33 protein-coding genes and 1 pseudogene (1 of these 34 only partly in view) are annotated in these 41,313 nt (G+C 71.0%); 17 read left to right on the forward strand and 17 right to left on the reverse strand.

Translation table 11 applies throughout. The annotated features are described in order from the left end of the window. Nucleotides 1-375 carry the 3' portion of a hypothetical protein gene (locus VG296_RS05180; protein ID WP_325563608.1) on the forward strand. Its footprint begins 612 nt before the window's first position, so the window shows 375 of its 987 coding nt (coding positions 613-987); its start codon lies beyond the left edge, outside the window; the stop codon is at nt 373-375. 51 nt (nt 376-426) lie between these two features. Here VG296_RS05180 and VG296_RS05185 read toward each other — a convergent pair whose 3' ends face one another. The 7 genes from VG296_RS05185 to VG296_RS05215 all read right to left on the reverse strand — a co-directional run bounded on the left by VG296_RS05185 (nt 427) and on the right by VG296_RS05215 (nt 7,132). Next, complete coding sequence (locus tag VG296_RS05185) at nt 427-990, reverse strand: MerR family transcriptional regulator (RefSeq protein WP_414641052.1); 564 nt, start codon at nt 988-990, stop codon at nt 427-429. A gap of 303 nt (nt 991-1,293) precedes the next feature. Further along, on the reverse strand, nt 1,294-1,758 hold the full coding sequence (locus tag VG296_RS05190; RefSeq protein ID WP_325563612.1) for a bifunctional nuclease family protein: 465 nt from the start codon (nt 1,756-1,758) through the stop codon (nt 1,294-1,296). Between the two features lie 10 nt (nt 1,759-1,768). Then, nucleotides 1,769-2,569: a MerR family DNA-binding transcriptional regulator gene (locus tag VG296_RS05195; protein ID WP_325563614.1), complete on the reverse strand. Its 801-nt coding sequence runs from the start codon at nt 2,567-2,569 to the stop codon at nt 1,769-1,771. Between the two features lie 2 nt (nt 2,570-2,571). Beyond that, nucleotides 2,572-3,081 carry an FHA domain-containing protein gene (locus VG296_RS05200; protein WP_325563615.1) on the reverse strand — a complete coding sequence of 170 codons (510 nt, stop codon included), beginning with the start codon at nt 3,079-3,081 and terminating at the stop codon, nt 2,572-2,574. 265 nt (nt 3,082-3,346) lie between these two features. Then, nucleotides 3,347-3,730 (reverse strand): glycine cleavage system protein GcvH, encoded by a 384-nt coding sequence (gcvH, locus tag VG296_RS05205; protein ID WP_325563617.1) that lies wholly within the window; start codon nt 3,728-3,730, stop codon nt 3,347-3,349. 155 nt (nt 3,731-3,885) lie between these two features. Continuing rightward, nucleotides 3,886-6,381 (reverse strand): mannose-1-phosphate guanyltransferase, encoded by a 2,496-nt coding sequence (locus tag VG296_RS05210; protein WP_349259462.1) that lies wholly within the window; start codon nt 6,379-6,381, stop codon nt 3,886-3,888. A gap of 148 nt (nt 6,382-6,529) precedes the next feature. Next, nucleotides 6,530-7,132, reverse strand: coding sequence for a CDP-alcohol phosphatidyltransferase family protein (locus VG296_RS05215; RefSeq protein WP_325563621.1), 603 nt, complete (start codon nt 7,130-7,132; stop codon nt 6,530-6,532). Between the two features lie 232 nt (nt 7,133-7,364). On the opposite strand from VG296_RS05215, the gene VG296_RS05220 reads away from it, so the two are divergent. Both VG296_RS05220 and VG296_RS05225 read left to right on the forward strand, forming a co-directional pair. Beyond that, nucleotides 7,365-8,321, forward strand: a complete 957-nt coding sequence (locus tag VG296_RS05220) for an aldose 1-epimerase family protein (protein WP_325563623.1) — start codon at nt 7,365-7,367, stop codon at nt 8,319-8,321. A gap of 264 nt (nt 8,322-8,585) precedes the next feature. Beyond that, nucleotides 8,586-9,122 (forward strand): MarR family winged helix-turn-helix transcriptional regulator, encoded by a 537-nt coding sequence (locus VG296_RS05225; RefSeq protein WP_325563625.1) that lies wholly within the window; start codon nt 8,586-8,588, stop codon nt 9,120-9,122. A gap of 266 nt (nt 9,123-9,388) precedes the next feature. Here the strand turns inward: VG296_RS05225 and VG296_RS05230 are convergent, their stop codons facing one another. Then, nucleotides 9,389-10,957 carry a hypothetical protein gene (locus tag VG296_RS05230; protein WP_325563627.1) on the reverse strand — a complete coding sequence of 523 codons (1,569 nt, stop codon included), beginning with the start codon at nt 10,955-10,957 and terminating at the stop codon, nt 9,389-9,391. A 360-nt stretch (nt 10,958-11,317) separates the two neighbouring features. Here VG296_RS05230 and VG296_RS05235 point away from each other — a divergent pair. Further along, nucleotides 11,318-11,650 (forward strand): annotated as a pseudogene (locus tag VG296_RS05235) (RNA polymerase-binding protein RbpA); the annotation flags it as partial. Nucleotides 11,651-12,559: 909 nt separating this feature from the next. Here VG296_RS05235 and VG296_RS05240 read toward each other — a convergent pair. The 4 genes from VG296_RS05240 to VG296_RS05255 form a co-directional block, all read right to left on the reverse strand. Further along, nucleotides 12,560-13,360, reverse strand: a complete 801-nt coding sequence (locus VG296_RS05240; protein WP_325563629.1) for a polyprenol monophosphomannose synthase — start codon at nt 13,358-13,360, stop codon at nt 12,560-12,562. Beyond that, complete coding sequence (lnt, locus tag VG296_RS05245) at nt 13,357-15,165, reverse strand: apolipoprotein N-acyltransferase (protein WP_325563631.1); 1,809 nt, start codon at nt 15,163-15,165, stop codon at nt 13,357-13,359. Before lnt ends, VG296_RS05240 begins: the two co-directional genes overlap by 4 nt. Before the next feature lie 153 nt (nt 15,166-15,318). Beyond that, complete coding sequence (locus tag VG296_RS05250; protein ID WP_325563633.1) at nt 15,319-16,998, reverse strand: amidohydrolase; 1,680 nt, start codon at nt 16,996-16,998, stop codon at nt 15,319-15,321. A gap of 20 nt (nt 16,999-17,018) precedes the next feature. Further along, the gene (locus tag VG296_RS05255; protein ID WP_325563635.1) at nt 17,019-17,468 is read right to left on the reverse strand and encodes an Lrp/AsnC family transcriptional regulator; all 450 of its coding nucleotides are present in this window, start codon (nt 17,466-17,468) and stop codon (nt 17,019-17,021) included. A 117-nt stretch (nt 17,469-17,585) separates the two neighbouring features. Here VG296_RS05255 and VG296_RS05260 point away from each other — a divergent pair, with 117 nt between their 5' ends. Continuing rightward, complete coding sequence (locus VG296_RS05260) at nt 17,586-18,557, forward strand: tyrosine-type recombinase/integrase (RefSeq protein WP_325563637.1); 972 nt, start codon at nt 17,586-17,588, stop codon at nt 18,555-18,557. Between the two features lie 30 nt (nt 18,558-18,587). Here VG296_RS05260 and VG296_RS05265 read toward each other — a convergent pair whose 3' ends face one another. The 3 genes from VG296_RS05265 to VG296_RS05275 all read right to left on the reverse strand — a co-directional run bounded on the left by VG296_RS05265 (nt 18,588) and on the right by VG296_RS05275 (nt 22,368). Next, on the reverse strand, nt 18,588-19,790 hold the full coding sequence (locus tag VG296_RS05265) for a DUF475 domain-containing protein (protein WP_325563639.1): 1,203 nt from the start codon (nt 19,788-19,790) through the stop codon (nt 18,588-18,590). Nucleotides 19,791-19,918: 128 nt separating this feature from the next. After that, the gene (locus VG296_RS05270) at nt 19,919-21,082 is read right to left on the reverse strand and encodes an acyl-CoA dehydrogenase family protein (protein ID WP_325563641.1); all 1,164 of its coding nucleotides are present in this window, start codon (nt 21,080-21,082) and stop codon (nt 19,919-19,921) included. Nucleotides 21,083-21,210: 128 nt separating this feature from the next. Next, nucleotides 21,211-22,368: a S1C family serine protease gene (locus VG296_RS05275; RefSeq protein ID WP_325563643.1), complete on the reverse strand. Its 1,158-nt coding sequence runs from the start codon at nt 22,366-22,368 to the stop codon at nt 21,211-21,213. Nucleotides 22,369-22,759: 391 nt separating this feature from the next. On the opposite strand from VG296_RS05275, the gene VG296_RS05280 reads away from it, so the two are divergent. From VG296_RS05280 to VG296_RS05330, 11 genes are all read left to right on the forward strand, one after another. Next, nucleotides 22,760-24,142, forward strand: coding sequence for an aspartate aminotransferase family protein (locus VG296_RS05280; protein WP_325563645.1), 1,383 nt, complete (start codon nt 22,760-22,762; stop codon nt 24,140-24,142). Between the two features lie 57 nt (nt 24,143-24,199). Then, the gene (gene hpnC, locus VG296_RS05285) at nt 24,200-25,081 is read left to right on the forward strand and encodes a squalene synthase HpnC (protein ID WP_325563647.1); all 882 of its coding nucleotides are present in this window, start codon (nt 24,200-24,202) and stop codon (nt 25,079-25,081) included. A gap of 145 nt (nt 25,082-25,226) precedes the next feature. Beyond that, a complete protein-coding gene (locus VG296_RS05290; RefSeq protein WP_325563649.1) occupies nt 25,227-26,126 on the forward strand; it encodes a phytoene/squalene synthase family protein in 900 nt (299 codons plus the stop codon). Beyond that, the gene (hpnE, locus tag VG296_RS05295) at nt 26,123-27,568 is read left to right on the forward strand and encodes a hydroxysqualene dehydroxylase HpnE (RefSeq protein ID WP_325563651.1); all 1,446 of its coding nucleotides are present in this window, start codon (nt 26,123-26,125) and stop codon (nt 27,566-27,568) included. The genes VG296_RS05290 and hpnE overlap by 4 nt, the downstream gene beginning before the upstream one ends. Next, the gene (locus VG296_RS05300) at nt 27,565-28,605 is read left to right on the forward strand and encodes a polyprenyl synthetase family protein (protein WP_325563653.1); all 1,041 of its coding nucleotides are present in this window, start codon (nt 27,565-27,567) and stop codon (nt 28,603-28,605) included. The genes hpnE and VG296_RS05300 overlap by 4 nt, the downstream gene beginning before the upstream one ends. 26 nt (nt 28,606-28,631) lie before the next feature. Beyond that, entirely contained in the window at nt 28,632-30,629 is a 1,998-nt protein-coding gene (gene shc, locus VG296_RS05305) for a squalene--hopene cyclase (RefSeq protein WP_325563655.1), read from the forward strand. Beyond that, entirely contained in the window at nt 30,626-32,221 is a 1,596-nt protein-coding gene (ispH, locus tag VG296_RS05310) for a 4-hydroxy-3-methylbut-2-enyl diphosphate reductase (protein WP_325563657.1), read from the forward strand. Before shc ends, ispH begins: the two co-directional genes overlap by 4 nt. Nucleotides 32,222-32,231: 10 nt before the next feature. After that, on the forward strand, nt 32,232-33,236 hold the full coding sequence (gene hpnH, locus VG296_RS05315; RefSeq protein ID WP_325563658.1) for an adenosyl-hopene transferase HpnH: 1,005 nt from the start codon (nt 32,232-32,234) through the stop codon (nt 33,234-33,236). Between the two features lie 75 nt (nt 33,237-33,311). Then, the gene (locus VG296_RS05320; RefSeq protein WP_325563659.1) at nt 33,312-34,436 is read left to right on the forward strand and encodes a trypsin-like serine peptidase; all 1,125 of its coding nucleotides are present in this window, start codon (nt 33,312-33,314) and stop codon (nt 34,434-34,436) included. Nucleotides 34,437-34,638: 202 nt separating this feature from the next. Next, the gene (locus VG296_RS05325) at nt 34,639-36,093 is read left to right on the forward strand and encodes an ammonium transporter (RefSeq protein ID WP_325563661.1); all 1,455 of its coding nucleotides are present in this window, start codon (nt 34,639-34,641) and stop codon (nt 36,091-36,093) included. 287 nt (nt 36,094-36,380) lie between these two features. Further along, nucleotides 36,381-38,510, forward strand: a complete 2,130-nt coding sequence (locus tag VG296_RS05330) for an ATP-binding SpoIIE family protein phosphatase (protein WP_325563663.1) — start codon at nt 36,381-36,383, stop codon at nt 38,508-38,510. A 108-nt stretch (nt 38,511-38,618) separates the two neighbouring features. Here the strand turns inward: VG296_RS05330 and VG296_RS05335 are convergent, their stop codons facing one another. Together VG296_RS05335 and VG296_RS05340 are read right to left on the reverse strand one after the other, a co-directional pair. Continuing rightward, entirely contained in the window at nt 38,619-38,819 is a 201-nt protein-coding gene (locus VG296_RS05335; protein ID WP_325563665.1) for a hypothetical protein, read from the reverse strand. 645 nt (nt 38,820-39,464) lie between these two features. Then, nucleotides 39,465-40,310 carry a MerR family transcriptional regulator gene (locus tag VG296_RS05340; RefSeq protein ID WP_325563667.1) on the reverse strand — a complete coding sequence of 282 codons (846 nt, stop codon included), beginning with the start codon at nt 40,308-40,310 and terminating at the stop codon, nt 39,465-39,467. 169 nt (nt 40,311-40,479) lie between these two features. Between VG296_RS05340 and VG296_RS05345 the strand changes: the two genes are divergently transcribed. Next, nucleotides 40,480-41,313: carbohydrate binding domain-containing protein (locus VG296_RS05345; RefSeq protein ID WP_325563669.1), on the forward strand; the 834-nt coding region annotated here is incomplete at its 3' end.

Below are 41,313 nucleotides of genomic sequence, written 5' to 3' on the forward strand. Positions count from 1 at the left end.
GGCACCTGGGGCGTCAAGCACTACCGCACCGCCGACGGCCTCCCGGTCCGCGTCGTCGCCGCCCCCTCCGCGGAACCGGCGACCAGAAGGGCGAATACGGCGGATTCGTACAAATTCTTCGCCGAACACGTCGCCAACCTCAAGCCCGGCGAGCGCCTCCTGCTGATCAGCACCGCGATCTACGTGCTCCCCCAGCACGTGGCCGCACTTCGAATCCTCGCACTTCCGTACGGCGTAGAGGTCGACACCGTCGGCGGCAAGCCCACCAACCGCCCCAGGCTCCCGCTGTCCCACTACTCCGCGACCAAGTACCTGCTCGAGGTCCGCAGCACCGTCCGCGCCCTGGCCCACCTCGTCTCCGCACTGGAGCGGTAGGCACCGCTTCAGCTTTCTGACACGCACCCTCAGCGGCGCTCGCGGTCCCGCTCAGCCCGCGCGAAATCGGCGGCGCTCGGCGAGTTCGTCGACCACGCCGGGGGGAAGGACGGCGCGCGGGACCTCGACCTCGTCGGAGGTCGGCTCCTCGCCGGGGAGTTGGCGGAGCACTTCCTCGATCTCGGTGCAGACGGCGCCGACGGAGATGCCGAAGACGCCCTGGCCGCCCTCGAGCAGCTCCATGACCTCGTTGGGGGATGAGCATTCGAAGATGGCGGCGCCGTCGCTCATCAGGGTGATGCCCGACAGTTCGGCGGCGGCGCGGGTTCCCAGGTGGCCCGCGGCGGCACGGATGTTGTGCAGGGAGACGCCCGCGTCGAGCAGCCGCTTGACGATCTTCAGGATGACGACGTCGCGGAAGCTGTAGAGGCCGGGTCCGCTGCCCGCCCGCAGCGTGGGGCCGGCGAGGCCGGTGCGCGCCCAGTAGTCCAGCTGACGGTACGTGATACCGGCCGCCGCGCAGGCCACCGTGCCGCGGTAGCCGAACGGCGCGCGCGCCGCGGGGGCAGGCTCGCGCCCGGCGGTCTCGTCGCTCCGCGTGCCCACACCCACCACCTCTCCACCGGCTTCAGCGGCCGCGCGCCCGGGAACCCCGGGCCGCGTGACGTCCGCCGATCCCACCCGTCGGGCCGTCGAGGGCCCGCTCACGATGCACGTGCCGAACCCACCTCAGCTTGATCCTGTCCCGTCGACGGCGTGTCCAATCCCCACCGGCGCGGCCGACCGGCCGAACCGGTGACGGGACCACGCGAATGCAACGACGCTACGCATGCGGCGTACGCCCCGTCAACGACCGCCGCGCGCGGAAATCCGCCAAGCCCGCACCGCCCGGCGAACGCGTCCCGCGCACGTGCCGCCTCAGGACTCGAAGTCCTCCGGCGAGACCTGGTCCAAGAACTCGCGGAACCGCTCGACCTCGTCCTCCTGGTCGTCCGGCAGCAGGATCCCCGCCTCGGCGAGCACCGGCTCGGCCGCGAAGATCTTCGCTCCGCAGCGCAGCGCCAGCGCGATGCCGTCCGAGGACCGCGAGGAGACCGTCACCCCGCCGTCGAACAGCAGCTCCGCGAAGAAGGTGCCGCCGCGCAGCGAGGTGATGTGCACCGCGGTCAGCCGGCGGCCCAGCGCCTTGAGCGTGTCCCGGAACAGGTCGTGGGTGAGCGGACGCGGTGGCTGCGCCCCTTCCAGGGCGGCGGCGATCGCCTGCGCCTCCGACTGCCCCACCCAGATCGGCAGGTACCGCTCCCCGGAACTCTCCCGCAACAACACGATCGGGAGATTCGAGGGCAGTTCGACGCGCACTCCAACGACATCGAGCTCGTTCACGGTCACTAGCCTAGTCGTCCAGCAGCGCGGCGCGAAGCAGGGCTGCCTCCAGGCGGACGATCGCGGCCGCGGTCTGAGCGGTCACCGAGCGGGAGGAGCCGGCCTTCGCGGCCTTGACCAGCGCGGCCGTTCGGTCGGCGGCCACCGCCACCGGACGCAGGTGCCGCGGCTCGATTCCGTAGCCGAGCAGCTCGGCCGCGGCCCGGGCGACGAGCAGGTCGGCGCCGGAGGCCGGATCGCGGCCGCTGATCAGGCCGTGCGCGGCGAGCTCGTCCAGCCACTCCTCGGCGAGCCCGGCCGCGCGCGCCAGGCCCTCGCGGCCGAGCGCGACCTCGCCGAGCTCGGGGGTGAAGTACTCGGGTTCGGGCCAGCGGGCGGCCCGGCGCCGTGCGGGGTTCGGCAGGCCTACGGACGCGGGCTCCTCGTCGAGCGGCTGTGCCACCGGTGACGCGGCCGACGCGGCGGGAGCGGGAACCGCCGCGGGCGCGGATGTGCGCGCCGGGGCCTCGGCGCGGGCGCTCGCCGCGGCGGGCAGCCGCGTATCAGGATTCCTCGTATCAGGATTCGTCGTCCGCGGCGGTTCGGGGGCGCGCTGCGGCGGCGGCCCGGCCAGCGCGTTGCGCACCGCGTCCAGGTCCCGCTCGGTGTACCGGCGGAAGCCCGACTCCGTGCGCTCGGGAACGACCAGGCCGTGCTGCTCCAGCGCCCGCAGGGTCTCCGGGCGGATCCCGGGGAACTCGGCGGACAGCCTGGCCACCGCCTCCCCGATGGTCATCGAGGTGCGGCCGCGCGTGCCGCCCGCCGGGGCCACGGCTAGCCGCGACCGGCGTGGAAGACGAGCCGGTACTTTCCGACCTGCACCTCGTCGCCGTCCGCGAGCAGCACTTCCTCGATCCGCTCGCGGTTGACGTAGGTGCCGTTGAGCGAGCCGACGTCGCGCACCAGGAAGCCCTGCGCCGTCCGGGTCACCTCGGCGTGCCGCCGGGACACCGTGACGTCGTCCAGGAAGATCTCGCTGTCCGGCGAGCGGCCCGCCGTGGTGACCTCCTGGTCCAGCGGGAAGCGGCTGCCGGCGTTGGGGCCGCGGCGCACCACCAGCGCGGCGACCCCGGGCTCCTCCTGGTACGCGGGCACCTCGCCGGTCTCGTCGGTCGGCTCGGTCAGGCCCAGCGCGCCGAAGGCCATCGTCGAGGTGACCTCGGTCGCCGGCAGACCGCCGAGCAGCGGGTTGCCGCAGTTCGAGCAGAACCGGCTGCCCGGCAGGTTGGAGTGCCCGCAGCGCGTGCACAGCGAGGCGTCAGCCGCGCCTTCCGACGGTGGCATCGAATCGACCTCCTGTCGCGATCGGGACGCTTCCCGGCCCGCACGGCCCGGATCCGCCTTGGACTGTTGATGTCTTGCGTCTGAATACTCGGTTCTCTGCTGACAACGCATCGAAACCTAGAGGCACGCGCCGGGCCCGGTCAACCGACACGACGATGCCGGGCCGGGCACGCACGGGCCGGTGCGGCGCGGGTGCGCCGGAAGGTTCCCGGCACCCGCGTGACGAACGCCTCACCGCGCCGACCGCCGACCGCCGCGTCCCCGGTCAGCCCGCGGTGCTCGCCGTGTACGCCGCGGCGTCGAGCAGGCCGGCCACCGACTCCCCCTCGGCCAGCTCGACCTCGAAGATCCAGCCCTCGCCGTACGGGTCCGAGTTCACCAGCTCGGGGTTGGCGTCGAGCGCGCCGTTGACCTCGGTGACCGTGCCGCTGATCGGCGCGTAGAGGTCGCTGACCGACTTGGTGGACTCGAGTTCGCCGCACGGGCTGCCCGACTCGATCTTCGCGCCCACCTCCGGCAGCGTGACGAAGACGATGTCGCCGAGCGAATCCTGCGCGAAGTCGGTGATGCCGACGCGCACGACCGGCCCGGTGCCGCGCACCCACTCGTGCTCGGCCGTGTACTTGAGGTCCTCAGGAGTCGTAGTCACGGCTCTTCCATCGCTCTCTTCGTCGATAACCGCTGCGGAACGCACCAGCCGTGCCGCGAATGCTTGTGGCGTGTGGAACGGTGGGCTACGGGGACCCTATCGGACCCCCGCCGCACCGCTCCACACGCCACTCGCCGTACGCCGCCGCCGCGCGCTCAGCCCGCCGGGCGTTCGACCACTTCGGCCCACTTGCCGAGCAGTTGGTCGGCCTGCTCCGGCTCCGGCGCCTCGGCCCACAGATGGGTGACGGCCTCGGCCGGGTCTGGCAGCACGAGGGTCCAGCGGCCGTCCGGCTCGACGATCCGCACCCCGTCCGTCGTGTCGACCTCGCGGCCCTCCGCGGCCTCGACGACCGTGCGCATCACCATGCCCTTGGCGGCCCACGGCGTGGGCACGTCCATCCGGCGCACGTGCGCGTGCGGTATGCGCGCGTCGATCTGGGAGAGCGTCATATGGGTGCGGGAGACCAGGCCGAGCAGCCGGGTGAAGGTGGCGATGCCGTCCAGCGCGCTGTGGAACTCGGGCACCACGAAGCCGCCGCGGCCGTCCCCGCCGAAGATCGTCTCGCGCGCCGAGCAGGCCAGGGTGAGCTGGTCGGGGGCGGTGGAGACCCAGCTGATGGCGACGCCGTGGAAGCCGGCGACGCGCTCGGCCACCCGCGTGGTGGTCACCGGCAGCGCGATCTTCCCGCCGCGCCGTTCCGCGGCGACCAGGTCGAGGAGCATCAGCAGCGCGCGGTCCTCGTCGACCCGGGCGCCGGTGTCGTCCACCAGCCAGATCCGCTCGCCGACCGGGTCGAAGCGCACGCCGAAGGCCGCCTCGGAGGAGGCCACCAGCGCGCCGAGCCGGCGCAGCGCCGTGTGCCGTTCGCCGGGCGACTCGGTCGGGTGCGCCTCGTCGATGCCGAGGTTGACGGTGTACGCCTCGACGCCGATCCGGCCGAGCAGCGAGGGCAGCACCAGGCCGGCCGCGCCGCCGCCGACGTCCACCACGATCTTGAGGTCGGCCTCCGGCACTCCCGAGATGTCGACCCGGGACAGCAGTTCCTGCGTGTAGCTCTCGAAGATGCGCGAGGGCGTGTTCAGGTCGCCGATCTCGCCGGGGAAGGCGCGCCGGTACTCGCCGCGCGAATAGACCCGGTCCAGCTTGCGCTGCGCGCCCGGCGAGAGGTCGGCTCCGGTCGAGTCGAGGAACGCGATGTCCACCGAGTCGGGCACGCCGGGAGTCGTGCGGATCACGACGCCCCCGGCCGCGCCGTGCGCCGTCTGCAGCCGCGCGACCGGCGTCGGCACGCTTTCCAGGTCGCGTACGTTGAGCGCGCTTGAGCTGAGCGCCGCGATGATCGCGCGTTTCAGCGCACGCGCCGCGCGGGAGCCGTCACGGGCGCAGATGACGGTGTCGCCCTTCTTCAGAGTCGTCGCATAAGCCCCCGCGAGCCGGACCGCGAGCTCGGGAGTGATCTCGACGTTCATCACGCCGCTGATGCCGCGCGGGCCGAACAGCGACCGGGAGCTGCGCTGCTCCCAGATCACGTCGCTGTGCACCACCGCGCCGGCTTCGACGGTCTTGAAGGGGTAGACGCGCACACCGCCGGTGAGGACGGACTCCTCCTCGATCAGGCACTCGTCGCCGACCACGACGCCGTCCTCGATCCGGACGGCCCGCATCACGTCGGTGTTCTTGCCGATCACGCAGCCGCGCAGGTTCGCCTGCGGGCCGATATAGACGTTGCCGTGGATGACCGCGCGGTGCAGGAAGGCGCCGGACTTGACGACCGCGTTGGAGCCGATGACGGTGTGCTCGCGCAGTTCGACGCCCGCCTCGATCTTCGAGTACGGGCCGATGTAGCACGGGCCCTTGAGAATGGCCGCCGGGTCGATCTCGGCGCCCTCGGCCACGAACACGCCGGGCGCGGTCTCGAAGCCGTCGATCTCGGTGTCCACCCTGCCGGTGAGCACGTCCGCCTGGGCCTTCACATAGGACTCGTGCGTACCGACGTCCTCCCAGTAGCCCTCCGCCACGTAGCCGTACACCGGCTTGCCCTCGGCGAGCAGCCGCGGGAAGACCTCGCTGGACCAGTCCACCGACGTGTTGGACGGGACGTAGTCGAAGACCTCCGGCTCCATCACGTAGATGCCGGTGTTGACGGTGTCCGAGAAGACCTGGCCCCAGGTCGGCTTCTCCAGGAAGCGCTCGACGTGGCCCTCGTCGTCGATGATGGTGATTCCAAACTCGACGGGGTCGGGAACCCGGGTCAGGCACACCGTGACGAGCGCGCCCTTCTCCTTGTGGAACGCGATCAGGGCGCCGAGGTCGAAGTCGGTCAGCGCGTCGCCGGAGATCACCAGGAAGCTGTCGTCGGCCAGCCGGTCCTCGGCGTTCTTCACCGAGCCCGCGGTGCCCAGGGGCACCTCCTCGTTGGCGTAGTACAGCTCCATGCCCAGTTCCTCGCCGTCGCCGAAGTAGTTGCGCACCAGCGAGGCGAGGAACTGGACGGTGACCACGACCTCCGTCAGGCCGTGTTTTCGGAGCAACCGCAGCACGTGCTCCATGATCGGGCGGTTGGCAACCGGCAGCAGCGGTTTGGGCATCGACGAGGTCATCGGACGCAGGCGAGTGCCTTCGCCTCCGGCCATCACGACGGCTTTCACGGGTATCGCTCCCAGGGTCAGGCGGGGACTCGGGACATCCATGGACTCGGGGCGCGGCCGCCCCCGCCTCGGGTAGACGCCGCGCGCCTTACCCCGTGCCCGCTGAGCCCGAACCTAACCGAAACGCCGCGATGAACTCACGTGGAACTCAGCCGTTCGCGGGGGCCCGCAGCACCTGCCTGACCTGGAGCACGTACAGTCCGGCGGCCAGCCAGTAGAGCGCCGTGCCCCAGATGGCGAAGGCCCAGCCGATCGCGCCTGCGAGGTCGTTGAGCGGGTCGTGGCCGTCGCCGAGCAGCAGCAGCGGGAAGGCGTAGAGCAGGTTGAAGGTGGCGGCCTTGCCCATGAAGTGGACCGGCGGCGGGCCGTAGCCGTGCCGCCTGAGGACGGTGAGCGGGATGCCCATCAGAAGGTCGCGGCCGACCAGGATGACCACCAGCCAGATCGGGATGATGTCCCGCCAGGCCAGGCCGACGAGCGTGGCCAGGATGTAGAGGCGGTCGGCCGCCGGGTCGAGCAGCGTGCCGATCCGGCTCGTCTGGTTGTAGGCGCGGGCGATCTTGCCGTCGAGGTAGTCGGTCAGCCCGGCCAGGATCAGCACCAGGATCGCCCAGCCGTCCAGCCGCGGACCGTGGAAGGCCGGGCGCAGGATGAGCCAGAGGAAGAGCGGCACGCCGAGCAGTCGCAGCACGCTGAGGGCGTTCGGGATGGTCCACACCCGATCGCGCGGGGCGGACGGCGGAGCGCTCATGGCAGCACAGCTTAGCCGAGGGGGAAGTCGCGGCCGTCGGCCGCCGTGCCCGCCGCGGCGCTACCGTCTTTCCCCGCAATTCGGCAAAGAATTGCCCAAATCGTGCGGAACGCGCCTTCCGGGCCGGCGCACCCGGCCCTAGCGTGAGAAGCAGCAGCCGTCCGACCGTGTGGTGCTTATCCCCCTTGACGCCACACGGCTAGGGCGGCTGTCGCGATTAAAGTGTCCACTTGTGAACGACGTGAACATGCAGCAGGCTCCGGCCCCGACGGGCCGTCAGTTCGAGATCCGGGGCGGCGGCTACCGCGCGGTGGCCACCGAGGTGGGCGCGGGCCTGCGGGTGCTCGAATATCAGGCGGAAGGCGACGTCAGGCCGCTGATCGCGGGCTATCAGGAGCGCGAGCCGGCCGCGCACGGCGCGGGTCAGCTCCTGCTGCCGTGGGCGAACCGGGTCGCCGGGGGCAGGTACACCTTCGACGGGCAGCCGCGGCAGCTCGACATCACGGAACCGGCCACCGGCAACGCGATCCACGGACTGACCCGGTGGGTGCCGTGGCGGTGCGCCGGGCACACCGCGGACAGCGTGCGCCTCGAGCTGTCGCTATTCCCCCATCCGGGTTACCCGCATACCCTCGAACTGAGCGTCGAGTACCGCGTAGGAACCGATGGACTCGCTGTAGACATCTGTGCGAGAAACACTGGCGTACATCCTGCTCCGTACGGCTTCGGGGCGCACCCCTATATCACGCCGGGAGTGCAACCCGCGGAAGGACGCGCCGATGAATGGACACTGCATCTGCCCGCCGAGCGCTATCTCGCGGTCGACGAGCGGATGATTCCGCGCGGCGGTTTCGATGTGGATTCGAGCCCTTACGATTTCCGCAAGCCGCGCGCCCTCGGGGGAACCGCTCTCGACACCGCGTTCGGCGGTCTGCAACGGGAATTGGACGGTATCGGTCGCATTAGACTGAGCGCTCCGGGTGGGAACGCCGTCACTCTGTGGTTGGGACGCGGCCTGGAGTGGGTCCAGGTGTTCACAGGCGACGCGCTGGCCGGAGGCGCACGGCGCGCGGCCGTGGCGATCGAGCCGATGAGCGCGCCCCCGGACGCGTTCAACTCCGGCACAGATCTGAAGCGTCTGGAACGGGGTGACACGGTGACTCACCGTTGGGGGATCCAAGTCAGCTGACGACCCGTCAGTTATAATGCGCCGCCGCCTATCTTGCCGCCTGACGTGATCTCACGACGACTGATGTACAGGCCTGCAGAAAAGTCCATCAGCGTTTTTTCTGACAGTGGTTCCGGGTTGCTCCATTCGGGTTTATCATGGCCTGGAGAGGCCCGCCGACGGCGCGGACGCGCCCTCCCCGCGCGCTGCGCCTCAGCGCCCTGCGACCCTCGGCGGCCGCCGGGCGGGGCCGCGAAACAGGATGCGAAGGGGTCACACGCAACAATGAGCACAGCTACGAAGAACCAGGCCTTGCTGCCCACGGGTGGGCGCTCGGCCCGCCGGGCCCGCCAGGTGGCAGAGGCCGAGGCGGTGCGCGCCCAGGAGGCCGCGTACCGCCCGAAGGACGGCTACACCTCCTGGCTGCTCACCCGGTGCAACCGGGAGCTCGGCCGGCACGTGGACCGGGTGCTGGACGAGGTCGACCTGACGGAGGCGCAGTACGGCGTCCTGCAGGCGCTGGTGCACCTCAAGAGCGCCTCGTCCGCCACGCTGGCCCGGTCGGTCGCGGTCACGCCGCAGGCGATGGTCGGACTGGTCGCGGCGCTCGAGCGCAAGGGTTACATCACCCGCACCTCGCACCCCGGCGGCGGCCGGGTGATCACCACCACGGTCACCCAGCTCGGCCAGGATGCGTACGACACCGCGAAGAAGCGCGTGCGTGCGCTGGAGCGCTCCGTTCGCAAGGCGCTGACCGAGGAAGAGTTCTCGGCCATTGTCGACCACCTGGAGAAGCTCAGCAATGCGCTGAGCGAACTCTGACAGCTCTTCTCGGGACGCGCACACCCACCGCGAACCGCTCTTCACCCACCCCCGTCAGGCCATCAGCCCGACGGGGGCTTTTTCGTTTCGGCTAGGTTCCGGGCGGTCGCCGTGGGACTTAAGCGGTCAAGTCGAGGACGGTCGTCGGGCACGCGGCACGGCGTCGTGGCCGTGCTGCGTGCCCGCCGGGGATCGGCGGGCCACGCTGACGAGAGAACTCCGTTGAGGTTTCCGCTGCGCGCCGGAGCCGGGCCGAACAAGCCGGGTCAGAACTCGGCGCGCTCCGGCGGCAGCAGGTGCCGCAGCTCGTTGCGCACGCGGCGTTCGACGACTGCGAGATGGAGGTTCGCGTCCTCGTCGCCGAAGTAGTCCTCGCCGACCTCCGCGCCGACGGCCGCGCGCGGGTCGAAGCGGGCGCCGGCGTCGAGCTCGGTGCCGTGCTGGGCGGCCTTGCGGGCCACGGCGCCGTAGTGTCGGCGCACGAGCGGGTCGGTGACGGTGCGCCAGACTCCTGCCGGGGCGACGAGAATCCGCCCGGGGGTACGGCGCGCGGCGCGGGCCGCGGAGGCCGCCGCGCTCTCCCAGCCCCAGGGGCCGAGCCGGTCGGCGAGGCGGTAGCGGTTGGCCACCGATGGAAGCACGTAGCCGTACAGCTCCACCTGAAGCAGCCCGTTGCCCGCCGTCGCGCCGACGAACACGGTGACGGTCAGTCCGGCCGCGCCGCGCGCGATGCGGACCCTGCGGAACCTGCGCGCGGAGCTGTGGCCGCGCGCGGGAGACGCGGGGGCGGGCAGCAGGCGCACCGGGAGTTCGGCGTCGCCGCGGGTGGCGAGCGCGGGCCCGGCGGCGACCGGGTAGTCGTCCACGAGCACCAGCGCGGGGCCGCCCGGGTCGAGCGGGCCGAGGCCGTCGGCCAGGGCCTCGCAGGCGCGGTCCAGCAGGTCCTCGGTGTCGAACGGCGCCGAGCGGGACGCGGCCGGGCCGAGGTCGATCAGCCATCTGCGACGCAGCGCCTGCCGCCCGGCGCCGAGGAAGGGCTCACCGGTGGCGGCCAGCGGCGGGCGGACGTTCTGCGCCCCGGCCAGCCGGGCGCCGAGCACGCCGAGCGCCTGCTGGGCCCAGGCCGGCTCCGCGGAGAGCCAGCGGCTCGGCGTGTAGTGGCCGGGCGAGAGCCGGTCGGCGATCGTCGCGCGGGCGGCGAGCTCCTCGGCGAAGACCGCGATCCAGCAGCCGAGACCGGCGGCGGCCGGGGCGACGAGCCTGCGCAGCCGGTCGTAGCCCGTGGTCGGCGCGGAGATGTGCAGCGCGGAACGCAGCCCGAAGGGGTCCGCGTGGGTCAAGGCCAGGGCGGCGAGCACGACGCCGACGGCCACCAGCGCGAAGAGCGCGGCCTGGGCACCCGCGCGGGGACGCTCGCCGCGGGCGGAGTCGGCGTATTCGGCGCGGGAGCGGCGGCCGGCACTCGTCTCGGACGGCCGCAGCGCGCGCACCGCGAGCACGGTCGCGGCGAGCCAGGCCAGGAAGCACGGGACGGACCAGCCGCCGAGCGCCCAGGCCGCCACGACCACCGCGAGGATCGCGCCGTCGCGGTACAGCCTGCGGGACCGGGCGGCCACCGCATGCCGCACCACGGTCGTCAGGTCCACGCCCTCGGCCAGCGGCGGCTGCCGGTCCTCGCGCACCAGCAGGTGCCGGATCAGCGCGCGGCCGTAGCCCTCGTCCAGGTGCGCCGCCGTGCAGAGATAACGCGTGGCGTCCTCGTCCAGCGCAGACTCAGGCCGCCTGGGCCCCGGGACGCGCCCGACCTGTGCCACCACACCGGTCGAAACTCCCACCCTACGAACTGCCTTCCGAAATCGGCCTCGCCGACACCGGCGAGAGCCGGACTTTACCATGCGGAGTCACCCGAAACGCCGCCTGTGACGGCGCCCGGACGCCGATCGGCGAAGCTTTGGCCAAGGCTTTGCCGGGGCCTCACCCGTCCGAGTAGTCCACCCCGTGACATCAAGGGCGATTCGAATGATTTTTTTCGGGTATGCCGCTTTCGCTCCCACCTGGGGGGCGCGGGAACATTGCGGCGCCTTTGGGCGTTGGCCCCAGTGGATACGGGAGGTGGCTTCAGCGGTGATCAGCCTCCGGAGAAGTCGGCAAGGGATCAAGGACACGGCAGTACGCGGCCGAGGAGGCAGTGGGGAATGAGCGAGCGGGCATTGCGCGGCACCCGGCTGGGTGCCACCAGCTACGAGACGGACAGCGGCATAGACCTGGCCCCGCGGCAGGACGTGGAGTACGCCTGCCCGAGCGGCCACCGTTTCCGGATGCCCTTCTCGGTGGAGGCCGAGGTCCCGATGGTCTGGGAGTGCCGCGTGTGCGGTGCCCAGGCGCTGCGGGTAGGCGGCGTCGCCGAAGAGGACAAGCCGGGCAAGCCGGTCAGGACGCACTGGGACATGCTGCTCGAGCGGCGGAGCATCCCGGAGCTCGAGGAGGTGCTCGCGGAGCGCCTCGAGGTGCTGCGGCACGGCGGCATCGGCGGTCGCGGCCTGCGCGCGGCGCGGCACAACCCGCCGGTGAACCTGGCGACCGGCGCCCCGGCGCCGGGCGAGAAGGCGAAGGACGCGGCGGCCGGCGCGAAGGCCTCCGCGGCCCCGAGGGCGACGGCCTCCAGCGCGGCGAAGAAGTCCACGGCCGCGAAGAAGGCGCCCGCCAAGAAGACCACCGCGGGCACCGCCCCGGCGAAGAAGACCACGGCGAGCAAGCCGGCCCCGGCGACCAAGACGACCGACAAGCCGGTCAAGAAGACGGTGGCGAAGAAGCCCTCCGCCAAGTAGCGCTAGCGAGCGGGTAGGCCGAGGGCGGCAGCTCTCGACGGCCAAGTGCTCGGACAGGCGACGGCCTGCGGTGCTTCCAGCGGACCGAGCGCGACTGCTCTCAGCACGCCCCGCACAGCGGCAGCCGGACACGCGAGTGCCGATGCCGTACTTCCAGCGGACCGAAGGCGCTGGATCCCAGCACGCCCCACACAACGGCAGCCGTACATGGCGGCCGAAGAAACACTTCCAGCGGACCGAGGACGTTGGCTCTCAGCACGCCCCGCACAGCGGCAGCCGGACACGCGACGGCGAAGCAGGATTTCCAGCGGACCGAAGGCGCTGGTTCTCAGCACGCCCCACACAACGGCAGCCGTACGTGGCGGCCGAAGAAACACTTCCAGCGGACCGAGGACGTTGGCTCTCAGCACGCCCCGCACGGCGGTGGCCGGACACGCGACGGCGAAGCAGGACTTCCAACGGGCTACGGCCGAGCGGGCCCACTCCGCTCCGCCGCGCGCCGCCGGGAACGCCCGGGGCGCGCACGCACACCTCGAGCACGATCATTCTCAGGCCGCGGCGGCTTCGGCGCCGCGGCCTTCGCTGCTTCGCCCGCCGGGCGGGACCGGCTCAGCTCTCCAGCTGCTTCTTCCGCTTGCCGGTCAGTGTCGCCCAGCGGTCCTCGAGGCCCCAGGCCGTGGCGCGGAACAGCGATTCGTACATGATGCTCTTGTTCATCTTCGACACGCCGATCTCGCGCTCGACGAAGGTGATCGGCACCTCGACGATCTTCATGCCGAGGTTGTTCACCCGGCGGGTGAGGTCGGTCTGGAAGATGTAGCCGCCGGACTGCACCGTGTCCAGGCCGATGCGCTCGAGCGTGCCGCGGCGGAAGATCCGGTAACCCGCGGTCACGTCGCGCACCTTCATGCCCATGACCAGGTGGATGTAGGTGTTGCCGCCGCGGGAGAGGAACTGGCGGAACAGCGGCCAGTTGACGATCTTCCCGCCCTTGACGTAGCGCGATCCGATGACCAGGTCGGCGTTGTTCTCCTCGAGCGCCGCGAACATCCGGGGCAGGTCCTCGGGGCGGTGCGAGCCGTCCGCGTCCATCTCGATCAGCAGCTGGTAGCCGTGCTCGAGACCCCACTTGAAGCCGGCGATGTACGCCGCGCCGAGGCCCTGCTTGCCGGCGCGGTGCATCACCTGGATCCGCTCGTCCTTGGCGGCCAGCTTGTCGGCGAGCTCGCCGGTTCCGTCGGGGCTGTTGTCGTCCGCGACCAGGATGTGCACCTGCGGGTTGTGCTCGTGCACCCGCGTGACGATGCGCTCGAGGTTGTCCACCTCGTTGTAGGTCGGGATGATGATGAGGACCGGGGAGAGCGCGTCGGCTTCCGGCGCGGACTCGGCCGGGCTGTTCGACTCGGTCACGGGTGGGCCTTCCTTGCATTCGAAACGGTGACTGAAGAAGCTGACGAATCAACGGGCGCGGGCAGCGAGCTTACCGCCTTCACGGAGGCTTCATCCGCCTGAGCGCCGGAGTTGGACACGGTCGTTACCGCACCGTCGCACACGTTCTCGTGCACGTCCGACGCCGCAGGTTCCGCGGCGGTTACGAAGGCCGCCTCGAGCCGCTTGCGGCGACGGCCCGCGGCGGCCGCCCACGCCCAGGCGAGCAGGCCGAGGCCCATCATCACCCATTCGGGAGCGGCGCCGAGCCGGAGCGCGAGGGTCTGCCCGGTGCGCGGCGTCACCTCGGCGGAGACTACGGCCGGGGTGAACTGCCGGGTCTCCGCGACGACGTGCCCGGAGGCGTCGATGTACCCGGAGATGCCGCTGGTCGCCGCGACCATCACCGGACGCCCGGTCTCCACCGCGCGCAGCTGGGTGATGGCCATCTGCTCGGCGGGCTGGTCGGTCCAGCCGTAGGTGGCGTTGTTGGTCTGCACCACGAGCACGCCGCCGTCGCCCTGCACCGAGGAGCGGACCATGTCGTCGTACGCGACCTCGAAGCAGATGACCGTGGCGATCTTCACGCCGCCGACCGTCAGCACCCCGGGTGTGGTGCCGGGGACGAAGTCACGGGGCACCAGCTTCATCTCGGAGAAGTACTTGGTCAGCTCGGCACGCCACGGGATGTACTCGCCGAAGGGGACGAGGTGCCGCTTGGCGTACGTGGCGCCGGGCCCGGTGTTCGGGTCCCAGACGATCCCGAGCTCCTTCGCCTTGTCCGCGCCGACGTCCACGACCGCGCCGACCAGCGTCTGCACGCCGATCGCCGCCACCGCGTTGCTGACGATCGCGTTGGCCTCGGCGTTGGCGTACGGGTCGACGTCGTCCGAGTCCTCCGGCCAGAAGAGCGCGACCGGCTGCTTGGCCTTGCCCGCCGCGATCTGCTGCGCGTACTCCTCGGTGACCCTCGCATGGTTGTCGAGTACCGCGAAGGCCTGGCCGTATGCGTCGAGGCCGGTGCGCGGCACGTCGCCCTGGACCGCCGCGAGCTCGACCGGCTTGCCCGCCGTGGTCTGGATCGGCACGAGGCTGCCGACGATCGGCAGCACCAGCGCGGCGCCGAGCCAGCCGAGCGAGCCGCGCCAGCCGATCGCGCCGGCCCAGCCGACACGAGGCCGGTCGAGCCGCTGCTGACGCGCTTTGAGCAGGCGCAGCACCAGTGCGGCGAGCACCGTGCCGACCAGCGCGGTCGCGAAGCTGAGCAGCGGAGCGCCGCCGAGCGCGACGATCTTGGTGAGCGGCGTCTGCGTCTGGCTGAAGGCGAGGCGCCCCCAGGAGAATCCGCCGAGCGGCCAGCGGTCGCGGAAGAACTCCTCGCCGACCCACAGCAGGGCCTGCCAGAACGCGGCGAAGCGCAGCCGGGAGACCGACGCCACGGCCGCGCCGAGCGGCACGAAATAGAGCGCCTCGACGAAGCCGAGGGCGACCATCGCGTCCACGCCGATCACGTCGACCCAGCGGAAGATCGTGTAGCAGAAGGCCAGGCCGAACCAGAACCCGGCCCACCCCGCGGCGGCCCACGGGCGCCTCTGCCCGCGCATGACCCGGCCCGCGTACGCGGCGCGCACCGCGAGGGTGAAGCCGGCCACGGTCAGCGGGGCCAGCCACCACCATCCGATCGGCGCGAAGGCCAGGTAGAGCAGACCACCGGAGGCGAACGCACCGAGGTGCGGCAGCCAAGCGCGGCCCGGCCGGGGGCGACGGGGGCGCCAGAGGTGTGCCACGGATGGCCCTTCCGCTTCGCTCGGACAACGACAATCGCGCGACGACGTGAGCAGGCCGTCCGTCACATCATCGCGCACCGGTACGGACGAAGCGGCCCGCGGACCCGGTTCCCTGCGCATTCCCACGCACTTCTTATCGTGCGCCGAGGTTTCTCATCCAGCGAGCAGATCGTGCGCCGCGTGCCCGCGCACGGCGGTGCGCAGGCAGGTCGGCGTCGGCTCGCCCGGCGTGAGGTCGGGCAGACCGGGCACGCCGGCGCGCTCGTCCGTGGACCACGCCGCGACCCGTGCGTCGGGAGTCTGAACGACCAGGTCACCCGCCTGCCAAACAGCGTACGTGGCGGCGAGGCCGGGAGCCAGTACTCCCTGCTCGTCTCCGGGCACACCAGGGGCGCCGGGCCGCAGCGCGCGCCAGCCGCCGCGGGTGTGCGCGGCGAACGCGGCGCGCACGGTGATCCGCGAGGCGAGGGTGCGGTGGAACGCGGCGGCGCGCACGGCCTCCCACGGCCCGAGCGGGGTCACCGGGGAATCGGAGCCGAACGCGAGCACGACCCCGGCCGCGCCGTACGCCGCGAGGGGATTCATGCTCTCCGCCCGCTCCCAGCCCAGCCGACGCACGTACATGCCGTCGGGCCCGCCCCAGGCCGCGTCGAAGCCGGGTTGCGCGCTGACCACGACGCCGTACCCGGCCAGCTTCTCGATCACCTTGTGGTCGGCCATCTCGGCGTGCTCGGCTCGCACCGACAGTGCTCTGATCCGTCCCTCCCCCACCGCGGCGGCGGCGCGGTCGAGGCCGTCGACGAGCAGGTCCATGGCGCGGTCGCCGATCACGTGGAAGCCCGGCTGCACCCCGGCCTCGGCGCATGCCGCGAGGAATCCGGCGATCTGCTCGCTCTCCAGGTAGTTGTGGCCGCCGTGCGACGGATCGCCGGTCTCCACGGCGTCGGCGTACGGGTCGCGCAACGCGGCCGTGCGCGAACCGATCGCGCCGTCGATGAAAAGGTCGCCGCCCGCACCGACCCCGCCGAGTTCCAGCGCCTTGAGCGGATCGGCCGACTCGCCCCAGTACCCGAAGACGTACGGGCCCGGCTCGGCGGCGGCGAGATTCAGCAGGCCGGTGAAATCCGCCTCGCCGGAGATCTGCGGACCGCCGCATTCGTGCATCGCCCCGATGCCCAGCTCGGCGGCCCGCGCCCGCGCGGCCCGCTGCGCCGCGACGCGCTGCGCGTCGGTGATCCGCGCGAACGCGGCGCTGCGAACCAGGTGATGCGCATCCTGGGCGACCAGGCCGGAACCGCGGAATCCCGCCGCTTCGGCGGCCTCCGGCGCGGCGGCCAGCAGCGCGGAGGAGACGGCGGCGGAGTGCACGTCGACCCGCGACAGATAGACCTCGCGGCCGCCCGCGGCCCGGTCCAGTTCCACGGCGGTCGGCGGGATCGCGTCGGCCCAGGCGGTCTCGTCCCAGCCGGTGCCGAGCACGACCGCGTCCGGCGGCAGCGTGCGCGCGTACGCCGCGACCCGGTCCAGCAGGTCGGTGCCCGAGGTCGAGGCGGCCAGATCGAGGCCGGTCAGCGCGAGCCCGGTGGAGGTGGCGTGCACATGGGAGTCCGTGAACGCCGGGGTCACCAGCGCGCCGTTCAGGTCGATCACCGCGTCCGCCGCGTCCGCGTGCAGGTCGGCGCCGTCCTCCGAGCCGATCCACGCGACGGTCTCGCCGACCGTCAGCATCGCGGTGGCGTAGGGCTCGGCCGGGTTGTACACGGCGCCGCCGCGGAGCAGGACTGTCGGCTCTGCCGAGCGTCGCTCGGCGGGGCTGTTCGCGGAACTGGTCACCCGGTCAAGCCTAGCCGCGGTCAGTCCTGCGGAAGCTCGGGGGTGCGGCCGTCGAAGGGGGTGGAGAGCACGATCGTGGTGCGGGTGGAGACGTTCGCGGCGGAGCGGATGCGGGCGAGCAGACCCTCCAGGTCGGCGGGCGTGGCGACGCGGATCTTCAGGATGTAGTTCTCGTCGCCGGCGACGGAGTGGCAGGACTCGATCTCGGACAGGCCGGCGAGCCGCTCGGGGACGTCGTCCGGGGCGGCCGGATCGAAGGGCTTGACCGAGACGAACGCGGTCAGCGGCAGGCCGAGCGCCTCGACGTCGACCATGGCCCGGTAGCCCTTGATGATGCCGCGCTGCTCGAGCCGGCGGACCCGCTGGTGAGCCGCGGACGTGGAAAGGCCGGTGGCCTTGCCCACGTCCGTGTAGCTCATCCGCCCGTCCTCCAGCAGCAGCTTCACGATCTGCACGTCGATGTCCTCCACGGGACAAAGGTAGCCTTCCTCGACCAGTGACGCGGCGGCGTCCACACCGTAAACACCTGGCTGTCGGTGCGCATCGCTATCGTGGGTCCCGGTGACGCGGGTGACGGAGGGTCAGGCATGCAGGCGACCGAGGCGATCGAGCAGGTGACCGCGGCTGCGGAGCGGTTGTGCGCGCAGGAGGACATGAGCGCGGCGCGGGCGCGGCAGGTGCGCTGGTTCGTCAAGGAGCTGCGCCTGGCGCTTGCGCATCCGGAGTTCGCCCCGGCCGAGCCGGTGGTGACGGCCGCGGACCTCTTCCAGCCGCAGGCGGTCAGCTCGTACCTGGAGCTCGGTCAGCGCGGCGAGCTGCGGACCAGGGCAAGCCGGGTGCCCGGCGCGGTGTCCAGCCCGGCGTCGATGCGGGTGCGCGAGGACTGCCTGAAGCTGATCGCGCGTGAGCTGACGCTGCCGCTGGTGCTCGGCGAACGTGCCCCGCTGCCCGAGGTGCACGAGACTGTGGACGCGCCGACGCGCTCCCAGCTGCGCTCGTACCTGCTCGACCGCGCGGAGAACCCGCCGGTGCTCGCGTCGCATGTTCGACTGCTGGCGATCATCGGCATGGTGCTGGACACGGGCGCGCGCGTCGGCGAACTGTGCGCGCTGACGCTGGCGGAGCTGGATCTCGAGGCGCGCGAGCCGTCGGTCGTAATCGTGCGCAAGCCGCAGGCGCGGCGGGTGGCTGAGCCGGTCACGGAGCGGATCGCCCTTTCCCGGGGCACGGCCGCGGCGCTGCGGCACTGGCTGGGGCACCGCGAGGAGTTGATCGCGGCGTTCGACGTGAGTGTGAAGTCGCTGTGGGTCTCGGTCGCGGGCAACCACGCGGGCCTGCCGTCGAAGGAGGGGAACGCGATCCGGCGCCCGCCGGGGATGCCGTTGCGGCCGCGCGGATTGCAGCGCGCGTACACGCGGGCGGTCGTCGAGCTGAATGCCGAGCTCGCGGGCTCCCCCGGCTGGCGACCGCTGCCGTACCGCCTGGAGTTGCTGCGCCGCGCGATCGAGGTGCCCGAGGAGAACAAGCTGGCGCAGCAGGAGGAGACACCGGAGAGCTGACGGAAGGTCAGCTCCCAGGCCGGCTCGTGGTCAGCTCGCCACCGGCGGGTGGCTGGGGTACGAATCATCGTCCCCGTGCTCGACGACCTCGAACTCGACCTGCTGGCCCTTGATCGCCTGGACGGTGGCCGTATCGCCGCCGAGGCCCGCCTCGCGCATGGCCTCCTCGCGCTGCTGCCGCTTGCCCGCCCAGATCGACGTCAGCCACGCCGCGGTGATCACGACCGCGCCGGTGCAGGCGGTGATCCAGTCCGGCACGTCGCGCCAAACCTCCCACAGCAGCAGCACCGAGAGCAGCGCGATCGAGTAGTACGCGCCGTGCTCCAGATACCGGTACTCGTCGAGCGTGCCCTTGCGCACGACGTAGACGGTGAGCGACCTGATGTACGCCGCGCCGATCGCCAGCCCGAGCGTGATCAGCGCGATGTCCACGGTGACCGAGAACGCGCCCATCACCGAGTCCATCGAGAACGTGGCGTCGAGCAGTTCAAGGTAGATGAACAGCAGGAACGCGCCGTTGCCCTCCACCGTCGCGCGCGGCCGCGAGGAGCCGTCGGCGTCCGCGCGGTCGGCCACGCGGGTGGAGAGCAGGTTGATGCCGAGGTAGCAGACGAGACCGACGAGAGTTCCTACGACCACCCGCATCCGGTCCTCCGTCGGCACGGTGAGCCCGGCCACGGCCGTGAACACCAGCGCGATCAGCACCGGCACGCCGCGTCTGCCGAGGAAAGCGGGCAGACGCCGCTCCACCGCGGGCCACCAGTGCACCTCGCGTTCCTCGCGGAAGAAGGCGATGGCGATCATCAGCAGGAAGATCCCGCCGAACGCCGCGATCCCGGGCTGGGCCGTCAGCAGCAGCGAGTGGTAGCGGTTCGGATCCGCGTAGGCCAGGTCCACGGCGCGCCACGGGGACAGGTGCGCGCCGATCGCGACGATGATCAACGGGAGCAGCAGCCGCATCCCGATCGCGGCGATGAGCACGCCGACCGTCATGAACATCCGCTGCCAGTAGCGGTTCATCCGGGCGAGAATGGTCGCGTTGACGATCGCGTTGTCGAAGGAGACGGCGATCTCCAGCACGCCGAGCAGCGCGACGACTACCAGCCCCTGCGTACCGCCGACGATGAAGCCGCCGGCCAGCGACGCCAGCGCGACGACGTGCGCGAAGCCGAAGATCCGTGAATTCTCGCCGCCTCGAAACATCCGCGCCGCCCTGGGGATGGAGTTGAACATGTTCGCCGCACCGGCCCGAGAACCGGAGATCTGACTACAGGTAACCTACCCGCGGATCGGCCGTGCAGCCTCGTGACAATGCTCTCATAGGAGCATTCGGTGCACATGCATGCGCCCGTTCACCCGCCTCAGCCCCGCTCCAGCGCCCGCGCGATCACCCGGCGCTGGATCTGGTTGGTGCCCTCCACGATCTGCAGCACCTTCGCCTCGCGCAGGAAGCGCTCGACCGGGAAGTCCGTCGTGTAGCCCGCGCCGCCGAGCACCTGCACGGCGTCCACCGTCGTCTGCATCGCCGCGTCCGTGCAGTGCAGCTTGGCGATCGCCGCCTGCCGGGAGAACGGCAGGCCGAGGTCGCGCAGCCGGGCCGCGGCGAGGTACGCGGCGCGGCCCACCTCGGTGCGCGCGGCCATGTCGGCGAGCAGGAAGCCCACCGCCTCGTGCCGGATGATCGGCTTGCCGAACTGCACCCGCTGCTTGGCGTACGCGGTGGCCACGTCGAGGGCCGCCTGCGCCACGCCGACCGCGCAGGCCGCGATGCCGAGCCGTCCGCAGTCCAGGGCCTTCATCGCGATCTCGAATCCCTGGCCGAGCTCGCCGATCTGACGCTCCGTCGGCACCCGGACGCCCTCGAACAGCATCTGGGACGTGGTGCTCGCGCGCATGCCCATCTTGTGCTCGGGCTCGGCCGCGGTCAGGCCCGGCGTGCCCGCCTCGACCAGGAACGCGCTGATGCCCTTGGGGCCGGGGCCGCCGGTCCGGGCCAGCACCGTGTAGAAGTCCGCCTGGCCGCCGTGGGTGATCCAGGCCTTCGTGCCGTCTATGACGAAGCCCTCACCCTGAGCGTCCGCGACGGCCGTGGCCCGGGTGGTCAGGCTGGCCGCGTCCGAACCGTGCTCGGGCTCGGACAGGCAGTACGCGCCGAGCTGCTCGCCGCCGATCATGTCCGGCAGCCAGCGCTTGCGCTGCACCTCGGTGCCGTACCCGGCCAGCGCGTGGCAGGACAGCGTGTGCACGGACACCCCGAGCCCGACCGCGAGCCAGTGCTTCGCGAGCTCCTCGACGACCTGCAGGTAGACGGCGTACGGCTGGCCGCCACCGCCGAGCTCCTCGTCGTACGGCAGGCCCAGCAGCCCGGAGCGGCCGATCAGCCGGAAGATGTCGCGGGGGAACTCAGCGGCGGCCTCGGCCTGCGCGGCGCGCGGCGCGAGTTCCGCGGCGCCGAGCTCCTCGGTGAGTTCGAACAGCGCCTGCGACTCCTCGGTGGGCAGCAGGGCGCGACGAATGGCATCCATGGGTCACTCCGGCGTGACGGCCGCCCAGGTCATGGGCGGAAGCGGTCTGGGGCGCGGCCCGGGGATCACCCGGTCCACGCCCTCAAGGTACCGCGATTTCCGAACGCCGAGCCGACGTCCGGCGCCCGTCAGTAGGTGCCGGAGTTCGACGAGGAGTTCGACGAGGACGTGGAGTCGCCCTGACCGGCCTCGATCTTCTTGATGTCGTTGACGACGGTGTTGGCCGGGATCGCGAAGCCGAGGCCGACCGAGCCGGACTGGGAGCTCGAGCTGGACGACGTGGTGGAGTAGATCGCCGAGTCCATCCCGACGACCTCGCCCTGGTCGTTGAGCAGCGGACCGCCCGAGTTCCCGGGGTTGATCGACGCGTCGGTCTGGATCGCCGTGTAGGTGACGGTGGTCTGGTTGTTGTTGCCCCAGTTGAAGCCGGGGAACCCGCCGTTGTCGTTGCCGGTGCCCTGGGTGGTGGACTCGGTGACCGAGACCTTCCGGTTCAGCGCGGAGACGATGCCGCTGGTCACCGTGTTCTGCAGGTCGTCCGGCGAGCCGATGGCGATGGTCTGGTCGCCGACCTGCACGTTCGAGGAGTTGGCGAAGGTGACGGGCTTCCAGCTGTAGCTGCCCTCGGCCTGGATGATCGCGACGTCGTCCGCCGCGATGTACCCGACCACCTTGGCGTTGTACGTCTTGCCGTCGTATGTGGTGACGGCGAGGGTGCCGCCGGAGGAGACGTAGTCCGCGATGACGTGGTTGTTGGTGACGATGTAGCCGTTGCTGGAGACCACCATTCCGGAGCCGATGCCCTCGGAACTGTTGGTGGTCTCAGTGATCTTCACGACGCTCGGCAGCACGGTCTTCGCCACCGCCCCGACGGTCGACGTGGTGTCCGAACTGTTCGACCCGGTGACGACACTCACCGACGCCGAGGCCGAATCGTTGAAGCGGTGGTCGAAGAACGCGCCGGACACCCCGCCTATCGCCGCGGCCAGCACCGCGACCGACAGGGCCAGGCTCAGCCCGACCTTCCGGGCGTTGCGCTTCGGCACCGAGCCGTGCAGCGAGAGCTCCGGCGGCACGGGCGGCAGGTTGCCCGTCCCACCGGGCCCCGCGACGCCCGGGTACGGTGCGGCGCCCGGGTACGGCGCGGCCGAACCCCACGCGTACTCCCCCGTCTGCGCGGTCAGGACCTGCGACTGAGGCTGCGGAGCGCCGTACGACGCGGCGGCGTGCTGCGGGTGGACCCGGTCCGGGTCCGGCGATGAGGGAGTCTGCGGAGTCTCGGTCATGCGGATACCTTCGGCTCCGAACTTGAGAGCCCGCTGAGACCTGAGCGAGACAAATCCAAGAAGTCGGCACGGTGTGCATTCACCTGAGAATCCAATGAATTCCAGGGTGCCCCGCGGGCCTCGGGCGACCGTTCGGCGACGGAAAGGGGCGACGCGCCGGGGCTCAGAGCGCGAAGGCACCCCGGCGCGTCGGAGGTATAGCTACCATCTGCTCAGATCCGACGCGAGAAGGTATATCCAAACGTGACCGTCTACGTCGGGCCCCGGCTGGGTAGGGGGCGCACTGGTGTAACGGGCGCGAGGAGGTTGGGCTCATGAGCGAGCTTGCGAGCGAATCAATGGACACGGTGCCTGCGCGACCGCGCCGGCCGAGCGCTGGCGAGGTCGCCGCATGAGCGAGGACTTCGACCTCGGGAAGTTGTTGGGCGAGCGGGCTGGTGAGGGGCACCGGCTGCAAGGCAGGATGCTCAATCCCCAGCTGCCCAGGATGCTGCACGCGATCGGCTTCGACCGGACGTACACGCGCGCCGAGGGCGCCTATATGTACGACGCCGAGGGGCGCGACTATCTGGACTTCCTCTCCGGCTTCGGCGTGTTCGGGATCGGGCGCAACCACCCCGTCGTACGCGATGCGCTGCACCAGACGCTCGACGCGGATCTCGCCGACCTGATCCAGTTCGACTCGCCGCTGCTGGCCGGCCTGCTCGCCGAGAAGCTGCTGGCGCGGGCGCCGCATCTGGAGCGGGTGTATTTCGGCAACAGCGGGACCGAGGCGGTCGAGGCCGCGCTGAAGTTCGCCCGGTTCGCGACCGGGCGGCCGCGGATCATCTACTGCGACCACGCGTTTCACGGGCTGACGACCGGATCGCTGTCGGTGAACGGCGCGGCCGAGTTCCGGGACGGGTTCGACCCGCTGCTGCCGGACACCCGGATCCCGCTCGGCGACCTGGAGGCGCTGGAGGTCGAGCTGCGCAAGGGCGGCGTCGCGGCGCTGCTGATCGAGACGATCCAGGGCAAGGGCGTGCTCGAGCCGGCGCCCGGCTTCCTGGCCGCCGCGCACGAGCTGCTGAAGGCCCACGGCGCGCTGCTGATCTGCGACGAGGTGCAGACCGGCGTCGGGCGCACCGGCAAGTTCTTCGCGTACGAGCACGAGGGCGTGCAGCCGGACATCGTGACCGTCGCGAAGGCGCTGTCCGGCGGCTTCGTGCCGGTCGGCGCGACGCTGGCGAAGGACTGGATCTTCGAGAAGGTCTACTCCTCGATGGACCGGGTGCTGGTGCACGACTCGACCTTCGGCTCCAACGCCATGGCGATGGTCGCGGGTCTGGCGACCCTGAAGGTGATCGAGGACGAGGGCCTGATCGAGAACGCGGAGCGGATGGGGGCTCTGCTGCTCTCGGAACTCACGGACCGCATCGGGAAGTACGAGATGCTCACCGAGGTGCGCGGCCGCGGTCTGATGATCGGGTTCGAATTCGGCAAGCCGCGCTCGCTCAAGCTGAAGGCGGGCTGGAACACCCTGCAGACGGCGCGCAAGGGACTGTTCGCGCAGATGGTGGTGGTCCCGCTGTTCCAGCGGCACCGGATCCTGACCCAGGTCTCCGGGGACCACGTGGACATCATCAAACTGCTGCCGCCCTTGACGATCGGCGAGCGGGAGGTGGAACGTTTCCTCGACGCCTTCGACGATGTGATGCGGGACGCCCACAAGGGGACCGGACTGATGTGGGACTTCGGGCGAACCCTGGTCACGCAGGCCGTCAAGCGGGGGTAGGCCGTGCCTGTCGCCCCGGCCCGTAGTAGTAACGTCCACCTCAATGAAGAGGCCGAAGTGACGATAGAACCCGCGGCGTCCCGTGTGACGGGGGACGCCGGCGATCCGGCGTATTTCGCCGCCCGGGCCGCCGAGCAGGCAGACGCCGAGAACTTCCCGGTCGCGATGCGCGTGCTGCCGAAGGCGGTGCGCGACGACATCGCCGCGTTCTACGTCTTCGCGCGGTACGTGGACGACCTCGGGGACGAGCTCGCCGGCGACCGGACCGCCGCGCTGACCGAGGTCGACGCGGACCTGGGCCGGCTGAGCTCGGGCGGCACGCCGAAGCTGGACCCGGTGCGCGGGCTCGCCCGCTTCGTCGCGGACGGTCGGGTGCCGATCGAGCCCTTTCACGACCTGGTGGCCGCGAACCTGATGGACCAGGTCAAGGCCAGGTACGCGACGTTCGCCGAACTGGTGTCGTACTGCAGGCTGTCGGCGAATCCGGCCGGCCGGGTCGTGCTGCACCTCGCGGGCCAGGCGACGGCGCAGAACGTGGCCGACTCGGACGCCGTGTGCACCGGGCTGCAGATCATCGAGCACATCCAGGACGTGGCCGAGGACCGCGGCAACGGCCGGATCTACCTGCCGAGCGAGGACCTGCTCGCCTTCGGGGTGCGCGAGGAGGAGCTGGACCTCGAGCACTCGGCCGAGGACCTCAAGGCCCTGCTGCGCTGGGAGGCGGGCCGGGCCGCGGTGATGCTGGCGAAGGGCGTGCCGCTGACCCGGCGGCTGCGCGGCTGGGCCAGGCCCGCGGTGATCGGGTACGTGGCGGGCGGCCGGGCCGCGCTCAGCGCGCTGCGGAAGATCGACTACGACGTGCTGGCCGGGGCGCCGTCCACCGACAAGAAGGGCGTGCTGCGGGCCGCGCTCGGCGTCGTCGTGGGGAAGAAGCGCTGAACGCCGGCTGAGCACGCGGCGCCCGGGACCGGGCACTCCTGAGCGGCACTCCTCGCACGACCGTTCGGCGGACGAAAGCGCAACGCCGCCGATATACGTCATTCGACGGAGGGATTCCGCCGATCACTCGTCGTAGGATGCCCGGGTGACCACCAGTACAGAACTCGCGGCCGCATATGCACTGTGTGAGCAGATTGTCGGAAGCCAGGCGAAGAACTTCTCCTATGGCATCAGATTGCTGCCCGGGCCGAAACGCCGTGCGCTTTCCGCGATCTACGCCTTCGCGCGCCGAGTCGACGACATCGGGGACGGAGACCTGCCGCACGACGCGAAGCTGGCCGGCCTCGTGGAGACCCGCCGGCAGGCCGAGCATCCGGAGCGCTTCCCCGAGGACCCGGTGCTCGTCGCGCTGGCCGACGCCGCGCGGCGCTACCCGATCGACCTCGGCGCCTTCGGCGAGCTCGTGGACGGCTGCGAGATGGACCAGGTCGGGACGACGTACCAGTCCTGGGACGAGCTCGCGGTGTACTGCCGCAACGTGGCCGGCTCGGTCGGGCGGCTCTCGCTCGGCGTGTTCAATCCGCCCGCGCTGCACACCGAGCCGAAGCAGACCGAGGAGCTGGCGGACAAGCTGGGCCTCGCGCTGCAGCTGACGAACATCCTGCGCGACGTGCGCGAGGACCTGCAGGGCGGGCGCGTGTACCTGCCGCGCAAGACCCTCGACGAGTTCGAATGCGAGCTGAAGCTGCGTCAGGACGGCACGCTGGACCCGCAGGGCGGCAAGCTGGCCGCGGTGATGCGCTACGAGGCCGAGCGCGCCGAGTCGCTCTACGCGGAGGGGCTCGGGCTGCTGCCGCTGCTGGACTGGCGTTCGCGCGGCTGCTGCGGGGCGCTGTCCGGGATCTACCACGAACTGCTCAAGGTGATCGCGGCGCAGCCGGAGGCGACGTTCGGCCAGCGGCTCTCGCTGCCGGCCAAGACGAAGCTGGCGGTGGCGGCGCGGGCGCTGCGGCCGCGGCTGTCCGACGTGCGGCGCGGCCGATGAAGCGGGACGCCGACGGGGACTGGCCGGTCCTGGTCAACGGTTCTGCGGATGCGATCGCGGGGGGCACGGGCGCGGGCGACGGAGCGCCGCACGCCCTCGTCGTCGGCGGCGGCCTGGCCGGGATCAGCTCGGCGCTGATCCTCGCCGAACGCGGCTGGCGGGTCACCCTCGCCGAGGCACGACCGCGGCTCGGCGGACGCGCGACCTCGTACCAGCGCGGCGAGCTCACGGTCGACAACGGCCAGCACGTCTTCCTGCGCTGCTGCACGGCCTACCGCGGGCTGCTCGAACGGCTCGACGCGGGCCCCTCGTCGGGGCTGTCCGTGCTGCAGGATCGCCTGGACATCCCGCTGCGCGCCCCCGACGGCGCGACCGCGCGGCTCAAGCGGACCGGCGCCCCGGCCCCGCTGCACCTGGCCGGGAGTCTGCTGGGCTACGGGCTGCTCCCGCTGCGCGACCGGAGCAAGCTCGGGCGCGCGGCGCTGGCGCTGCGGTTCACCGATCCGGCGGATCCGGCCGTGGACGCGCAGAGCTTCGGTGCGTTCATGCGAAAACGCGGACAGTCCCAGCGGGCCGTGAACCGGCTCTGGTCGGTCATCAGCACCGCGACGCTCAACATCGATCCCGACGCGGCGTCACTCGCGCTGGCCGTCAAGGTGTTCCGCACCGGACTGCTCGAGGACTCCACCGGCTCGGACCTCGGCTACGCGGCCGTGCCGCTCGGCGAGATCCACGACACGCGGGCCCGCGCGGCGCTCACGAAGCAGGGCGTGGACATACGGGACGCTACCAAGGTGCTCTCCCTCGACGCCGAGCTGAACGTGCGGCTGCGCGCCCGCGACGAAAGCGAACTGACGCTGCGTCCGGACGCGGTCGTGCTGGCCGTGCCGCACGACGTGGCGGCCGCGCTGCTGCCCGCGCAGGTGCCGAAGCCGTTCGCGGAGCTCGGCCACAGCCCGATCATGAACGTGCACGTGCGCTACGACCGCCCGGTGCTGGACGGTCCGTTCCTGGCCGGGGTGGACTCCCCGGCGCAGTGGATCTTCGACCGGACCGGGCCGACCGGCCTGCCGGGAGCCGGGCACTATGTCGCGGTCACCGTCTCGGCGGCGGACGCGCTCATCGACAAGCCGGTGGCCGAGCTGCGTTCGCTGTTCGAGAACGAGCTGGCCCGGCTGCTGCCCGCGGCCAGGGACGCGAAGGTCGAGGACTTCTTCGTCACCCGGGAGAAGCAGGCGACGTTCCGGCAGGCCAGCGGCAGTGCCGCGCTGCGTCCGGGGCCGGTCACCCCGGTGCCGGGGCTGTATTTGGCCGGGGCGTGGACCGCGACCGGCTGGCCGGACACGATGGAGAGCGCGGTGCGCAGCGGGATTAGCGCGGCGCGTGCTGCGCAAGAACAGTGGGTGACGGCTCACCCCAGCGGGACAGGAGCACGGGTTTGACTGACACGCAGAGCGCGGACACGGTTCAGCGCACCGCGGCGGAGATCCTCGGCGAGACGAAGAAGCTGGTCGACCCGGAGATCGAGCGTCGGCTCGAGGAGCTGCACCCGATGATGCGCGGGATCGCCCGCTATCACTTCGGCTGGCAGGACGCCGCGGGCCGGCCGGACCCGCACGGTTCCGGCGGCAAGGCGCTGCGCCCCGCGCTGGCCGTGCTCGGTGCGCGCACGGTCGGCGCGGCGGGCGACGAGCCCGCCGTGATCGACGCGGCGGTGGCCGTCGAGCTGATCCACAACTTCTCGCTGCTGCACGACGACATCATGGACGGCGACCGCACCCGGCGGCACCGGCCGACCGCGTGGACCGTGTTCGGCGAGAACCAGACCCTGCTCGCGGGCTGCGCGCTGCAGACCCTGGCGTTCGAGGTGCTGGCCGAGCAGAGCCCGGCCGCGGTGCCCTCGCTCGGCGCGATGGTGCAGGAGCTGATCGCGGGGCAGAGCGAGGACCTCCAGCTGGAGGGGAACGAGTCGGCGACCGTCGACCAGTGCCTGCGGATGGAGCAGGGCAAGACCGCGAGCCTGCTGTCCGCGAGCGCGAGCCTCGGTGCGCAGGCGTACGGCGCGGACGCCGAGCAGGTCCGGCTGCTCGCCGAGTACGGCCACCACCTCGGCATGGCCTTCCAGCTCGTCGACGACATGCTGGGCATCTGGGGCGAGACGGACACCACCGGCAAGCCGGTCGCCGCCGACCTCGCCGCGCGCAAGCGCTCCGCGCCCGTCGTGGCGGCCCTCACGGCGGGCACGGCCGACAGCGAGCGGTTGCGTGCGGTGCTCGCCCGGCCCGAGGAGCTGAGTCCGGCCGATCTCATCCTCGCGGCGGATCTGGTGGAGCACGCCGGCGGCCGGAGTTGGACCCGGGAACGCGCCGACCTGCACACACGCGAGGCATTAGCTCGATTGGACCGCTTGGCGCCGCCGCCCAGCGCGCTCGCCGATCTCGCTGAAGTCACCAGGTTTCTCCTCTCAAGGACGTGGTAAGGGGCGTGCCGAGGAGGCACGCTGACATGACTGCGATTGCGGAACGGCCGGTCTCAACCGGCCGCCCCCCGGGCCCACCGGAGGCCGCACACCGGGCCAACGAGGCCGCACGCGAGCACCTGCTCTCGCTGCAGGACCCGGCAGGCTGGTGGAAGGGGGAGCTGGCGACCAACGTCACGATGGACGCCGAGGACCTGCTGCTGCGCGAGTTCCTCGGGATCTCGGATCCGCTGACCGTCGAGCAGACGGCTCGGTGGATCCGCTCCCAGCAACGCGCCGACGGCACCTGGGCCACGTTCCACGGCGGCCCGGCGGAGCTGTCCACGACCGTCGAGGCGTACGTGGCGCTCCGGCTGGCCGGGGACGCCCCGCTGGACGCCCACATGGCCAGGGCGGCCGAATGGATCAGGACGCACGGCGGGCTCGAGTCGGCCCGGGTGTTCACCCGGATCTGGCTGGCCCTGTTCGGCCTGTGGAGCTGGGACGACCTGCCGGCCATGCCGCCGGAACTGATCTTCCTGCCGAAGCAGGTGCCGCTGAACGTCTACGACTGGGCCTGCTGGGCCAGGCAGACGGTGGTGCCGCTGACGATCGTGTGGCACTACAAGCCGTGCCGCCCGCTGGCGTTCGGCGTGGACGAGCTGCGCACCGGCGTCACCCCGGGACCTGCGCCGGACGAGGACCGGATCTCGTCGTTCTTCCGGGGCCTTGACCGCTGGCTGCACCGCTACGAGCGGCGCCGGGTCCCGGCGCTGCGCCGGGCGGCGCTGCGCCAGGCCGCCGAGTGGATCATCGCGCGGCAGGAGGCGGACGGCTGCTGGGGCGGGATCCAGCCGCCCTGGGTCTACTCCCTGATGGCCCTTCACCTGATGGGCTATCCGATGGACCACCCGGTCATCCGGTCCGGGATCGCCGGCCTGGACGGCTTCACCGTGCGCGAGGAGACCCCGGACGGCCCGGTGCGCCGCCTCGAGGCCTGCCAGTCGCCGGTCTGGGATACCGCGCTGGCGCTGGTGGCGCTGGCCGACGCGGGCGTGTCGCCGCGGGATCCGGCATACGTCAGCGGCACCGACTGGCTGCTCGGCGAGGAGGTGACCGTCAAGGGCGACTGGTCGGTGCGCCGTCCGACGCTGGCGCCCGGCGGCTGGGCCTTCGAGTTCGCGAACGACGGCTACCCGGACACCGACGACACCGCCGAGATCCTGCTGGCGCTGATGCGGGCGCGCAATCCCGACGGCGAGCCGGTGCGCGAGCGCCGGATCCGGTCGGCGATGGACCGCGGCCTGGCCTGGGTCGGCGGGATGCAGAGCAAGGACGGCGGTTGGGGCGCGTTCGACGCGGACAACACCCGCGCGCTCATCAACAAGCTGCCGTTCTGCGACTTCGGCGCGGTGATCGACCCGCCGTCGGCCGACGTGACCGCGCACATCGTCGAGGCCTACGCCGTGCTCGGCAAGCCGCACGACCCGGCCGCGCTGCGCGGGATCCGCTGGCTGCTGGACAACCAGGAGCGCGGCGGTTCCTGGTTCGGCCGCTGGGGCGCCAACCACGTGTACGGCACCGGCGCCGTGGTGCCGGCGCTGGTCGCGGCGGGCGTCGCGGCCTCGCATCCGGCGCTGCGCCGGGCGACCGCGTGGCTGCTCGCGCATCAGAACCTGGACGGAGGCTGGGGCGAGGACCTGCGCTCGTACGTCGATCCCGCGTGGATCGGCCGCGGCGAGTCCACCGCCTCGCAGACCGCCTGGGCGCTGCTCGCGCTGCTGGCCGTGGCCGAGACCCCGTCCGCCGTGACGGACGAGGTGCGCGCCGCGATCGACCGCGGCGTGCTCCACCTGGCGGAGACTCAGCGCACGGACGGGACCTGGGACGAGGAGCTGTTCACCGGCACCGGCTTCCCGGGCGACTTCTACATCAACTACCACCTGTACCGGCTTGTCTTTCCGCTGACCGCGCTCGGTCGCGCCGTAGACTTTTACAGTGTGAATGAGCGCACCGCCGATTACGACGTTGTGGAAACCCGATGAGCGAGCTTGCGAGCGAATCCATGGGCGCGGTGGCGGACGCTCGACCCGGCGCCGGTGAACCGGTTACCGGCGCCCCGGTGACGGTCGCGGCCGCGCTCGGCCTCGAGGCGCGGGCGCTGCGGCGCGGCGCGGGCCTGGAGACGAGCGTGGTGACCGTGGGGATGCGGGCCGCGCGGGCGGCCCGGGTGCTGCCGCGGGACGGCGCCCCGGTGGTGCTCGCGGGCGTGGCCGGCGGGCTGTCGGCCGACGTGCGCGCGGGCGACGTCGTGGTGTCCACCGAGATCCACGGCCCGGACGGCTCCGTGGTCCGCTCCCCCGCCGCGCCGCTGCTGGCCGCGGCGCTCGGCAGGATCCTGCCGGAGACCCGGGTGCATCTCGGCCCGACCGTGACCACGGACCGGGTCGTGCACGGCAAGCGCCGCAAGGCCCTGGCCGCCGAGGGCTACCTCGCGGTGGACATGGAGGCCTCGGTCCTCGGCACGCTCACGGACGCGCCGTTCGCGACGGTCCGGGTCGTGGTGGACGACGCGAACGCGGGGCTGATGCATCCGGCCACCCTGGGCCGCGGGCGCGCCGCGCTCAAGACCCTGGCGAAGCTGGTCCCCGCGATCGAGTCCTGGGCCGCGGCGGCGCATCCGTCGCGCCGGGTCGTGCTCGCCTCGCCGCGTTCGTTCTGCGCGGGCGTGGAGCGCGCGATCGAGATCGTCGAGCAGGCGCTGGAGACCTACGGGCCTCCGGTGTACGTGCGGCGGCAGATCGTGCACAACACGTACGTGGTGGCGGACCTGGAACGACGCGGCGCGGTCTTCGTGGAGGAACTCGAGGAGGTCCCGGACGGCGTTCCGGTCGTGCTCTCGGCGCACGGCGTGGCCCCCTCGGTGCGGCTCGAGGCAGACGCCCGCAGGCTGGCCGTGGTCGACGCGACCTGCCCGCTGGTGGCCAAGGTGCACTCCGAGGCGCGCCGGGCGCTGCGCGACGGCAACAGCGTCGTGTTCATCGGGCACCCGAACCACGACGAGTCCGAGGGCCTGATGGGCGAGGACCCGAACCCGGACCGGCCGCGGATCCACCTGGTCGAGACCCCGGAGCAGGTCAAGGCCCTGGAGGTGCCGGACCCGGACCGGGTCGCCTACCTGATGCAGACCACGCTGGCCGAGGACGAGGCCGAGAACGTGGTCGGCGCGCTGCGGGAGACCTTCCCGGGCATCGGCGAGCCGCCGAGCTCCGACATCTGCTACGCGACGACGAACCGGCAGCGCGCGATCCGCGACGTGGCCGCGGGCGCCGACGTGGTGCTGGTGGTCGGCTCGCCGAACTCGTCCAACTCGCTGCGCCTGGTCGAAGTGGCCGAGCGCGTGGGGGCCGCCGCCTACCTGGTGGACGGCCCCGAGCAAGTCGATCCCGAATGGCTGGCCGGCGCGGGCGTCGTCGGCCTCACAGCGGGCGCCTCGGCGCCCGCCCCCCTGGTGGAGGCGGTGGTCGCGGCGCTTGCCGCGCTCGGCCCGATCCGCCGCGAGGAGCCCTCGGGCATCGAGGAGACCTACCGCTTCACCCTGCCGGCGATGCCCGCACTGCCGACGAAGAAAGCCTGAGAGGGGAACCATGTCCATTCCGATGCGGCAGTCCGCGAGGCTCGGCGCCTACCTGTTCAAGCAGAAGATCAAGGGAATCAAGAAGTTCCCGCTGATCGTCGAGCTCGAACCGCTCTTCGCATGCAACCTGGCGTGCGCCGGCTGCGGAAAGATCCAGCATCCGGCCTCGATCCTGAAGCAGCGCATGCCGGTCGAGCAGGCCGTCGGCGCCATCACGGAGTCGGGCGCGCCGATGGTCTCGATCGCGGGCGGCGAGCCGCTGATGCACCCGCAGATCGACGAGATCGTCCGGCAGCTGATCGCCAAGAAGAAGTTCGTCTACCTGTGCACGAACGGGCTGCTGCTCAAGAAGCACATCCACAAGTTCAAGCCGTCCCCGTACTTCGCCTGGGTCGTGCACATCGACGGACTGAAGGAGGCGCACGACCGGGCGGTGAGCAAGGAGGGCGGCTTCGAGGGCGCGGTCGAGGCGATCAAGATCGCCCGCGAGGCCGGGTTCAAGGTCAACACGAACACCACCTTCTTCAACACCGACACGGCCCAGTCGGTGATCGAGGTGCTCGACTACCTGAACGACGACCTCAAGGTCGACAACATGATGATCTCCCCGGCGTACGCGTACGAGAAGGCGCCGGACCAGGAGCACTTCCTCGGCGTCACGCAGACCCGTGAGCTGTTCAAGAAGGCGTTCGCGGACGGCCGGCGCAAGAAGTGGCGGATGAACCACTCGGCGCTCTTCCTGGACTTCCTGGAGGGCAAGGAGGACTTCGAGTGCACCCCATGGGGCATTCCGTCCTACTCGCTGTTCGGCTGGCAGCGGCCCTGCTACCTGCTGAACGACGGCTACGTGGACACGTACAAGGAACTGATCGAGACGACGGACTGGGACAAGTTCGGCCGGGGCAAGGACCCGCGCTGCGCCAACTGCATGGCGCACTGCGGCTACGAGCCCTCGGCGGTGCTGGCCACCATGTCCTCGCTGAAGCAGTCGATCCGGGCGGCGAGAGACATCTAAGCTTCCGTTAAGCCTCGGGTGCCCGTGCTCTGGCGCGGGCACCCGCTTTTGGGAGATCATGGCCGGGTCGCGTCCGTGGCGGGTACGGGTACGGGCGGCGACCTGAACCTCACCGGCGGCGGGAATTTCATGGTTCGAGCAGGACGGGAGCGGGCGCGGCGACGGTCCGTCGGGCTCGCGGTCGCGGGCGCCGGGGTGATCGCGGTGGGCGCCGGAGTCCTGTGGCCCACCGTGCTCAGCCACCGGAACACCGCGTACGCGGGCTCGAGCGGCGGCGTCATCCCGATCCCCTCGGCCGACGCGTCGGCCGCCGGCTCGTACTGGGCCTCCCGGCTGAGTACGACGGCCTCGCCCACCGCGCCGAAGGCGTCCGGCTCGGCCGCCGCGATCATCAACGGCGGCTCCGCGCTGCCCAACCCGACCGCCAACGGGATAGGCCCGAGCTCGTCGAGCGGCAATCAGAAGGCCGCGTTCAGCGCGGCGGCCGGCTCGCCGATGGCGGTCTCCAGCCCGCTCTCCGGCGGCGCCTTCAGCGGGGTGTCGCAGGTGGGCGCGATGTTCAGCACCTCGGACGGATCGATCTCCGGCCAGGGCCACTACTGCACCGGAAGCGTCGTCAACAGCCCCGAGGGCGACATCGTGGTGACGGCGGCGCACTGCGTGTACGACTCCTCGGGCGTCTACACGGACATCGCCTTCGTGCCCGGCTACCACGACGGCCAGGACCCGTACGGCGTGTGGATCCCGTCCGCCGTGATCGTCCCGCCGCAGTGGGCCTCGAGCAGCGATCCGAACTACGACGTGGCCTTCCTGGTCGTGCACGAGGAGGGCTCCGGGACGAAGATCCAGGACATGGTCGGCGGCGACGACCTCGGCCTGACCCCGGGTTACACGAATCTCACACAGGTCGTCGGCTACCCGGAGTCCACCGAGCAGCCGGTGAGCTGCACGAACTACACCGCCGAGTTCAGCGACTCCTCGCTGACGACGCCGCAGCTCCAGTTCGACTGCGACAACTATCCCGGCGGCACCAGCGGTGGGCCCTTCCTGCAGGCCGTGGATTCGAACACGGAACTCGGCACGGTGGTGGGCGTCATCGGCGGTTATGAGGCCGGGGGCGACGATCCGGACGTGTCGTACTCGGTCTACTTCGGCGACTGGGTCGGCTCGCTGTACGCGCAGGCGGAATCCGAAGGCTGATATTCCGGGCCGTCGGCCGTGTCACGGCTGTCCACCTGTGGTCATGCGCAGTTCGTAGCATTCGCGAAACAGATCCGCTACCGGGGTGTCACGGCGCGATGTCAAGGTGCGCGCAATATCGCGAAACCCTTTGCCACACACGGGTTCTCCGCGTGATCAACCGCACCATGCACGTTCACGAAGCTGACGAACGGAGCGCACAGTGCACCTCTCTTACATCCCGTACCCGGCAACCGGATATTCGTCCGGGGACGCCGCCTGGCAGCTGACCGCGGCCACCCTCGTCGGGCTGATGAGCCTGCCGGGACTGGCCGTTCTGTACGGCGGCCTGGTCCAGAAGAAATGGGCCGTCAACACGATGCTGATGGCCTTCAGCGCATTCTCCCTGGTACTGCTGGTATGGGCGCTGTGGGCGTTCAACATGGGATTCGGCAGCCCATGGATCAAGACCACGGTGGCGGGAGGCAACAGCGGTTTCGTCGGCGTGCCGAAGACGTCGCTCGGCGCCGGGCAGGAATCGCAAGCCTCGATCCCGCTGCTGTCCGGCCTGATGCCGCCCTTCAATTTCTCCGAATCGGCGCTGTTCTACTTCCAATTCGTATTCGCCGCGATTACCCCGCTGCTGTGGCTCGGGTCGGTGATCGGCCGGATGAGCTTCAAGGCCTGGATCATCATCGTGCCGCTGTGGACCACGATCGTCTACTCGGTGGACGCGTTCATGCTGTGGGGCGGCGGTTTCTGGGCCGGCATGGGCGCCGTGGACTACTCCGGCGGTTACGTGATCCACCTGTCGGCGGGCACCGCGGGCTTCGTGGCGGCGGCGGTGATCGGGCCGCGGCTGAAGAAGGACCGCGAGCACGGCGCGCCGAACAACCTGCTGCTGTGCGCGACCGGCGCCGGTATCCTGTGGCTCGGCTGGAACGGCTTCAACGGCGGTGACCCGTACTTCGCCGGCGCGGACGCGGCCATGGCCGTGGTCAACACGAACATCTGCACCGCCATCGCGCTGCTGACCTGGCTGCTGATGGACATGTTCTTCAGCCCGTCGAAGAAGCCGACGCTGCTCGGCTCGATCAACGGCATGATCGTCGGCCTGGTGACGATCACCCCGGCGGCCGGCTACGTCAACGGCCTCGGCGCGATCTGCCTCGGCGTGATCAGCTCGGCGGTCGTCTGGCTCAGCTGGTACAAGCTGTCCAAGAAGTGGATCTTCGCCAAGGTGGACGACACCCTCGGCGTCGTCTACACACACGGCATCGCAGGGCTCTGCGGCGGATTGCTGGTGGGCGTCTTCGCGGACCCGAACGTGCTGGTGTACCTCGGCGGGGACTCGAAGTCCTCCCCGTTCTCGGTCACCGGCCTGCTGTACGGCTCGCACACCTGGCACCAACTGGAGGTGCAAGCCGGGGCGGCGCTCACGGTCATCTGCTGGACCGCGCTGTGCACGTTCCTGATCCTCAAATTCGTCGGACTGTTCGTCAAGCTGCGTCTGACGGACGAACAACTCGAAACCGGGGACCTCGCGATCCACGACGAGGTCGTGTATCCGAGCGACACGCTCAGCACATCAGCGGCTGAACCGGTCCTGGTGGGGGCGGCGGCCCCCACGGCGGAATCCGTCGGCGAGGAATCGGAGGTTCCGGCTGCGGAGGGCTGAGCCGGATCTCGTTTCCCCGCACGGAATGCACCGTATCGTCCCCGTACCGCTCGATTCGGCGGCGCGGGGACGATACGTTTACCTCCAATGACACCGCCGTACGCTCCCGTGCGCCCCCATAATCGGCGGATGGGCGTGGTGTGCACCGGGTATGGGGAGCGTGTGGGCTAGGCCGATCACGCCCCGTGCCCGGTCGAGCGCTAATTCCGCGCCCTCCCTTGATTCACGGCCCTGACAGGACGATATACTTCCGACCGCCCACCTGGACGAACGAGAGTGAGCTCGAAATGGGGGCAACACCCTGGAGCAGGGCGTTCGGGGGTGAACAGACCCCAGTAGCCCCGCAGCGCCCCTGGCCGGCGACCCTGACCGTGGGCACGGACGGCAGGATCACCAGCTGGAGCCGCGGCGCCCAGGCGCTGTTCGGGCTCTCGGCGGGCCGGGCCTGCGGCCGCCGTATGCGTACCCTGATGGTGCGCCCCGAAGACCGCGCCTCGCTGGACGAACTGCTCGGCACCGTGCTGGCCGGACGCAGCTGGTCCGGTTCGCTGCCGCTGCTCGACGCCGACGGTCTCGTGCACCCCGTGGAATGCGGCTGGCAGCCGATCCAGGACCGCCGCGGACGTCCCGGGGCCCTCATCGTCGTCACCGACCGGGTCGGCCAGTCCGTGCCCGCCGCGCGCCCCGCGCCGCTCGGCACCGCCGAGGCCGCGCTCGCCGCCATCGGCCAGTTCCAGGAGCACGCGGCCTCGGTCGCGATGATGCGCCGGGTGCAGCTGCTCACCGAGGCGAACACCATGATCGGCACGACGCTCGACATGGCGCATACGGCGGAGGAACTGCTGAGCGTCGCGGTGCCCCGGTTCGCGGACACCGCGTCCGTCGTGCTGATGGAATCGGTCGTCGACGAGTTCGAACTTCCGCCGCCCTGGCTCGACGGCGACGAGCTGCGGGTGCGCCGGGTCGCCGCGAAGGCGCAGGATCCGGCGCTCGAGGCGATGCTTCCGGTGGGCGAGACCGTGTTGCACGGCCCGAACAACGTCTTCGGCCAGGTTCTCAGGACCGGTCGTCCGCGCACCCTCAGCTCGCTGGATCTCGCGGCGGCGCAGAAGCTGTGGCCGGGCAAGGACCCCTCCCCCGCGCCGCACCTCGTGGGCAACTGCATGCTCGTGGTCCCGCTCGTCGCGCGCGGCGCGGTGCTCGGCATCGCGATGTTCGCCCGCGGCTCGGACCGCAGGCCGTTCTCCGGCGGCGAGGCCGTGCTCGGTGAGGAGTTCGCGGCGCGCGCGGCCCTGTGCGTGGACAACGCCAGGCTCTACAGCCACGAGCGCAACACCGCGCTGATGCTCCAGCGCTCGCTGCTGCCGACGGACTCCGGCGACCACACCGGCGTCGACGTGGCGCACCGCTACCTCCCGGCGAGCGACCTGACCGGCGTCGGCGGCGACTGGTACGACGTGATCGGCCTGCGCGGCGGGCGGGTGGCCATGGTCGTGGGCGACGTGATGGGGCACGGAATCCGCGCCGCCGCCGTCATGGGCCAGCTGCGTACCGCGACCAGAACCCTTGCCGCACTGGACCTTCAGCCCGCCGAGCTGCTGCACCACCTCGACGAGCTCGCGGACCACCTGGGCGACGGCGAAGTCCTGTTCGCGACGTGTCTGGTGGCCGTCTACGACCCGTCGACACGCATCTGCCGGATGGCCCGCGCGGGCCACATCCCGCCGCTGATGGTCACCCCGGACGGCGAGACCACCATCCTCGACCTCCCGCCCGGCGTGCCGCTGGGCGTCGGCGGCCACACCTTCGAGAGCAAGGACATCGAGTTCGAGGACGAGAGCCTCCTCGTGCTGTGCACCGACGGGCTGGTGGAGAGCCGCGCCCCCGGCCGCGACATCGACGACGGCATGCAGGACCTCGTCCGCGAGATCAAGGACGCCAAGCTCCCCCTCGAGGCGATCGCCGACACCGTCATCGCCGGCCTCCGCGGCGACCGCACCATGGACGACGCCGCCCTCGTCATCGCCCGCGTCCGCGGCATCCCGTCCACCGCCACCGCGCAGTGGACCGTCGAGCCCGAACTGCCCGCGGTCGCCAGGGCGCGCAAGAACGTCCGCAGCACCCTCAACGAGTGGGGCCTGAGCCAGCTCGAGGAGACCGCCGAACTCCTGGCGAGCGAGCTGGTCACCAACGCGCTGCTGTACACGAACGGCCCGATCAGTGTCAGGCTCCTGAGAGACAACTCGCTGCTCTGCGAGGTCTACGACACCTCGGACGAGACCCCGCAACTGCGCGCCGCCGACCACGACGACGACGGCGGCCGCGGCCTGCACCTCGTCAAGGCCCTCTCCCAGCGCTGGGGCACCCGCCGCACCAGCGGCGGCAAGAGCGTCTGGTTCGAACTGGCGCTGCCCTGAGATCCGTCTCCGCCCGACCGCCGTCGACCGGCGGCCGGGCGTAACACGCTGCGTGCTGCATCCTGTTGAGGGCGGCCGAATCCGGTCGCCTTCAGCAGCGCGTCAGGGTTAGTGCGCGCCCGGCGTCGAGCTCGCGGTGCTCTGCCAGCTTCCCGTCTGGCTGGTGACCATTTGGTTGACATCACTGCCGACGAGGTAGGTCCCGGCTTTGGTGTACAGCTCGGCGCATGCCGGGTTGTAGTCGACTACGAGGTCGGCTTGGTCACCGGGGTAGATCAACACGAACGCCGCATTACCGAACCCCGCCAAGCAGTACATCGGACCGAAATAGGGCTTACTCGCGTTCAGGGCCTTCTGAAGCGTGGTCAGTTTGGTTCGATCAGTCACCGTCGCCGAGCCGGCCAGGGCTCCGCCCGCCCCAAAGCGGCAGATCAGAGCCGCAGCAGGGCTGTCCGCGACTACCGGACCGGAAGGTTTGGTCGGAGCAGCGGTAACGGCGTATGCGTCCGAATTCGACGCGCAGGACGGAACCCGTACCGCATTCGATGCGGAGGTGGGCGAGCTACTCGCCGAGCCTCCGCCGTTTCCGAACGTCAGGACACCCGCGGTAGTCCCCATCACGACGAGTGCGGCGGCTCCGGCCGCGCTCCATCGGGCAGTGCGCCTGCGCGCGGCCGCCCTCATCTCCACGCGCCGCGCCAGGTCTGGCAAGGCGTGGATGTGTTCGACAGCATGCTTCAGCACGTTGCGTGCCCCGCGACGTACGCGGCGAAGCCGATCTGCTCGCTCATACTCATCCTCACCCTCAGAGCGGCCACGAAGGCTGCCCGCACCTGATAACGGTTCATCTACGCACCATGGCGTGCGCCGGGCCGTGGGATCCGGCAGGCGGCGGGAGCTGTGAACTTTGGCCACTCGGAATGAGAGAGTACTTCGAGTTCGGCGATTTTCGCGCTACTTCAGCGGCACCGCGACGTCGCAGTCGGGGACCGAGCCCTCGCCGTTCGCCTCGAGGTAGACGAGGCGGAGGGGGCCGACGGTCTGCCGGTCCTGGTCGCGGGCCCAGGCGAGGAGGCTCTCGGCGGCGAGGACGATGCGGGCGGCGTGCAGCAGGGTGGTGGCGCCGTAGTGGACGTAAGCCTCCTGATGCGCCGGGTCGGTGCGCAGGGTGAGGTCCGGGAAGCGGCGGGCCAGGTCCTGGGCGCGGTCGGCGGCGACGGGCCAGCACCATTCGATCGGGCCGTCGCTGTCCGCGCTGAGGTCGCCGTAGTAGATGATGAAGGGGGCACCGACGGCGCCGGGCAGCGGCTTGACGCCGGCCTGCCGCAGGTTGCCGACGAACTCCTCGCGGACGGCGGTCTGCTCATCGACGTGCAGATGCCTCGTCTGGGTCAATACGCTGCGGTCCGGAAGGGTCCTCGTGGAGACGGCGTAGGCCATGGAGGTCGCGGACGCGTTGCCGCGCAGGCGTTCGATGAGGGAGCCGACGAGCCGTCTGCGGGCGGCGTGTTCGGCCTCGGCCTCGGCCCAGAAGGCGGCGATCCGGTCGGCGCCGAGCGTGCCCTCCTCGTCGAGCGCGGACTTGATCTCGGTCAGCGGGATGCCCACCTGGCGCAGCGAGGACACCAGGAACGCGCGCTCGACCTGGCCGCGGGTGTACTGGCGGGAGCCGGTGACGGGGTCCACACGGACCGGTTCGAGCACTCCCGCGTGGTCGTAGAGGCGCAGCGCCTTGGGCGAGAGCCGGCTTAGCCTGGCGAACTCGCCGGTGCTCACCTCGTCCGCGTCCGACTCCGTCATCCGCATCCCTTCGCTGGTCCCGGTCGCCGAGTCAAGGTCAACATCCCCGGACGAAGATCGCAAACCGGACGGGCGGAACATCTTGTCAGCTCGGACCGATTGGACTAGACCATACGAAGAGGACTAGACCACCCACTCGTTCCTCGGCCCAAGGGAGTGCGACCGACCCATGCAGACAAGAAGACCCCGCCGCTCGCTCCGGCTCGCCGTGGGAGCCGCCGCCGCGGCGCTCGTCGTGCCGGCCACGCTCTATCTGTCCACCGGCGCCGCCTCCGCGGCGGCCACCAACCTGGTCGGCAACGCCGGGTTCGAATCCGGCAACCTGTCCGGCTGGACCTGCGATTCCGGTACCGGGAGCGTCGTCACGAGCCCGGTGCATTCCGGTTCGTACGCGCTCGCGGGCGCGCCGACCTCGTCGGACGACGCTCAGTGCACCGAGACGGTCAGCGTCCAGGCGAACACCACCTACACCCTCTCCGCCTACGTCGAGGGCTCGTACGTCTACCTCGGCGACACCGGCGGCAGCGACACGTGGACGCCGTCCGCGACGAGTTGGCAGCAGCTCTCGATGTCGCTTACCACGGGCGCTTCGCAGACCTCGTTGACGATCTACATCCACGGTTGGTACGCGCAGCCCACGTACCACGCGGACGACTTCTCGCTGACTGCCGGTACCACCTCGACCGGCAGCCCGACCACGTCGTCCACGCCGACGGCCACCAACTCGCCCTCCACGTCGCCCAGCCCGACACCCACGGGAACCGGCACGGTGGGCGGTGGTTCGGTGGGTAAGGTCGCGCCGTATGTGGATATGTCGAATAATCAGGAGTCGATGTTGAATTCGGCTGCCCAGGCGGGGCTCAAGTCGTATACGGCGGCGTTTGTGATCAGTGCGGGGTGTTCGCCGATCTGGGGGGACACGCTGGCGGTGACCGGTGATCCGGCGATGGATCAGGAGATCGCGACGGCGAAGGCGGACGGCGCCACTCCGATCGTGTCGTTC

The organism is Actinospica sp., from assembly GCF_035552695.1.
GTDB lineage: Bacteria > Actinomycetota > Actinomycetes > Streptomycetales > Catenulisporaceae > Actinospica.

Bases quoted from the DNA above. Each gene is read 5' to 3' on its own strand.
- VG296_RS05225 (WP_325563625.1), top strand. From the start codon at position 8,586: ATGAGCACAGCTACGAAGAACCAGGCCTTGCTGCCCACGGGTGGGCGC.
- hpnE (WP_325563651.1), top strand. From the start codon at position 26,123: ATGAAGCGGGACGCCGACGGGGACTGGCCGGTCCTGGTCAACGGTTCT.
- VG296_RS05265 (WP_325563639.1), bottom strand. From the start codon at position 19,790: ATGTTCAACTCCATCCCCAGGGCGGCGCGGATGTTTCGAGGCGGCGAG.
- VG296_RS05270 (WP_325563641.1), bottom strand. From the start codon at position 21,082: ATGGATGCCATTCGTCGCGCCCTGCTGCCCACCGAGGAGTCGCAGGCG.
- ispH (WP_325563657.1), top strand. From the start codon at position 30,626: ATGAGCGAGCTTGCGAGCGAATCCATGGGCGCGGTGGCGGACGCTCGA.
- shc (WP_325563655.1), top strand. From the start codon at position 28,632: ATGACTGCGATTGCGGAACGGCCGGTCTCAACCGGCCGCCCCCCGGGC.
- VG296_RS05200 (WP_325563615.1), bottom strand. From the start codon at position 3,081: ATGCCACCGTCGGAAGGCGCGGCTGACGCCTCGCTGTGCACGCGCTGC.
- VG296_RS05215 (WP_325563621.1), bottom strand. From the start codon at position 7,132: ATGAGCGCTCCGCCGTCCGCCCCGCGCGATCGGGTGTGGACCATCCCG.
- VG296_RS05260 (WP_325563637.1), top strand. From the start codon at position 17,586: ATGCAGGCGACCGAGGCGATCGAGCAGGTGACCGCGGCTGCGGAGCGG.
- hpnH (WP_325563658.1), top strand. From the start codon at position 32,232: ATGTCCATTCCGATGCGGCAGTCCGCGAGGCTCGGCGCCTACCTGTTC.
- VG296_RS05275 (WP_325563643.1), bottom strand. From the start codon at position 22,368: ATGACCGAGACTCCGCAGACTCCCTCATCGCCGGACCCGGACCGGGTC.
- VG296_RS05330 (WP_325563663.1), top strand. From the start codon at position 36,381: ATGGGGGCAACACCCTGGAGCAGGGCGTTCGGGGGTGAACAGACCCCA.
- VG296_RS05340 (WP_325563667.1), bottom strand. From the start codon at position 40,310: ATGACGGAGTCGGACGCGGACGAGGTGAGCACCGGCGAGTTCGCCAGG.
- VG296_RS05280 (WP_325563645.1), top strand. From the start codon at position 22,760: ATGAGCGAGGACTTCGACCTCGGGAAGTTGTTGGGCGAGCGGGCTGGT.